The sequence below is a fragment of the Stetteria hydrogenophila genome (assembly GCF_054657575.1).
Genome location: NZ_BAAHYL010000001.1, coordinates 1 through 56,338, shown reverse-complemented (window position 1 = coordinate 56,338; position 56,338 = coordinate 1). Strand labels below are relative to the sequence as shown.

52 protein-coding genes, 2 tRNA genes and 3 pseudogenes (1 of these 57 cut by a window edge) are annotated in these 56,338 nt (G+C 66.0%); 33 read left to right on the top strand and 24 right to left on the bottom strand.

The window, feature by feature from the left end; genetic code table 11:
- The 3 genes from ACYQ3J_RS00285 to twy1 all read left to right on the top strand — a co-directional run.
- Positions 1–39, top strand: the end of a protein-coding gene (locus ACYQ3J_RS00285; protein WP_460122881.1) for a hypothetical protein. Its footprint begins 264 nt before the window's first position; the window shows 39 of its 303 coding nt (coding positions 265–303); its start codon lies beyond the left edge, outside the window; the stop codon is at positions 37–39.
- Between the two features lie 133 nt (positions 40–172).
- Positions 173–1,225 carry a thioredoxin-disulfide reductase gene (gene trxB / locus ACYQ3J_RS00280; RefSeq protein ID WP_460124509.1) on the top strand — a complete coding sequence of 351 codons (1,053 nt, stop codon included), beginning with the start codon at positions 173–175 and terminating at the stop codon, positions 1,223–1,225.
- 59 nt (positions 1,226–1,284) lie between these two features.
- A complete protein-coding gene (twy1, locus tag ACYQ3J_RS00275) occupies positions 1,285–2,283 on the top strand; it encodes a 4-demethylwyosine synthase TYW1 (protein WP_460124507.1) in 999 nt (332 codons plus the stop codon).
- A gap of 228 nt (positions 2,284–2,511) precedes the next feature.
- On the opposite strand, the gene ACYQ3J_RS00270 is transcribed toward twy1, so the two are convergent.
- Positions 2,512–3,204 (bottom strand): DUF2258 domain-containing protein, encoded by a 693-nt coding sequence (locus ACYQ3J_RS00270; RefSeq protein ID WP_460122878.1) that lies wholly within the window; start codon positions 3,202–3,204, stop codon positions 2,512–2,514.
- Positions 3,205–3,491: 287 nt separating this feature from the next.
- Between ACYQ3J_RS00270 and ACYQ3J_RS00265 the strand changes: the two genes are divergently transcribed.
- On the top strand, positions 3,492–4,523 hold the full coding sequence (locus ACYQ3J_RS00265; RefSeq protein ID WP_460122875.1) for a radical SAM protein: 1,032 nt from the start codon (positions 3,492–3,494) through the stop codon (positions 4,521–4,523).
- A gap of 4 nt (positions 4,524–4,527) precedes the next feature.
- Here ACYQ3J_RS00265 and ACYQ3J_RS00260 read toward each other — a convergent pair whose 3' ends face one another.
- The 3 genes from ACYQ3J_RS00260 to ACYQ3J_RS00250 all read right to left on the bottom strand — a co-directional run bounded on the left by ACYQ3J_RS00260 (position 4,528) and on the right by ACYQ3J_RS00250 (position 6,230).
- Positions 4,528–4,959, bottom strand: a complete 432-nt coding sequence (locus ACYQ3J_RS00260) for a hypothetical protein (protein ID WP_460122872.1) — start codon at positions 4,957–4,959, stop codon at positions 4,528–4,530.
- A 32-nt stretch (positions 4,960–4,991) separates the two neighbouring features.
- A tRNA-Gly gene (locus ACYQ3J_RS00255) sits at positions 4,992–5,070 on the bottom strand.
- Between the two features lie 101 nt (positions 5,071–5,171).
- Positions 5,172–6,230 carry a substrate-binding domain-containing protein gene (locus ACYQ3J_RS00250; RefSeq protein WP_460122869.1) on the bottom strand — a complete coding sequence of 353 codons (1,059 nt, stop codon included), beginning with the start codon at positions 6,228–6,230 and terminating at the stop codon, positions 5,172–5,174.
- A gap of 104 nt (positions 6,231–6,334) precedes the next feature.
- Between ACYQ3J_RS00250 and ACYQ3J_RS00245 the strand changes: the two genes are divergently transcribed.
- From ACYQ3J_RS00245 to ACYQ3J_RS00235, 3 genes are read left to right on the top strand one after another with little or no spacing between them, the layout of a single operon-like run.
- Positions 6,335–7,252 (top strand): ABC transporter substrate-binding protein, encoded by a 918-nt coding sequence (locus ACYQ3J_RS00245; RefSeq protein ID WP_460122866.1) that lies wholly within the window; start codon positions 6,335–6,337, stop codon positions 7,250–7,252.
- A gap of 7 nt (positions 7,253–7,259) precedes the next feature.
- Positions 7,260–7,901 carry an ABC transporter permease gene (locus tag ACYQ3J_RS00240; RefSeq protein ID WP_460122864.1) on the top strand — a complete coding sequence of 214 codons (642 nt, stop codon included), beginning with the start codon at positions 7,260–7,262 and terminating at the stop codon, positions 7,899–7,901.
- Positions 7,894–8,568 (top strand): energy-coupling factor ABC transporter ATP-binding protein, encoded by a 675-nt coding sequence (locus tag ACYQ3J_RS00235; RefSeq protein ID WP_460122861.1) that lies wholly within the window; start codon positions 7,894–7,896, stop codon positions 8,566–8,568. The genes ACYQ3J_RS00240 and ACYQ3J_RS00235 overlap by 8 nt, the downstream gene beginning before the upstream one ends.
- A gap of 137 nt (positions 8,569–8,705) precedes the next feature.
- Here ACYQ3J_RS00235 and ACYQ3J_RS00230 read toward each other — a convergent pair whose 3' ends face one another.
- A complete protein-coding gene (locus ACYQ3J_RS00230; protein WP_460122858.1) occupies positions 8,706–9,755 on the bottom strand; it encodes a radical SAM protein in 1,050 nt (349 codons plus the stop codon).
- A gap of 249 nt (positions 9,756–10,004) precedes the next feature.
- On the opposite strand from ACYQ3J_RS00230, the gene ACYQ3J_RS00225 reads away from it, so the two are divergent.
- Entirely contained in the window at positions 10,005–11,684 is a 1,680-nt protein-coding gene (locus ACYQ3J_RS00225; protein ID WP_460122855.1) for a long-chain-fatty-acid--CoA ligase, read from the top strand.
- 133 nt (positions 11,685–11,817) lie between these two features.
- Here the strand turns inward: ACYQ3J_RS00225 and ACYQ3J_RS00220 are convergent, their stop codons facing one another.
- Complete coding sequence (locus ACYQ3J_RS00220; RefSeq protein ID WP_460122852.1) at positions 11,818–13,653, bottom strand: aldehyde ferredoxin oxidoreductase family protein; 1,836 nt, start codon at positions 13,651–13,653, stop codon at positions 11,818–11,820.
- Positions 13,654–14,227: 574 nt separating this feature from the next.
- On the opposite strand from ACYQ3J_RS00220, the gene ACYQ3J_RS00215 reads away from it, so the two are divergent.
- The 3 genes from ACYQ3J_RS00215 to ACYQ3J_RS00205 all read left to right on the top strand — a co-directional run bounded on the left by ACYQ3J_RS00215 (position 14,228) and on the right by ACYQ3J_RS00205 (position 17,089).
- Positions 14,228–14,875, top strand: a complete 648-nt coding sequence (locus ACYQ3J_RS00215; protein ID WP_460122850.1) for a 50S ribosomal protein L1 — start codon at positions 14,228–14,230, stop codon at positions 14,873–14,875.
- A gap of 22 nt (positions 14,876–14,897) precedes the next feature.
- Positions 14,898–15,920: a 50S ribosomal protein L10 gene (locus tag ACYQ3J_RS00210; RefSeq protein ID WP_460122848.1), complete on the top strand. Its 1,023-nt coding sequence runs from the start codon at positions 14,898–14,900 to the stop codon at positions 15,918–15,920.
- A gap of 188 nt (positions 15,921–16,108) precedes the next feature.
- Positions 16,109–17,089, top strand: a complete 981-nt coding sequence (locus ACYQ3J_RS00205; RefSeq protein ID WP_460122845.1) for a PP-loop family protein — start codon at positions 16,109–16,111, stop codon at positions 17,087–17,089.
- Here the strand turns inward: ACYQ3J_RS00205 and ACYQ3J_RS00200 are convergent.
- On the bottom strand, positions 17,086–17,313 hold the full coding sequence (locus ACYQ3J_RS00200) for a MoaD/ThiS family protein (RefSeq protein WP_460122842.1): 228 nt from the start codon (positions 17,311–17,313) through the stop codon (positions 17,086–17,088). The two genes, ACYQ3J_RS00205 and ACYQ3J_RS00200, sit on opposite strands and share 4 nt — an antisense overlap.
- 118 nt (positions 17,314–17,431) lie before the next feature.
- Entirely contained in the window at positions 17,432–17,770 is a 339-nt protein-coding gene (rpl12p, locus tag ACYQ3J_RS00195; protein ID WP_460122839.1) for a 50S ribosomal protein P1, read from the bottom strand.
- A 185-nt stretch (positions 17,771–17,955) separates the two neighbouring features.
- On the opposite strand from rpl12p, the gene alaS reads away from it, so the two are divergent.
- Both alaS and ACYQ3J_RS00185 read left to right on the top strand, forming a co-directional pair.
- Positions 17,956–20,712, top strand: a complete 2,757-nt coding sequence (alaS, locus tag ACYQ3J_RS00190; protein WP_460122836.1) for an alanine--tRNA ligase — start codon at positions 17,956–17,958, stop codon at positions 20,710–20,712.
- A gap of 58 nt (positions 20,713–20,770) precedes the next feature.
- A complete protein-coding gene (locus ACYQ3J_RS00185; RefSeq protein WP_460124504.1) occupies positions 20,771–21,592 on the top strand; it encodes an HAD-IIA family hydrolase in 822 nt (273 codons plus the stop codon).
- Here the strand turns inward: ACYQ3J_RS00185 and ACYQ3J_RS00180 are convergent.
- The 5 genes from ACYQ3J_RS00180 to ACYQ3J_RS00160 all read right to left on the bottom strand — a co-directional run bounded on the left by ACYQ3J_RS00180 (position 21,589) and on the right by ACYQ3J_RS00160 (position 29,444).
- On the bottom strand, positions 21,589–23,175 hold the full coding sequence (locus ACYQ3J_RS00180; RefSeq protein ID WP_460122833.1) for a helicase HerA-like domain-containing protein: 1,587 nt from the start codon (positions 23,173–23,175) through the stop codon (positions 21,589–21,591). The genes ACYQ3J_RS00185 and ACYQ3J_RS00180 overlap by 4 nt on opposite strands.
- A gap of 26 nt (positions 23,176–23,201) precedes the next feature.
- A complete protein-coding gene (locus ACYQ3J_RS00175) occupies positions 23,202–24,470 on the bottom strand; it encodes a DNA double-strand break repair nuclease NurA (protein ID WP_460122830.1) in 1,269 nt (422 codons plus the stop codon).
- Entirely contained in the window at positions 24,471–27,221 is a 2,751-nt protein-coding gene (locus ACYQ3J_RS00170) for an AAA family ATPase (RefSeq protein ID WP_460122827.1), read from the bottom strand.
- The gene (locus tag ACYQ3J_RS00165) at positions 27,218–28,483 is read right to left on the bottom strand and encodes a metallophosphoesterase family protein (RefSeq protein ID WP_460122824.1); all 1,266 of its coding nucleotides are present in this window, start codon (positions 28,481–28,483) and stop codon (positions 27,218–27,220) included. Before ACYQ3J_RS00165 ends, ACYQ3J_RS00170 begins: the two co-directional genes overlap by 4 nt.
- Before the next feature lie 205 nt (positions 28,484–28,688).
- The gene (locus ACYQ3J_RS00160) at positions 28,689–29,444 is read right to left on the bottom strand and encodes a HesA/MoeB/ThiF family protein (protein ID WP_460122820.1); all 756 of its coding nucleotides are present in this window, start codon (positions 29,442–29,444) and stop codon (positions 28,689–28,691) included.
- Positions 29,445–29,615: 171 nt separating this feature from the next.
- Between ACYQ3J_RS00160 and cysS the strand changes: the two genes are divergently transcribed.
- The 3 genes from cysS (at position 29,616) to ACYQ3J_RS00145 (ending at position 32,399) form a co-directional block, all read left to right on the top strand.
- Entirely contained in the window at positions 29,616–31,043 is a 1,428-nt protein-coding gene (gene cysS / locus ACYQ3J_RS00155) for a cysteine--tRNA ligase (RefSeq protein WP_460124502.1), read from the top strand.
- Between the two features lie 67 nt (positions 31,044–31,110).
- A tRNA-Arg gene (locus ACYQ3J_RS00150) sits at positions 31,111–31,188 on the top strand.
- Positions 31,189–31,550: 362 nt separating this feature from the next.
- Complete coding sequence (locus tag ACYQ3J_RS00145) at positions 31,551–32,399, top strand: hypothetical protein (RefSeq protein ID WP_460122817.1); 849 nt, start codon at positions 31,551–31,553, stop codon at positions 32,397–32,399.
- 134 nt (positions 32,400–32,533) lie between these two features.
- On the opposite strand, the gene ACYQ3J_RS00140 is transcribed toward ACYQ3J_RS00145, so the two are convergent.
- Positions 32,534–33,271, bottom strand: a complete 738-nt coding sequence (locus tag ACYQ3J_RS00140; RefSeq protein WP_460122813.1) for a 3'-5' exonuclease family protein — start codon at positions 33,269–33,271, stop codon at positions 32,534–32,536.
- A 194-nt stretch (positions 33,272–33,465) separates the two neighbouring features.
- Between ACYQ3J_RS00140 and ACYQ3J_RS00135 the strand changes: the two genes are divergently transcribed.
- The 5 genes and pseudogenes from ACYQ3J_RS00135 (at position 33,466) to ACYQ3J_RS00115 (ending at position 37,954) form a co-directional block, all read left to right on the top strand.
- Positions 33,466–34,143, top strand: a complete 678-nt coding sequence (locus ACYQ3J_RS00135) for an FmdE family protein (RefSeq protein ID WP_460122810.1) — start codon at positions 33,466–33,468, stop codon at positions 34,141–34,143.
- 88 nt (positions 34,144–34,231) lie between these two features.
- Positions 34,232–35,347, top strand: a pseudogene (locus ACYQ3J_RS00130) (iron ABC transporter substrate-binding protein); the annotation flags it as partial.
- A 282-nt stretch (positions 35,348–35,629) separates the two neighbouring features.
- Positions 35,630–36,682 (top strand): FecCD family ABC transporter permease, encoded by a 1,053-nt coding sequence (locus tag ACYQ3J_RS00125; protein WP_460122807.1) that lies wholly within the window; start codon positions 35,630–35,632, stop codon positions 36,680–36,682.
- On the top strand, positions 36,679–37,473 hold the full coding sequence (locus tag ACYQ3J_RS00120; protein WP_460122804.1) for an ABC transporter ATP-binding protein: 795 nt from the start codon (positions 36,679–36,681) through the stop codon (positions 37,471–37,473). Before ACYQ3J_RS00125 ends, ACYQ3J_RS00120 begins: the two co-directional genes overlap by 4 nt.
- Positions 37,474–37,615: 142 nt before the next feature.
- On the top strand, positions 37,616–37,954 hold the full coding sequence (locus ACYQ3J_RS00115; RefSeq protein ID WP_460122801.1) for a nucleotidyltransferase domain-containing protein: 339 nt from the start codon (positions 37,616–37,618) through the stop codon (positions 37,952–37,954).
- An 85-nt stretch (positions 37,955–38,039) separates the two neighbouring features.
- Here the strand turns inward: ACYQ3J_RS00115 and ACYQ3J_RS00110 are convergent, their stop codons facing one another.
- Genes ACYQ3J_RS00110 through map form a run of 3 tightly spaced genes read right to left on the bottom strand, consistent with a single transcriptional unit; the run spans position 38,040 to position 40,489 of the window.
- Positions 38,040–38,369 (bottom strand): hypothetical protein, encoded by a 330-nt coding sequence (locus tag ACYQ3J_RS00110; RefSeq protein ID WP_460122798.1) that lies wholly within the window; start codon positions 38,367–38,369, stop codon positions 38,040–38,042.
- A gap of 2 nt (positions 38,370–38,371) precedes the next feature.
- Positions 38,372–39,505 (bottom strand): DUF1512 domain-containing protein, encoded by a 1,134-nt coding sequence (locus ACYQ3J_RS00105; RefSeq protein ID WP_460122795.1) that lies wholly within the window; start codon positions 39,503–39,505, stop codon positions 38,372–38,374.
- Between the two features lie 51 nt (positions 39,506–39,556).
- Entirely contained in the window at positions 39,557–40,489 is a 933-nt protein-coding gene (map, locus tag ACYQ3J_RS00100) for a type II methionyl aminopeptidase (RefSeq protein ID WP_460122792.1), read from the bottom strand.
- 85 nt (positions 40,490–40,574) lie between these two features.
- Here map and ACYQ3J_RS00095 point away from each other — a divergent pair, with 85 nt between their 5' ends.
- The 6 genes from ACYQ3J_RS00095 (at position 40,575) to ACYQ3J_RS00070 (ending at position 44,854) form a co-directional block, all read left to right on the top strand.
- Entirely contained in the window at positions 40,575–41,264 is a 690-nt protein-coding gene (locus tag ACYQ3J_RS00095; protein ID WP_460124499.1) for a metal-dependent hydrolase, read from the top strand.
- A gap of 61 nt (positions 41,265–41,325) precedes the next feature.
- Positions 41,326–42,240 carry an aspartate carbamoyltransferase gene (pyrB, locus tag ACYQ3J_RS00090; RefSeq protein ID WP_460122789.1) on the top strand — a complete coding sequence of 305 codons (915 nt, stop codon included), beginning with the start codon at positions 41,326–41,328 and terminating at the stop codon, positions 42,238–42,240.
- 7 nt (positions 42,241–42,247) lie between these two features.
- The gene (gene pyrI / locus ACYQ3J_RS00085) at positions 42,248–42,736 is read left to right on the top strand and encodes an aspartate carbamoyltransferase regulatory subunit (protein ID WP_460122786.1); all 489 of its coding nucleotides are present in this window, start codon (positions 42,248–42,250) and stop codon (positions 42,734–42,736) included.
- 442 nt (positions 42,737–43,178) lie between these two features.
- Complete coding sequence (locus ACYQ3J_RS00080; RefSeq protein WP_460122783.1) at positions 43,179–43,784, top strand: hypothetical protein; 606 nt, start codon at positions 43,179–43,181, stop codon at positions 43,782–43,784.
- A 197-nt stretch (positions 43,785–43,981) separates the two neighbouring features.
- Positions 43,982–44,125: a hypothetical protein gene (locus ACYQ3J_RS00075; RefSeq protein ID WP_460122780.1), complete on the top strand. Its 144-nt coding sequence runs from the start codon at positions 43,982–43,984 to the stop codon at positions 44,123–44,125.
- Positions 44,126–44,215: 90 nt separating this feature from the next.
- Positions 44,216–44,854 carry a Dph6-related ATP pyrophosphatase gene (locus ACYQ3J_RS00070; protein ID WP_460122777.1) on the top strand — a complete coding sequence of 213 codons (639 nt, stop codon included), beginning with the start codon at positions 44,216–44,218 and terminating at the stop codon, positions 44,852–44,854.
- Between the two features lie 98 nt (positions 44,855–44,952).
- Here the strand turns inward: ACYQ3J_RS00070 and ACYQ3J_RS00065 are convergent, their stop codons facing one another.
- Positions 44,953–45,549 carry a DUF996 domain-containing protein gene (locus ACYQ3J_RS00065; RefSeq protein WP_460122774.1) on the bottom strand — a complete coding sequence of 199 codons (597 nt, stop codon included), beginning with the start codon at positions 45,547–45,549 and terminating at the stop codon, positions 44,953–44,955.
- Positions 45,550–45,649: 100 nt separating this feature from the next.
- Between ACYQ3J_RS00065 and gcvPA the strand changes: the two genes are divergently transcribed.
- Complete coding sequence (gene gcvPA, locus ACYQ3J_RS00060) at positions 45,650–47,065, top strand: aminomethyl-transferring glycine dehydrogenase subunit GcvPA (RefSeq protein WP_460122771.1); 1,416 nt, start codon at positions 45,650–45,652, stop codon at positions 47,063–47,065.
- Positions 47,066–47,111: 46 nt separating this feature from the next.
- On the opposite strand, the gene ACYQ3J_RS00055 is transcribed toward gcvPA, so the two are convergent.
- Entirely contained in the window at positions 47,112–48,326 is a 1,215-nt protein-coding gene (locus tag ACYQ3J_RS00055; RefSeq protein WP_460122768.1) for a DUF401 family protein, read from the bottom strand.
- A gap of 137 nt (positions 48,327–48,463) precedes the next feature.
- Between ACYQ3J_RS00055 and ACYQ3J_RS00050 the strand changes: the two genes are divergently transcribed.
- Positions 48,464–49,987, top strand: coding sequence for a carboxypeptidase M32 (locus ACYQ3J_RS00050; protein ID WP_460124496.1), 1,524 nt, complete (start codon positions 48,464–48,466; stop codon positions 49,985–49,987).
- 84 nt (positions 49,988–50,071) lie between these two features.
- Positions 50,072–50,677: a cysteine hydrolase family protein gene (locus ACYQ3J_RS00045; protein WP_460122765.1), complete on the top strand. Its 606-nt coding sequence runs from the start codon at positions 50,072–50,074 to the stop codon at positions 50,675–50,677.
- Here the strand turns inward: ACYQ3J_RS00045 and ACYQ3J_RS00040 are convergent.
- The 5 genes and pseudogenes from ACYQ3J_RS00040 to ACYQ3J_RS00020 form a co-directional block, all read right to left on the bottom strand.
- Positions 50,670–51,389, bottom strand: a complete 720-nt coding sequence (locus tag ACYQ3J_RS00040) for a DUF1614 domain-containing protein (protein WP_460122762.1) — start codon at positions 51,387–51,389, stop codon at positions 50,670–50,672. The genes ACYQ3J_RS00045 and ACYQ3J_RS00040 overlap by 8 nt on opposite strands.
- Positions 51,390–51,508: 119 nt before the next feature.
- Positions 51,509–52,291, bottom strand: coding sequence for a sulfide-dependent adenosine diphosphate thiazole synthase (locus ACYQ3J_RS00035; protein ID WP_460124493.1), 783 nt, complete (start codon positions 52,289–52,291; stop codon positions 51,509–51,511).
- 211 nt (positions 52,292–52,502) lie between these two features.
- Positions 52,503–54,223 (bottom strand): annotated as a pseudogene (gene metG / locus ACYQ3J_RS00030) (methionine--tRNA ligase).
- Positions 54,224–54,322: 99 nt separating this feature from the next.
- Positions 54,323–54,796 carry a hypothetical protein gene (locus ACYQ3J_RS00025; protein WP_460122759.1) on the bottom strand — a complete coding sequence of 158 codons (474 nt, stop codon included), beginning with the start codon at positions 54,794–54,796 and terminating at the stop codon, positions 54,323–54,325.
- A complete protein-coding gene (locus ACYQ3J_RS00020; protein ID WP_460122755.1) occupies positions 54,783–54,938 on the bottom strand; it encodes a hypothetical protein in 156 nt (51 codons plus the stop codon). The genes ACYQ3J_RS00025 and ACYQ3J_RS00020 overlap by 14 nt, the downstream gene beginning before the upstream one ends.
- 77 nt (positions 54,939–55,015) lie before the next feature.
- Here ACYQ3J_RS00020 and ACYQ3J_RS00015 point away from each other — a divergent pair, with 77 nt between their 5' ends.
- The 3 genes and pseudogenes from ACYQ3J_RS00015 to ACYQ3J_RS00005 all read left to right on the top strand — a co-directional run.
- On the top strand, positions 55,016–55,327 hold the full coding sequence (locus ACYQ3J_RS00015) for a hypothetical protein (RefSeq protein WP_460122752.1): 312 nt from the start codon (positions 55,016–55,018) through the stop codon (positions 55,325–55,327).
- On the top strand, positions 55,264–56,085 hold the full coding sequence (locus ACYQ3J_RS00010; RefSeq protein ID WP_460122749.1) for an SIS domain-containing protein: 822 nt from the start codon (positions 55,264–55,266) through the stop codon (positions 56,083–56,085). Before ACYQ3J_RS00015 ends, ACYQ3J_RS00010 begins: the two co-directional genes overlap by 64 nt.
- Before the next feature lie 60 nt (positions 56,086–56,145).
- Positions 56,146–56,338, top strand: a pseudogene (locus ACYQ3J_RS00005) (hypothetical protein); the annotation flags it as partial.

Below are 56,338 nucleotides of genomic sequence, written 5' to 3'. Positions count from 1 at the left end.
ATAGCCTTCAGGAAGGGCAGATGCCGCGGCGGCGGGTGAGGAGGGCCGTACTCACCGACGAGGAGCATGGGGAGGCCTTTAAGTCCCGACGCCGCCGCTTAGACCGCTTCAAGGAGCCATTTCAACCCCAGTTAAACACCACGGGCTAGACGCTATGCGGGGGGTGCCCGGGATGCAGAGGGAGAGGAGGCCCACGCTGCTGGGGGGAGGCTTCTTCAAGAAGCCCCCCAAGGGGGCTAGGTACGACGTAGTGGTAGTCGGCGGCGGGCCCGCGGGCTTCTCGGCGGCGATGTACGCGGCAAGGTTCCTCTTGAAGACGGTGGTGCTGGCGGAGGAGGTCGGCGGCCAGCTCAACTACACCGACTGGGTCGACGACTACCCAGCCCTCGGCAGGATCAAGGCGAGCGACCTGGTTAGGAGGTTCAGGAGCCACGCCGAGGACCTCTTCGGAGTCGAGGTTTACGAGAGGGTGAGGGTGGAGAGGTTCGAGCGCGTCGACGACACCTGGTTCAGGGTCACCGGCACGAGGGGGCTCGACGTCTACGCTAAGACCATCATACTAGCCACGGGGAGCAGGAGGAGGAAGCTCAACGTCCCCGGGGAGAGGGAGTACGCGGGCCGCGGCGTGAGCTACTGCAGCGTCTGCGACGCCCCATTCTACAAGGGCAAGGACGCCGTCGCAGTGGTGGGCGGCGGCGACGCGGCGTTCGAGGGGGCCATACTCCTCTCCGGCTACGTCAAGAAGGTCTACCTCATCCACAGGAGGAGGGGGTTCAGGGCCAAGCCCTTCTTCGTCGAGGTGGCGAGGAGCAAGCCCAACATAGAGTTCGTCCTCGACAGCGTGGTGAAGGAGATCCGGGGAGACGGCAGCAGGGTGACGAGCGTCGTGGTCGTGAACAAGGTGACGGGTGAGGAGAGGGAGATACCGGTGAACGGCGTGTTCATCGAGATAGGCTTCGAGCCCCCAAAGGAGTGGTACCAGAGCCTCGGCCTCGAGACAGACGAGGCCGGCTACATCAAGGTGGACGAGTGGATGAGGACGAACATCCCGGGAGTCTTCGCCGCCGGGGACTGCACAAGCATGTGGAGGGGGTTCAGGCAGGTCGTGACCGCGGCGGCGATGGGCGCCGTGGCGGCGTACTCGGCCTACAACTACCTCACAGAGAAGGGGTTATACGCCCCGGAGGCTTCACTACTCTCCAAGCAAGCAGGTGGTGGTGCTTAGAAGTGGCTAGGCCCGCGGTTGCGGAGGTGCTAAAGAGGTACGAGCCCCTCAGGAGGAGGATGGAGAAGCAGGGCTACGTGTTCGTCGGTAACCACACCGTGGTGAAGAAGTGCTACTGGACCCACGCCGCGCTGACGCAGCGCAGGTTCTGCTACAAGTGCAAGTTCTACGGTATCGAGAGCCACCGCTGCATACAGATGAGCCCCGCCGCCTACTGGTGCTGGAACGCCTGCCTCCACTGCTGGCGCCTCCGCCCGCAGGACGTGGGCTACGACTGGGACGAGACCAGGATCCCGAGGGAGATAGAGGATGACCCCGAGTTCATACTGGACGGCATAATCGAGGCGCAGAGGAAGATTATCAGCGGCTACAAGGGCCACCCCAAGGTAGACCCGGCCATGTTCGAGGAGGCGATGAACCCGAAGCACATAGCGATAAGCCTCACCGGGGAGCCGACGCTCTACAGCAGGCTCGGCGAGTTCATCCAGCTGGCACACAGGAGGGGCTTGACCACGTTCCTCGTAACCCGCGGGGTGAGGCCGGACGTCCTCGCTAACCTGGAGGAGGAGCCGAGCCAGCTTTACATAAGCTTCGAGGCGTGGGACAAGAAGAGCTACAACTACTTCAACAAGCCGCTCGTGCCCAACGCCTGGGAGCTCACGATGAAGACAGTGGAGCTGCTGCCTAGCCTGAGCTGCCCGACGGTCTACAGGATAACCCTCGTCAAGGGCTTCAACGACCACGAGGAGGCCCTCAGGGGCTTCGCAAGGCTCGTCGAAAAGGGCATGCCAACCTACATAGAGGTCAAGGCCTACATGTACGTGGGGGCCAGCAGGGAGAGGCTCTCCAGGAGCAACATGCCAACCCACGAGGAGGTGAGGGCGTTCGCCGAGAAGCTAGCCGAGGCCACCGGCTACCCCGTCGTCAGCGAGTCGAGGCCGAGCAGGGTCGTGCTCCTAAGCAGGCTCACCAAGCCCATAAGGCACGGCAAGGGCTGCCCGCAGGGCTGGAAGACCCCCGACACGGGAGACGTGGACGAGTACAAGGAAGCCGAGTAGTGAAGCCCCAGCCCCCCGGCGGGTCGGGTGAGCTTTAAGGCCCCACCCGCGGCTACGCATTAAGCGACCCGGGTATCGCCCGGGCGACTGCGCCGAGTAGCGGCGCTCCTGGATGAGCCCGGGTATCCGGTTCCACACTCAACCCCACCGAGCGTCTTGGCGAAGCGGAGGCCGGGGTTAAGGGGAAAAACGGGGCGCTGGAAGCCGGCCCGCCCCGGGGTTGGGGGCTTAGTACTCCTCCTCCGCCTCCTCGGAGGCCTTCTCGGCTTCTATGAGCGCCATTATCTCCCTGACCACCCTCTCGGCTACCCTCTTCTCGACGTTCTCCGCCTTGCTCATCAGGTCCGTTATGTGGCTCTTGATGTACTCGTCCAGGTCTCCCTCGTACTCTATGGTGGCCCTCCTCAGCTGCAGGGGGGTGGGCTCGGCGACCGCGCCCCTCACGAGGGCCTGGCCGTCGAGGGGGGTGACGAGGAGCGCCCCGACCTCCCTGTCGCCGTATTTAATCGTGTAGACCACGTCGCCGGTGTCGGTTTCGCCGAGGCGCTCCGCGGTGAAGGCTATGGCCTGGGAGAGGATCTCCTCGGCGCCCTCAACTATCGACTTGACCGCCTTGTCCACTTCCTCCTGGGGGATCCTCCTCCAGGCCTCTATCCTGAGCGTGTCGAGGAGCCACTTGATGCTTCCATCCTCCACCTCGTAGTCCACGATTATCCTCACAACGTCCCCCTTATCGATCTGCAGCTTGGAGACGAGTATCTCGAAGAGGAGCCTGTTGAGCTCCCCGGCGGCCCTGGCGACCTCGGTGTTGCTGATCTCCCCAGCCTTGATCTTATCCCTCAACTGGGCGAAGAGCACCCTCCGAACCTTGTCGGCGTAGCCGCCGGCTATCACGAGGCCGCTCCTAAGTGTTTGGGGCATGCACGCGCACCTCAAGGAGCCAAGTATACTATTACGCGCTTGGAGGATTAAGAGGATAACGCCGGCCCCCCGGGAAGGGGTGGGCTCGCGTGTTCCGGCTCTCCACATGCCACGATTCAGGAGACTCCCTTCCTCCTCACCGCCCGACCCCTCCCCCGGGGGCCGGCTCCCTATAGCGGGTGCCCGGCGGGGCGGGTTAATTCCATTAGCCCACGCCACGCCCCCGGGGCTTGAGGGGTTATGGGTGCGCGGGGATCCCTCAACCCCGGCGGGGCGCTGCTTGGGCCTTGAGGGTTGCGAGGCTGCAGGAGGACGCTGGCGGCGGCAGGGTTAGGTGCCTGGTCTGCGAGAGGAGGTGCGTGATAGCGCCGGGTAGGAGGGGCTTCTGCGGCGCCTACGAGAACAGGGGAGGGAGGCTCGTCCACGCGGGCTGGGGGCTCCTCAGCGCGGTGGAGAGCAGGCCGATTGAGGTTAAGCCCCTCTACCACTACTGGCCCAACTCCACCGCCCTCACCTTCTCCGGGTGGGGCTGCAACTTCCTCTGCCCCTGGTGCCAGAACCACCACATCTCCTGGGTGAGGCGGGCGGAGGGGCCGCGGGTGGAGCCCGAGCGCCTGGTGAGGGCGGCGGTGGAGGGGGGTGATGAGGGGCTCTGCGCTAGCTTCAACGAGCCGGCGACGCTCTTCGACTACCTCCTAGACCTGGCCCCCCTCGCGAGGAGGGAGGGCCTCTACCTCTCCATCGTGACCAACGCCTACTTCACCCTGAAGGCTGTCGAGGCCCTGGTGGAGGCGGGATTCGACGGGTGGAGCGTGGACGTGAAGACCTGCCCCGAGGCCAGGAGGGCGCGGAGGAACGTCCTGCCAGGAGTCGACCCCGCGGTGGTCTACAGGAACGCGAGGAGGATCCTCGACCTCGGCGGCCACGTCGAGATGGTCTACCTGGTGGTCACGGGGTACAATGAGGACTGCGCCGACTGGATAATCTCCATGCACCTCGACACCCTCGGCCCCGACGTGCCCCTCCACGTGAACCGCTACTACCCGGCCCACAAGTGGAGGGAGCCCCCCACCCGCCTCGAGACGCTCTACAGGATAGCGCTCAAGGCGAGGAGGGAGGGGGTGAACTACGTCTACATAGGCAACGTCTGGGACCCCGAGTGGGAGGCCACGAGGTGCCCGCGCTGCGGGAAGACTCTGATAGCCAGGAGGGGCTACAGGGTCACCTACTGGGGCCTCGACTGGTCCAACGGCAAGTACCGCTGCCCGAGGTGCGGGCACCCGATACCCGTGAGGGGGAAGTACGTGCCGGGCAAGTAGCCCGTCACCCCCTGCAGTAGCCCTCCAGGAGGCTCCTCCCCCTCAAGGCCCTGCACCAGTCGTCCCCGTGGAGGACTAGGGCCCTCGGCGCCGCGACCTCCCACGCCAGCCAGAGGGCCTCCTCGTTGTCGTCGTGGACCTCGCCCACGCAGCCCTCGCGCCGCAGGATGATTTCGAGGTGCCCCCTCTTCGCCTCAAGCTCCCCAGCCGAGCCCGCGCGTAGAAGGATCCCCGCGAGGCTCCCCCTCGCCACCCCAGCCTCCTCGAGGACCTCGAGGACCACGCCCAGGTCCTCCCTCGGCCTCCCGCTGTAGACGTACACCACGCCCAGCTCCAGGGCGGCCTTGAGCATCCCGACGCCTAGGGGCCTAGGGGCGCCTCCCCTGGCGAGGACGCCGTCGAAGTCGAAGACGAATACGTCGCAGTCAACGGCCACGGGGAGCCACCGCGGGCCCCGGAGGGGAGGGGTGGTGCGGCCGCCGGGATTTGAACCCGGGATCGCCGGCTTGGGAGGCCGGCGTCCTAGTCCAGGCTAGACGACGGCCGCGCCATGCCCGGGGGTCCAGCCCCCGCACCTCTACATGCCTCTCCCGGGGGCGGCTTATTACGTTTTACCCGGCCTCCCGCCGCGCCAGGCCTTCGCCGGGCTCAACGCTCCCGGAGGGGCCTGTAGCCGGGGGTCCTCTCGAGCAGGCCGCGGAGCCAGGGGGAGCCGAGGATCCCCCTGAGCCCCTCGACCCCCGGGAGTCGCAGGTTCCCGGCGGTCGTGTAGCACTCGTACCTCTCCCAGGCGGCGTGGATCCAGGGGAGGCCGTACCTCTCCGCCGCCGCCTGGAGGACGAGGGCAGCCTGCGCCCTGCCCGAGGCGACCCGCCTCGCCGCCTCGTCGTGGGTGTACGCCTCGGGGGCCGCCGGCCTCGGCCTGGGATCCCTGCTGACCCTCCTGAGGAGGAGGCCTAGGAGCGCCGCAGTCCCGGACCCCCTATTCCTGGGGGCGAGCGTGAGCCTGCCCTCAGCCAGGTCCCTGAGGGCCTCCTCGAAGCTGGAGTAGCGGCCCTCGAGGGAGGGGTCGAGGGCGAGCACCACCCGCCTCTCCCAGCCGCCGAGGAGCCTGGGCTCGGGCACCCACAGCCTCTCCAGGTACGGCCTGTTGTACTCCCCCGTCTCCGGGTCGAGGAGGTGGGCGCACGCCACGTGGGCCCCGCCGAGGCTGAGCGCTTCAAGTGCTAGGCCCGACCCCACGCAGGCGGCCTCGACCCGGACGCCCTCGCCGCGGAGCCTCTCCAGGGCGGCCTCCAGGACGGGGTCGCTGCTGTGGGCCACCACCAGCTCAGGCTCACCCCCCGCGGGGGCCCTCGGGGACTCGAGGGGGGATCCCAGGCAGGGCTCCAGCCTGGCCCTCGCGGAGCGGTACACCTCTAGGAGCCTCGCGGCGAGCGGTGTGAGCCTCGCCCCGCCCCCCCGCCTCCCGCCGCGCCTCGCCTCCACGAGCCTCGCGCCCAGGATCCTCTCAGCCCTCCCGATGGCCTCCCAGGCCCTGGAGTAGGGGACGCCGAGGCTCCTCGCAGCCCCCAGTATGGAGCCGTGCCTCTCGACGTATTCGAGGATAGAGGCTAGGGTATCGTCGAGGACGGGCTCACCGTTAGCCTCAACCACGACCCTGAACCTGGCGGTGAACCGTGGAGGGGGAGCGCTCCCCTCGGTCATGCACTAGTGCCTCCAGGCCTATCCGGCCGCGGGGCGGGGGACTAAACTCTTCCGTTACCGGATACCCGATAACAGTTAAATTGCATGTCCAGGGAGCCATGCACGTGGGTGCAGCGCCTTTGGCCTCCTGGGGTGGAAGGACCCTCGCACTCCTGGCTACCGCATTAGTCGTCCTGGCAGCCCTCGGGGCAGTGGTGTACAGCAACTACGGCCACAAGCCTGTCAGGCTCGTCGCAACGACGACTACCAGCCTCTACTCCACGGGGCTCCTCGACTACCTGGCAGACAAGTTTCACGAGGAGCACCCAGACGTCACGGTAGAGTTCATCGCCGTGGGGAGCGGCGAGGCCCTGAGGAGGGCGGAGATGGGGGACGCCTGCATGGTGCTAGTCCACGCCCCCAGCCTCGAGAGGGAGTACATGGAGAAGGGCGTCATAGGGGAGGGGGCAATATTCGCCTACAACTACTTCGTCATAGCCGGCCCCCCGGGCGACCCGGCTGGGGTCAGGGGCGCGGGGAGCGCCGTGGGCGCCTTCAAGGCCATCTACCAGGCGGGGGAGGAGGGCAGGGCGGTCTTCCTCAGCAGGGGGGACAACTCCGGCACGCACGTGAGGGAGCTGATGCTCTGGAGGAGGGCCGGCCTCGACCCTAGCGGGAGGCCGTGGTACAAGGAGACGGGCCAGGGGATGGCCCAGACGCTGGTCATGGCGAGCGAGATGGGGGCCTACACGCTCAGCGACATAGGCACGTTCCTCAAGCTGAAGAAGGACGGCAGGATCCCCGGGCTCGAGGTACTCTACTCCAACAGCACGGAGCTGATAAACGTATACAGCGTCTACATCGTCAACTCGTGCAAGGGCAGGGAGAGGAAGGCAGCCGAGGAGTTCAGGGACTTCATCCTAACCCACCAGGACCTCATAGAATACTACGGGGTGCAGGAGTACGGGCAGCCCCTCTTCCACGCGGCCAGGGGTAGGGAAGACTACCTTAGGGCCGCGTGGATGGAGCTGGCCGGGGGGTAGCCGGGGCTTGGACGGTGAAACCCTGCAGGTGGTGGCGAGGAGCCTCTACATCTCCGGCTCCGCCACCATACTGGCCTCCCTGTGGAGCATACCCCTAGCCTACGCAATGGCCTCCCGGCCCGGCCTGGCCAGGCTCGCCTCGACGCTCGAGGCGCTCGTCGGCGTCCCCACGGTTCTCGTCGGTCTCCTACTCTACATGCTCCTGAGCAGCAGGGGCCCGCTGGGATCCCTCGGCCTCCTCTACACCCCCCACGCCATAATAATCGGGGAGGCGGTGCTCGTGACGCCCCTCATCGCGAGCGTCGCCTACAGGGCCCTCAGGGTCGCGGTGGAGAGGTACGGCGAGCTGGCGCTGAGCCTCGGCGCCACCGAGGCCCAGGCCATGGCGACCGCTGTGAGGGAGGCATCGGGCGGGATCATCGCCTCGCTAGTCATGGGCTTCTCCAGGGCGATAGGCGAGCTCGGCGTAGCCCTGATGGTCGGCGGCAACATCAGGGGTTACACGAGGACCATCTCAACCGCTATAGCCCTCGACGTCTCGATGGGGGAGTTCGAGGAGGCCCTCCAGCTCGGCGCGGTCCTCGTGGCCCTGCTTATAGCCGCATCCATAGCCGCCAGGCTAGCGGCGAGGGGCCAGGCTCTTGATTAGGCTCGAGGGCGTCTGGTTCAGGTACCCCCGCAGCGGCTGGGTGCTCCGGGGGGTCAGCCTGGAGCTGCCCGGGCGGGGGGCCACGGTGATCCTGGGCCCCAACGGCTCCGGGAAGACTACGCTGCTAAAGGTGGCCGGGCTGATCTACAAGCCCGCACGGGGGAGGGTCGAGGCCTGGGGGGTCGACGCGTGGAGCGGCGACGGCAGGGCTCGGGCTGAGGCTAGGAGGAGGGTGGTCTACGTCCACGAGAAGCCCATCATGCTGAAGGGGAGCGTGCTCGACAACATAGCCTACGGCCTAAGGCTCCGCGGGATCCCGCGGGATGAGGCCCTCGAGAGGGCTAGGCGGGCGGCTAGCCTCCTAGGCATCGAGGGCCTCCTAGACAAGCCGGCCAAGCGGCTCTCAGCGGGGCAGGGGCAGCTAGTCGCAATCGCCAGGGCCCTCGCCGTCGAGCCCGGGATCCTCCTCCTAGACGAGCCCACCGCGAACCTCGACTGGAGGGCCAGGAGGAGGGTCATCGAGCTACTCGAAGACCTCAAGGGCAGGATAGGCGTGGTAATCGCGACCCACGACCACCACCTAGCCGGGAAGCTGGCGGACAGGCTCATAATAGTCGAGGAGGGCAAAGCCAGGGAGGCCACGCCCAGCGAGCTGGAGCTACTCTAGGAGCGCCACGGCGGGATCCCCCTCGCGGCGGGCCCGTAGCGTGGAAACGCCGCGACTCGAGGCGAGCGGCCACCGAGCCCTAAAGGGGGGCTGGGATCCCTGGGGCCCCGGGGAGGCGGCCCTTGCAGGCCTCGGCTTTAGGCGATTCTCTCCTCGCCGACCACGGGGCTCCTGTCCCTGGTGGGGTAGGCCTCGACTATGTAGGCCTCCCCGCCGTAGAGCCTGGCCGCGGCGGCGAGCAGCTCCCTGTCCGGGGGGAGGCAGTAGGTCTCGGGGCCGCACTCCTCCCCCACCTCGGGCGCCAGCCTGGGCCGCCTGAGCTCGCCCCAGACGAGTGTCCCCTGCCCCGTCGGCTCCTCGAACCACCTCGCGTCGAGCCTCGCCAGGCGCCTGAGCCTGTTCCTCGTCTGGATAGCGTCCTTGAACCTGGCGGGGCAGAAGTGGACGGGGATCCCGGCGTTGTCCCTCGCCCACTCCAGCACCCTCAGCGCCGCCTTGAGCGCCCCCTTCACGGTGAACGGCCTCCCGGGGTCCTCCGTGTACCCCCTGAGCGTGAGCTGCTCGGCGTTGGGGGCGACGAACTCCATCTCGTTTAGGTTAACGAACTCGGCGCCGAGCCTCTCCGCCTCGCTGATCACCCACTTGGCCCACTCCTCCATCCCCGGGGCTATCGGTATCTCGACGCCCACGCTCATCCCCGTGAGCCTCCTCGCCAGGCCGACGCGGTCCATGAACTCTCTCCTCGTGGGGTGGAAGCGTATCTCGTCCAGCCCCGCCCTGTCGAGGGCGGCGAGGAGGGAGGGAGTGGCGTACCTGCCGCTGGTGTAGAGGTGGATGTGGAACCGGTGGCCGAACGCCTCCTTGAACGCCTCCACCAGCCTCAGCGTCCTCTCGGGCCTCGCGAGGGGATCCCCGCCTGTGAGGCTGGCCCCCTCGGCCCCCTGCCTCGCCACCTCCAGCACCGCCTCCTCCACCGAGTTGACGGGCTCCTCGTTAACTCTGAACACGTCCCTGCCCAGCTTATCCCTGTCCACGGGGCAGTAGAAGCAGCCATCATCGCAGAGGCCGGTTACGAACACTACTGCCTTGAGCCCGGGGAAGCAGAGCTCGCACCCCCTAGCCATCCTGCCCCCTACAATGAGCGCCCTGTCGGGGTGGCCCACGATGCCCCTAGCAGCCCCACCCATGCGCACGGCACCCCACGGCGGCGGTCGAGGAGGGGGCGGTCGTGGAGGACCACTTCCTCACACCCCCGCGTCCCACGGGGGTCGAGTCCCGAGGTAGACTCCATCCCGCCCACGGGGCCCCCGGGGAGCGATGGGGGCCTTAAACTCAGCGGGCCCCCGGCGGCGGGGGGCTTAACCGGTTCACCGGGCCGGGAATGGATCCGGGGGCTGGGCCTGGAGCCTCCCTCCTCCCCCGGGGGGTGGGTTGGCGTGGTGGTGCCTGAGAGGGTTCCCCGGAGGCCTGGGTATGAGTTGACGCTTAGGAGGATCCTGGAGCACGGCCTCAGGGTTGCCCCCGACGCTGAGATAGTCTACGTGACTTCCAGGGGTAGGGGGAGGTACACGCTCTCCCAGGCGGCTTGGAGGATGGAGAGGCTGGCCGCCGCCCTGGCCTCCGTGGGGGTGGGGAGGCTCGACAGGGTCGCCACGCTGGACTGGAACACGCACTGGCACTTCGAGGCCTACTTTGCTGTGCCAATGATGGGGGCGGTGCTCCACACTGTCAACGTGAGGCTGGCGCCGGGGGATGTGGCGTACGTTATGAGCCAGGCTGGGGACAGGGTGGCGATCGTCAACGGCGGCCTGCTCGGCCTGCTCGAGGCGGTGGCGGCGCGGGTGAAGACGCTGGAGCTGGTCGTGGTCGTCGACTCCGACAGCGTGCCGGGGAGGGTAGGCGGCGTGAGGGCGGTCCACTACGAGGACTTCATAAGGGAGCACGGCGGCTTCGAGTGGCCCGAGCTCGACGAGGATCAGCCGGCGGGGCTCTGCTACACGAGCGGCTCGACGGGCAGGCCGAAGGGGGTGTACCACAGCCACAGGATGCTGGTGCTCCACACGCTCAGCGCTGCCCTCCACCTCGCCGGGAGCGGGACGTTCACGCTGACTGCTAGAGACGTGGTGATGCACGTCGTCCCAATGTACCACGTCTACAGCTGGGGCTTCCCCTACATGGCGACGCTCCTCGGGGCCAAGCAGGTCTACCCGGGCAGGTTCACCCCGGAGAGCCTCCTGGAGCTGATCAGGGAGGAGGGGGTCACCTTCACCGCCTCGGTGCCCACGGTGCTCCACATGGTCCTCACCCACCCCGAGAGCCGGAGGTACGACCTCAGGGGGCTGAAGTGGGTCATAGGAGGCTCGGCGCTCCCCAGGCGGCTCGCCCTCGCCGCAGCCGAGCGGGGGATAGAGGTGGTTGCAGGCTACGGGCTGACGGAGACGGCTCCGATACTTACGATCGCCACCCCCAAACCCAGGCACCTCGAGCTGCCCCCCGAGGAGCAGGTGGAGGCCAGGGCGAGGTCGGGCTACCCCCTGCCACTGGTCGACGTCATGGTCGTTGACGAGGAGATGAAGCCCGTGCCCAGGGACGGCAAGACTATGGGGGAGGTCGTGGTGAGAGCGCCCTGGGCAGCCCCCGAGTACATCGGGGACCCCGAGGGGACCAGGGAGGCGTGGAGGGGGGGCTGGCTCCACACCGGGGACGTGGCGGTCTGGTTCGAGGACGGGAGCATACTCGTCACCGACAGGGAGAAGGACCTGATAAAGAGCGGCGGGGAGTGGATAAGCAGCACGCGCCTCGAGGACGCCATAAGCCAGCACCCAGGCGTCGCCCAGGTAGCGGTCATACCAGCCAGGCACCCCACGTGGGGCGAGAGGCCGGTAGCAGTCATAGTGCCGAAGCCCGGCTGGGAGGGCAAGCTCACCACTGAGGAGGTCAGAGAGTTCCTCACCAGGAACTTCGTCGAGAAGGGCGAGATGCCGAAGTGGTGGCTCCCCGACAAGGTGATCCTAGCCAGAGACCTCCCCAAGACCGGAGTGGGCAAGGTCGACAAGAGGCTGCTAAGGGAGAGATACGCCGGCGTGCTCGAGGAGCACGAGCAACCAGGAGGGTAGCCCGGGCAACGCCTCAAGCCGGGCCCCACCCGGGTTGAGCCCCACCTGGGAGGGTGGGGGTGCGCTAGGCAGGGGGTAGGGAAGGGTTAAAAAGAAGTAGAAAAGAAAAGGGAGGATGGGTTGCCTGGGAGGGTTACGCCCCTAGGTCGGCGAACTCGTCGAGCCCTAGCTTGAGTAGGGTCTCGCGCTTGGGCCTGCCCTCGACCCAGCCCCTCTTCTCCCAGTAGGCCGGCAGCATCTTCTCGATGGCATCCTTGGCTGTGTGGCCCTTGGCGGGTCCCCTAGGTATGGGCTCCTCTAGGAGGCGCTTGGGTAGATAGTCCTTCACCCACTTGCCCTCCCTGACGGCGAATAGCCTCTCCAGGTTGTATATCCTGGCCCCGGTGGTCAGCAGCTCCTCCGTCGTCGCGTCCCAGCCGGTGATGGCGTTCACTATCTTGACCCAGTCGTCGGGCGTCGTGTCGAACGCGACGAACTTGCAGATCACTAGGCTGTCTATGACTGAGAACCAGTCCTGCATCCATATGGCTAGGTCGACCTTCTCCTCTGAGACCTCCAGCGGGTCCATCTTCTTCGGGATCCCAAGCGCCTCGGCTGCGACGGTGTAGGACCTCAGGTGGCAGCCTCCCCTGTTGGATGTAGCATAGGACAGGGCCATGCTCTTCAGCGCCCTCGGGTCGTAGGCTGGCAGCTCAAGGTTCCTGACGTGGACCGCGTAGTCCTCGGCGTTGTAGGCCTCCGCCAGCGCGGGGACGCCGTCCGCCACCGCGGCGGCGAGCGGGTCAGCCTTCACCGCGGCCCTATACATCAGCTCCACGAGGGACTCTGCGTTCCCCCACCTCAAGTCGTAGGGCTCAAGGTGGCCCTCGGGTATGAGGCCCTTCTTCGCTAGGTAGACTGCGAAGGCGAGGCTGTTGCCTAGGCTTATGGTGTCGAAGCCCAGGTCGTTGGCGAGGTAGTTCAGCTTAACGACTGCTGCAATGTCGCTGGTACCCGTTAAAGCGCCTAGCGCCCAGATGCTCTCGTACTCAGGCCCCTCGCTCCTCGGCACCTTGAAGGCTCCCGTGGGGACCTTCGAGACCCTCGCGCAGCGTATCGTGCACCCCCAGCAGCCCACCCTGTCGACGAGGTAGGTCTCGGCCAGCTTCTCGCCGCTAATCTCGTAGGCGTCGTCGAAGATTCCCTCCTCCCAGTAGTAGCTCGAGAAGCCCCCCAGTGAGTTTATAATGTTGACCAGGACCGCGGTGCCGTACTCGTGGAGCGACTTCGAAGTGGGGCCCTCAAGGAATATCTTGGTCAGCCTCCTATTCTCCTCCGCGAACGTCTTCCTGTCAGCGATCGGCGGCCTCTTCTTACCGTAGGCCACTATAGCCTTCAACTTCTTCGCGCCTAGCACCGCGGCGAGGCCGGTCCTGCCGGCGGCCCTCCACTTATCGTTCATTATCGCAGCGGTTAGGGCCAGGTTCTCCCCGGCAGGGCCTATCGTCAAGACGCTGCCGTAGCCCTCCTTCAGGCCGTGCTCCCTCCGCAGGGCATCCTCCGTGGCCGAGACAGTCTTACCCCAAAGCTTCGAGGCATCCCTGATCTCAACCTTACCGTCATTGATCCAGAGGTACACGGGCGTGTCGCTCTTCCCGTGAATCGCTATCCCGTCGAAGCCCGCGAACCTCAGCCAGGGGCCGAAGTGGCCCCCACTATTCGAGTCGCCCAGGATCCCCGTCTTAGGGCTCTTAGCGACAACGTGGTACCGGCCGCTCATCACCGTCACTCCGGTGAGGGGGCCGGTGAGAATGTAGACCACGTTCTCGGGGCCGAAGGGGTCGGCGCCCTTAGGTATCTCCTTCATAGCAAGGTAGGCTCCCAAGCCCCTGCCGCCTATGAACCTCCTAAGCACGTCCCCGGGGATCTCGTCGACCCAAGTCTCGCCACGGGAAAGGTCAACCCTCAGGAGCCGGTACGTGAAAGACACAAGGCGGCACCTCAAATTATTTTAGTTACAGACTAAAGTTATTTAAGGCTTCATCAAACCTCTTCAATTCTACCCTTCAATTCTATCTCGGAGATACCGCTCAGGCTCCATTCAAGGGTTTGAGTAATTCCTTATCGTCGTATAAGGGCCTCGGGCTAGACTAGGCCCCCCAACCTGCCTGCCGGATTCAAGGGGTTGGTCCAGGACATCACCCCGCCACGGGCCCCTAGGGGGTAGAAACTAGCAGCAATTTCGGGTTAAGGCGTTTCAAGTTAAGTCTCCCGCTTTGGTTTACGTGCCCTGGGAGTTGATGGGATCAGTGCCCTGATGCCCCTACGGCGCGGCGCGGATGGGAGGCCGGCGCCTTTGGCTTCGACCACACCACCACGCCCGTAACCTCCCAGGCCCCGGGGAGGGCTGCGGGTGGGGTGGGAGCCCCCTACAACAAGCGCGGAATGACAAGGGTGGGGGCGAACGGTGCTGAAATACTTAAAGTTTCAGTTTTCCAGCCCGGGGGGCGGGAGAGGAGGGTCCCGAGGGTTCGCGGGGCTTTGCTCGCGGGGTGTGGAGAGAGTTGAGCTTTGTCGCTGAGGAGACTCTCGTGGAGAGTATTAGGAAGGCGCTCGAGCTGGGTAAGAGGAGGAGGTTCAAGCAGTCGGTCGACTTGATAGTGGTGTTCAGGGGCCTCGACGTGAAGGGGCCTGAGGGGAGGATTAGGGAGATCGTCTACCTCCCACGGAAGCCGTCGAAGGAGGCTAGGGTCTGCGTGGTGGCTGAGGGCGACATGGCCGTTAAGGCTAAGGAGCTGGGGCTGCCGGTCTACACGAGGGCTGACCTGCAGGAGTTCAGGAAGGATAGGAAGAAGGCGAAGAAGGTTGCCCAGCAGTGCGACTGGGTCCTGGTTAGGGTTGACCTGATGGGCCTCGCAGGCGCCAGCCTTGGCCCCGCGCTCGGCCCTAGGGGTAAGGCTCCAACGCCCGTGCCGCTGAACGCTGACATCGCGCAGCTCGTTGAGAGGTATAAGAGGGCGGTATGGGTCAGGGTGAGGGGGCAGCCGCAGGTGATGTGCAGGGTCGGGACTGAGGACATGAAGCCGGAGGATATAGCTGAGAACGTTAAGGCGGTGCTGTCGACGCTGGAGGGCAGGGTGGGCAGGCAGAAGATAGCGAGGGTGATCATCAAGAGGACTATGGGGATCCCCGTGGAGGTGCCCCTGCTCTAGTCCGCGTGTAGGGGTGTGGTGAATGGCTTCCCTGATGGTTAGGAAGAGGCGCGAGGTCCCCGAGTGGAAGAGGAGGGTTGTTAGGGAGCTCGTCGACCTCATAAAGAAGCACAAGGTGATCGGGATAGCCGACCTGACCGGCATGCCCACCGCCCAGCTCCAGCTGATCAGGAAGAAGTTCAGAAAGCACGCGGTCTTCCGGGTGGCTAAGAAGAGGCTCATACTCAGAGCTCTAGAGGAAGCCGGCCTGGACAAGTCGAAGTTCGAGTCCTACCTCCAGGGGACCATCATGCTCATATTCACGGATATGAACCCCTTCAAGCTCGCGAGGATGATTGAGAGCGAGAAGGTGCCCCTCCCCGCCAAGCCCGGGCAGGTGAGCGACAGGGAGATAGTCATACCCGAGGGGGACACGGGCCTGCAGCCCGGCCCGATACTCAGCACCTTCGGCAAGCTCAGGATCCCCTACGAGATTAGGAGGGGGACGATCTACGTTAAGAAGGACACAGTCGTAGCCAAGCCGGGGGACGTGATAAGCGAGGAGCTCGCCGGGCTGCTCCAGAACCTCGGCATAACCCCGTTCGAGGTGAGCCTCAAAATCCTAGCGATGTACGACGGCGGCGTGATCATCCCGAGAGAGCAGCTGCTATTCGACATCGAGGAGGTCAAGAGGGACTTCATGGACGCAGCCAGGGAGGCGCTTGGCCTAGCAGCGGAGATCGTCTATCCAGCAGTGCCCGAAGCAGTCGAGGCAGCGATCGCCAAGGCGTTCCGCGAGGCCAAGGCGCTCGCCGCCGAGGCAGGCCTACTACTGCCAGGCCTAGAGGAGGACGTCATCGCCAGGGCGGTGCAGGAGGCCCTGGCAGTCGCGGCGGCGCTCGGCGACAAGGCGAAGGAGCTAGGCTTCGAGGTCACCGCGGCGGCGCCAGCGGCTGCGCCTGCGGAGGAGAAGGCTGAGGAGAAGAAGGAGGAAGAGGAGAAGAAAGAGGAGGAGGAGAAGGAGGTCGACCTCAGCGAGGGACTCGGAGGCCTCTTCGGGTTCTAGCCGGGATCCCTCCCCCTCTTTACTCACGGCAAGAGAGGCAGCGCGGCCACTCCCCCGGGCCGGCTCTACCCGCGCTGCTCCACGCCTTCCTGTCAAGCCTCCTTTACCCTGGCGGCGGCCGGGATCCTCTGGGGCTGGGGGGCTCGCTGTAGCCGCTGCGACGGACGGGTTTGGGGTGTAGCGTTGGAATGGCTAGGTGCAGGGTTTGCGGCGCCCCGGCTGTGATCTGCTACCCGGAGTCGAGGCTGTGCCTCTGCAGGGACCACTTCCTGGAGCACTTCGAGTCCAAGGTTGAGAGGACTCTGAGGAGGTACAGGCTCGTCAGGGAGGGCGGCTTCGTCCTCGCAGCCGTGAGTGGGGGGAAGGATAGCGCCGCGCTCCTAGGCGTCCTGAGCAGGCTCTCCAGCCGCCTCGGCTTCAGGCTCGCCGCGGTCCACATAGACCTTGGGATCGGGGAGTACTCCAGGAGGAGCAGGGAGGCGGCGGTCAGGCTCGCCCGGGAGCTGGGCGTCCCCCTCGCGGTTATAGACTTGAGGGAGCTCCTCGGCCTCGGGGTCCCCGAGTTGGCCGTGAAGGCTAGGAGGCCCCCGTGCAGCGTGTGCGGGCTGGTGAAGAGGTACCTCACGAACGCGGCGGGCGTTGAGGCCTGCGCCGACGCCGTCGCCTTGGGCCATAACGCGGACGACCTGGCGGTCTACGCTTTGAAGTCCTTCCTAACCCAGGACCTGGAGGCCATCCCCAAGCTCGGGCCCGGGACGGAGTCGATACCCGGCCTCGCCGTGGGCAGGATAAGGCCCCTCTACCTCGCCTCGGAGAAGGAGTCGTTCCTCTACGCCTACCTCTCCGGGCTTCCCTTCAACCACGAGGAGTGCCCCCACGCGAGCAGGAGGCTCCTGGAGTTCATCCTCAAGGAGCACCTGGCCTCGCTGGAGTCGAGGAGGCCCGGCCTGAGGACCCAGTTCCTGGCGAAGCTGGCCAAGAGGCTCAACGACTACCCAAAGCCCGAGGGGGAGCCGAGGCCCTGCAGGCACTGCGGCCTCCTCTCCTGGGGCGAGTGCAGCTTCTGCAGGCTCACTAGGAGAATCCTAGGGGAGCCGATGGGGCCCAAGGCGAGGGAGTACGTGAGGGCGAAGCTGGAGGAGGCCGGGGCCGTGATGTGCAGAGGCTAGGCCCCCGGGGAGGGCCGCCCGCCCGAGAGGACCCTGACCACCTCAACCTCCTCCCCGTCCCTCACCTCCTCGTCCTCAGTCAAAGGCGTCCCGGACCTCAAGACGACGGCGGACTCGGGGTTCAACCCGAGCATCCTCAGCAGCGCCCCCGCCCGGACAGAGCCCTCAACCCTAACCTCCACCACGCGCCCCTCCGGGACGAGCTTGACTCGAACCGGCAACACCCAACCCCTCCCCGCAGGCTAGGAGCGGGTAGGCTAGGCGTTGAGGGCTGGGATTAAACCCGGGGGCTGAGTGGAGGCGCTCGGGGTTGGGGGTTGTAGGTGTTGGCGTTCGGCGGGGCTAGAACCCGAAGAGGCCTCCGAGTCCCTCGCTGAGGTCGACCTCCTTCTCCTCCTCCTCTTTCTTCTCCTCTTCCTCCTTCTTCTCCTCAGCCTTCTCCTCCGCAGGCGCCGCGGCCGGAGCCGCTGCCGGCGCGGCGGCCGGGGCTGCGGCGGCCGCCTTCAGCACCTCCTCCAGGTTGATCTCGCCGAGGCTCGCCACGAGCATCTTGACTTTAGCCTCGTCGGCCTGGAGGCCCAGGGCTTCGATGACCTTCTTGAGGTTCTCCTCGCTTATCTCCTTGCCGGCGTAGTACAACGCGAGGGCTGCGTGCACGTAAGCCTTACCCTCCTGGGCCATTACCCCTCCACCTCCTAGGCCCCCGTCGAGTGCTAGGCGTTTAAAAATGCTAGCCTCCCGGCCCCCCGGGCCCCGAGCATTTGCGTGGAGCCCCGCCTCCACCCGGGGCCGGGGTGCATAGTGTTAATCGACATAAAGCCGGGGCGCCCTAGGCTTCCCCCCCAGGTTTGGGGGTGCCCCGGCCGGTGCCTAGAGTTGACCCCGGCGAGTACAGGGTTAGCTTCTTCGAGGAGAAGGGGTTCACGAGGAAGAGGTGCAAGTCCTGCGGCGAGTACTTCTGGACGCTCAACCCGGAGTTCGATACCTGCCAGGACGCCCCCTGCGTGGAGTACTGGTTCGACAGGATAAGGAGCGCTGGCCCCCTGAGCGTCGGCGAGGCTAGGAGGAGGTTCATCAGGTTCTTCGAGGAGCGCGGGCACACGCCGCTGAAGCCGAGGCCCGTCGTGGCCAGGTGGAGGGAGGACTTATACCTGACCATAGCGAGCATCGTGGTGTTCCAGCCCCACGTGACAAGCGGCTTGGTGCCTCCACCCGCGAACCCGCTCGTGATAAGCCAGCCGAGCATTAGGCTGGAGGACATCGACAACGTCGGGTTGACCATCGGGAGGCACCTGACAATGTTCGAGATGGGGGGCCACCACGCCTTCAACTACCCGGACAAGTGGGTGTACTGGAAGGACGAGACGGTGAGGTACGCTTTCGAGTTCTTCACCCGGGAGATAGGGATCCCGGAGGACCTGATCGTCTTCAAGGAGTCCTGGTGGGAGGGCGGGGGGAACGCTGGGCCCTGCTTCGAGGTGGCGGTCGGCGGCCTTGAGCTAGCCACGCTCGTCTTCATGCAGTACAAGGTCACCGACGGCGGGTACGAGCCGATACCGTTGAAGATAGTCGACACCGGCTACGGCATCGAGAGGATCGCCTGGTTCACGCAGAAGACGCCCACGGCGTTCCACGCCATCTACGGCAGCCTCCTCCCAAGGTTCAGGGAGAAGCTGGGGGTCGAGGAGCCCGAGGAGGCCCTGCTCTGGGAGGCGTTCAGGGCGGCTGGTAGGCTCGACCCGGAGGATCCCGCGAGCGTGGAGGCCTTCTACTCCAGGATAGCCGGGAGGCTCGGCATGGACGTGGGGGAGGTCAGGGGGATCCTGGGGAGGGAGGCGCGCCTCTACAGCGTGCTCGACCACACCAAGACCCTCGCCTTCATGCTCGCCGACGGTGTGGTGCCGAGCAACACTGGGGAGGGCTACCTGGCTAGGCTCGTGCTCAGGAGGGCGATGAGGCAGCTTAGGCTCCTCGGGGCTGAGGTCAGCCTCGCGGATCTCGTCGACGCTCAGGTGGACTACTGGTCCCCGGACTTCCCCCACCTCAAGGAGCGCAGGGACTACATCCTCGACGCGGTCAGGGTGGAGGAGGAGAGGTACAGGCAGACCCTGGCCCGCGGGGAGAGGATCATCGCCAGGCTGCTCGCCAGGAAGCGGGAGCTGAGCCTCGACGACCTCGTCAAGCTCTACGACAGCCACGGGATCCCGCCGGAGATAGTCGCGGAGGCTGCGTCGAGGAGGGGCATCAGGGTGGAGGTGCCGCACAACTTCTACAGCATAGTCGCCGCCAGGCACAGGGGCCCCGAGAGGCTGAGGGAGGTCGAGGAGAGAGCCCCGCTCCCCGGCGACGTGGTGGAGTGGGCCCGCAGCTTGGGGGTTGAGACGAGGAGGCTCTTCCACGAGGACCCCTACCTGAGGGAGTTCGAGACCCGCCTCGCCGCGGCGAGGGGGAGGTACGTGGTCCTCGAGGCCACCGCCTTCTACCCGAAGGGTGGCGGGCAGGACTACGACACCGGCACCCTCACCATCGAGGGGGCCGGCGAGTTCAGGGTGCTCGAGGTCTACAAGGTTGGAGGGGTGATAGTCCACGTCCTCGACAGGGAGGTCGAGGCGAGGCCGGGGGCTAGGGTCAGGGGCGCCATCGACTGGGGCCGCCGCTACAGGCTGATGAGGCACCACACTGCGACCCACATCATCCTGGGGGCGGCGAGGAGGGTGCTCGGGAGCCACGTGTGGCAGGCGGGCGCGGAGAAGACGGTGGAGAAGGGGAGGCTCGACCTGACGCACTACAAGCCCCTCACCCCGGAGGAGGTGAGGAGGATAGAGGAGCTGGCCAACAGGGTTGTCGACGAGAGGAGGCCCGTCACGGCCAGGCTGCTGGATAGGAACGAGGCGGAGGAGAGGTACGGCTTCACAATCTACCAGGGAGGCGTCCCCATGGAGCCGGTGATCAGGATAGTCGAGGTCAAGGACTGGGACGTGGAGGCGTGCTTCGGAACCCACGTCGCCAACACCGGCGAGATCGGCGCAGTGAAGATAGTCAACTACGACAAGATACAGGATGGAGTGATTAGGCTGGAGTACGTGGCGGGCACCAGGGTGGCGGAGGAGGCCGCCAGGCTGGAGGAGAGGCTCGGGGAGATAGCCGAGGCGACGGGGGCCCCGAGGGGCAGGGAGGCTGAGAGGGTGAAGAGCCTCGTAGCGCAGGCAAGGGAGCTGGAGGAGAGGCTTAGGGAGTACAGGAGGCTCTGGCTCAAGGAGGTCATGGAGAGGGTTAGAGCCGCCGAGCCCGTGAACGGCGTGAGGGTCGCTGTCGTCGAGGCCGTCGAGGGGGACGCCAGGGTGCTCAGCGAGACGCTAGCCCAGGCGACCCGCGAGGCTCCCGACGCCCTGGTGGCTATCCACACCAAGCCGGAGAACGGCTGGATCAAGGTGGAGATGGCCGCGGGCGCCAAGGCGGCCGAGAGGATCGACCTGGGCAGCCTGGCGAGGGAGGCGGCAAGGAGGCTCAACGGTAAGGGAGGCGGCAGGGGATCCCGGGCGAGCCTAGTGATACCCGCGGACGCCCTCCCCAGGCTGGAGGAGCTGATAAGGGAGGCCCTCAAGGCCGGGGGCGGGGAGTGACCCCTCCCCCGGGGGGATCCCGCCCCTCCGGCTGCGCGGGGTGGAGCCATTGTACGACGTGGCCCTTGTGGACCTCGACGGTGTCGTGTGGCTCGGGTCCAGGGTGATCGAGGAGAACGTTGAGGGCCTCCTCCGCCTCCACGAGGCCGGGGTTAGGCTGGTCTATGTGACGAACAACTCCACGAGGCCTAGGGCCTACTACGCCTGGAGGCTGAGGAGGCTGGGGCTCCCCGCTGGCGAGTCGAGCGTCGTCACTAGCGCGGTCGCGGCGGCAGCGTGGGTCGCCGCCAGGATGCCGGGCGCCCTCGTCTACCCCCTGGGGGAGGAGGGGCTGGTCCACGAGCTCTCAGCCGCCGGGCTGGTCCCCGTAACGCTGGACGCTGCGAGGAGGGGCGAGGCCCAGGCGGTCGTGGTCGGCCTAGACAGGGGGGTCACCTACGCGAAGCTCGACGCAGCCTTCAGGGCGGTGAGGGCCGGCGCGGCGTTCGTCGCCGCCAACGAGGACCCCGCGATGCCCGTCGAGGACGGCCTAGCACCGGGCGCCGGCGCCCTGGTCGCCGCGCTGGAGAGGGCGCTCGGGAGGAGGCCGGACTTCGTGGCAGGCAAGCCGAACCCTTGGATGGTGGAGGTGGCCAGGAGGCAGGCCGGGATCCCCGAGGGGGCCAGGATGCTGGTGATAGGCGACAGGCTCAACACCGACGCCGAGATGGCTAGGAGGGCGGGCCTGGACTCCCTCATAGTAGCCACCGGGGTGGCGAGCCTGGAGGAGGCCCGGGGCAGGGCGACTTACGCCGCTAGGAACGTGCTGGAGGCGCTGGGGGAAATACTGGGGGCAGGGGATCCTAGCCCGCGCCCGGGTTTAGGGGAGCGCCGCTCCTAGAACATGGTGTCGCTCGCCAGCTCGGCCTCGCCCTCCTCTAGCTCAGCGTGGCGGGCCCACTCCTCCACCGCGTTCACGTCCGTCCCGCCGGTCCTCGCCGGGCACTCGTCGATCTTCACCAGCGCGGGGAGCCTCGTCATCGAGCCGACTACTATCGCCTCGCCCGGGTTGAGGCTGGGGAGCACCCTGGTGAGGTCCTCGCTAAGCTGCTCGCTCGCCTCCCTCACGTACCTCTGGTCGGTGGGCTCCACTATCCTCAGTATGATCTTGTTGTTGGTCTGGCTCAGCACGTCGTCGTCTAGCTTCTTCGGCCTCTGGCTCACTATGATGAGGCCCACGCCGAACTTCCTCCCCTCCCTAGCCACCCTCGACGCCCAGTACTTCGTCAGCGTCGGCCTGTCCCTCGGTATGAGGACGTGGGCCTCCTCTATCGCCACGAGGATTGGGACGGGGTAGCCCACAGAGCCCTCGGTCCTCTTGTAGAGCTTCCTCTCCCCCAGTATCCTCCTCAGGTAGTGGCTGACCACAGCGTCCGCCCCCGCCTCGTCGAGCCCGCTGAGGTCGAAGATGGTCAGCGTGCCCGGCTTGATTATCTTCTCCAGGTCTCGGTAATAGTTGGGGTCGATCACGTCCTTGTAGACCTCAAGCATGTCCTCGAGCCTGTTCAGGGCGGAGACGGCCGCCCTCCTCTCGCTCGAATCCGGGCTACTCGTCTTAGCCTTAACCTCGCCCAGGAACCTCTTGAGCAGGTCGCCCTGAAGGACTTGCCCCTTCTCGTACTCCTCGATCGTCTTCTTCCAGGCGTCCCTGATTATCCTCTCCTGCACGCTAGCGTTCTCCGGCAGCTTCGCCAGCTTCAGTATCTCCGAGAGCTCCAGCTTCGCCGGGTTTATCTTCGGCTCAACCACGTTCACCCTGCCGCCGAGCGCGGTGCGCAGGTCAATGGATCCAGCGTACTCGCCGTGGACGTCGAAGAGCACCATGGTGCCGCCTAGGTCGCCCACTATCCTCGTGGCGAGGACGCAGACGGTGTTACTCTTACCCCCACCCGTTACCGCCAGTATCGCGAGGTGCCTGAAGAGCTTGTTCACCTCTATGGAGAAGGGCACGGGCTTCTCGGAGTCCCTGGTCCTCAGTATCGTGCCTATCGGCACCCACCCCTCGCCCTCGTCACCCTGGAAGATGCCCCTGAGCACCGAGGGGGGAGCCACGTAGACCCTGGTCCCCGGGTCCAGGGGGGTGGTGGGGAGCCTCTGCGTCTTGCTCCTCAGCAGTGGGTCTAGGAGGCTGAGCCACCTCACCCAGCCGCGCTTGTAACCCTTGTCCAGCAGCGGCGGGTACCTGGTCAGCGCCTCGACCTCCTCGTGGTCCGTGACCTCGTCTGGCAGGAGGGTGTTGCCGCTCGAGACGGACTCGACCATGCCGAGCACGCAGCCCTCGGGGCCCTCCGCTATCACGTAGAGCCCGACGGACGCCGTCCTACGCCCGTTGGAGTCGAAGAGCACGAGGCTGACCTGGGGAGTGCTCTCCCCGACGATCCAGCCCACGGGAACCGATCCCGGGCATCCTCCGCCCGCAGCCAAGCCCATCCACCCCTCCAGCTTCGGGCTCAGACGGGGGGCGCCCCGGGCCCGCCGGGGGCCGAGAGCATCCTCCTCCCGCACCTCTCCAGGTCGAGGCCGAGGGCGTGGAGCGCCCTGCGGAGCTCGCTGCTCGTCAGCCTGGCCCTGGAGTGGGCCACCTTGAGCGTGAGCGGGTAGCCCTGCGCCCTCGGCAGGCTGAGCAGCGCCGAGACCACGCCCTCAGCCATGCTCCTCGCCTCGTCGTCGGAGTGCCTGGAGGCGTCGAAGGCCACCTCCACCTTGAGTATCGGCCCGTCCCTGTCGAGCCTCACGTAGAACTCCGCGATGCCCAGCCTCTCCTCGTAGAAGTCGTTGAGGTTCAACTCCTCAACGCCGGGGTTGGGGAAGAACGGCCCCCTCGTCTCCTTCCCCTCCAGCCTCCTGATCTCCGTCATGCCGTGGAGCACCTCCTGCTCCGTCCAGAAGGGCTCGACGGGCTCGGCTAGCCTGAGGTAGTAGACGTCCGGCAGCTTGCCCCCCGCGAGGAGGGTGGACCTGCTCGTCTTGGAGATGAATACCGGGGTCAGCCCCCTCCTCCAGGACTCCTCCAGGAGGAGCCTGAAGGCCATGACCTTCTCGACCCACTCGAGGAACGGGAGCCACCTGCCGTCCGCGCTCTCCAGCTTGTCGACGCCGAGCCTCTCCTCGACCAGGGAGAGCGTGGGGGGATCCCCGGCGCCGAGGAGGGCGGCCCTCCACACCCTGCCCCAGAGCTCCCCGTACATCCCCGCAGCGTCGGAGCCGAAGCCTAGCCTCTCCGCGGCGGCCCGCTCGACGTCCTGCATCCTCCTCTCATCCGGCGCCCCCGGCCTGTGGCGGCTGATTATGACCCTCAGGCTCCCGTCCCAGAGTATGAGGCCCCTCTCCGCCCTCGACGCCACCCTCGCTGTGGCGTAGGCTTCAAGCGTCTCCCTGTAGAGCCTGACCCTGTCCTCGTCGTAGACCGGCGGGACCACGACGCCCACGTCGGCCTCCTCGACCGGCGGGGATGCGAGGTCGAAGCCGCCGGGGCCGGGGGAGTAGAGGGAGGCCCAAGCCTTCACCGCGTAGAGCGTGTAGGCCTCGCACTTCTCCAGCCTCGAACCCCCGTCCTCGACGGCGTGGACCGGCACGCCATCCCCCCGGGGCGGGGGGAGCCTCCGGATCTTCCCCCTAACCTCCCTAACCTTCGGGGTGTCCTCCCTCTCGTAGAAGAGCTTGACTAGCCTGCGGATCCTCTCCCTCCTCCTCAGCGCCGCCTCGAGGAGGCTCGCCATTCACTCGCCACCCCCGCACTTCACCACGCTCACCCCGCCGGGCTTCGAGACGGTGCATATGGTGTCCGCGGCCTCCTTCACGTCCTCGTCGTGCGTCACCACTATAAGCTGCGGGATCCCGCCTCCCATCCTCTTGATAACCTCCACCAGCACCTTCCTCCTCTCCTCGTCGAGCTCAGCGGTGGGCTCGTCCAGGACGAGGAAGCCCGCGTTCAGGCTGGAGATCCTGCCGAGGGCGAGGGCGAACGCCAGAGCCACGGCGGTCTTCTCGCCTCCGCTCAGGCTGGAGAGGCTCGCCGTCTCCCCCTGGGAGCTCACGGCACTCACCTCGATGAGCGGCGTCCCCCTGCTGTCCTCGCTCGTCGAGATCACGACCGACCTGTACTCCAGGCCGAAGGACTCCAGGACCTCGTTCATCGCAGCCTCTAGCGAGGCGAGCCTCGCCTGGAGCAGCGTCCTGGGGATGGTCTTCTCCATCAGCTCCCTGAGCTTGAGGAGCTTCGCCAGCTGCCAGCGGGCCCTCTCAACCCTCCCGAGCTCCTCCCTGATCTCCCCGAGCCTCTCGCCGACCTGGGAGAGCCTCCCGCGGGCCTCGCCGAGCCTCCTAGACGCCTCGTCCCTCTCGGCCCTAAGCCTGTCAGCCTCGAGGGCGAGGGGCTCCAGGCTGCGGAGCCTCTCCTCAACCCCCCTCCTCTCGGCCAGCAGCCTCTCCCTCTCAGCCCTGAGGGCCTCGAGCCTCTCCTCCACGTTCCTCAGCCTAGCCGCGGCCTCGAGGGCCCTCCGGTACTCCGCCTCAACCCTCGCGCTAGCCTTGACGGCCTCGTAGACCGCCCTCAGCGCTTCCCCGGCGCTCGGGAGGCCGGCCTTGGAGGCCAGCTCCGCCTCGAGCTCCTCGACCCTGCGCCTCGCCGCCTCAGCCTCCTCCAAGGCCCTCCTCGCCGCCTCCCCCGCCTCCCTGGGGCCCGGGATCCCCTGGAGGCCGAGGGACGCTGCTAGCTCCCTAGCCCTGGCCCTCGCCGCCAGCGCCTTCTTGGCGGCGTCCTCCAGCCTCACCGCCTCAGCCTCCAGCTCCTCAGCCTCCAGCTGGGCACTCTCAGCTTCAGCCCTCGCCTCCTCGGCCCTCCTCCTCAGCTCCTCTACGCCCTCGCCCCCAGCCGCCTCCAGGCTGGCCTTGAGCCTCTCCGCGGCCGCCTCGATCAGCCTCGCCCTCTCCAGCGCCTCGCGCGCCCTGGCCTCCAGCCTCCTGGCCTCTGCCTCGAGCCTCCCAGCCTCCTCCTCGAGGCTCCTCGCCGACTCCACGAGCCTGGCCCTCAGCTCCCCCGCGCCGCCTCGTGGGAGGGGCTGGCCGCAGAGGGGGCACCTGTCGCCCCTCTCGCCCTTCAGGCTCTCGGCGTAGAGGAGCAGCCTCTCAGCGCTCCCCCTAGCCTTGGCGGCCCTGCTCGCCAGCCTCCCAGCCTCCTCCTCGAGGCCCTCAGCCTCCCGCCTGAGCCTCCCAGCCTCCGCCAGGGCCCTCTCTAGCACCTCGCCCGGCCCGCCGGCCGGGATCCCTGCGAGCCTGGCGAGCGCTGCGGCCTCCCGCTCGGCCCTCCCAGCCGCCTCCTCGGCGGCCCTGAGCCTCTCCTCAAGCCTAGCCTGCCTAGCCCTGGCATCCGCCAGCCTCCGCCTAGCCTCCTCGAGCCTAGACTTCACCGCTCCAAGCCTCTCCTCCGCCCAGGCGTGCTCGGCGAGCTCCCTCACCGCCTCCGCGAGCCTCGCCGCCTGCCTCGCCCTCGCCTCGGCCTCCTCGAGCCTGGCCCTCGCCCTCTCCAGCTCGGCGGCGAGCCCGGCGAGGCTGGCTAGCCTCGCGACCCTCTCCCGCTCCGCCTCCAGCTCGGCGAGCCTCGCCGCGGCCGGCTTCAGCCTCGCCTCCTCCGCCTCCAGGGCAGCCAGCTCCTCCTCGACGCTGCGGAGCCTCTCCTCGACAGCCTCGAGGGCGGCCTTGAGCCTCTCGTACTCCCCGCGGGCCTCCTCCGCCCTCCTCAGCCTCTCCTCGAGCCCCGCCAGCTTCTCCTCGAACTCCCTGACCTCCCTGAGCAGCGCGGCCCTAGCCGCCTCGAGCCTCCTCGCCTCGCTCCTCAGCTTCTCCTCTGCCGAGGAGAGCATCCTCAGGCTGCTCTGCGACGCGGTGAGCCTGTAGCCCTCGACCTCCACGTCGAGGTCCCTGAGCGCCTCCCCGGCCTTCCTGTAGGCGCTCGAGCCGAGGACGCTGTCGAAGAACCTGCTCCTCTCCTCGGGGGAGGTGGTGAGGTAGTCGATGATCTCCCTGAGGTAGCCCTGCCTGAGCACGAGGGCGTACTTCGCCGCCCCCCGCGCCTCCCTCAGCTCGGAGGCCGGGATCCCGAGGAGGTTGGCAACCGCCTTGGGGACCTCCCTAACGCCCGAGGCCTCGAGCCTCCCGTTCACCTTCAGCGTCATCGACCCGGTGCCTCCCCGCGGTATCGCAACGCTCACAACCGCCTCGCCGCCCGTGGCTGTGTCCTCGAGCCTCACCACGACCTCGGCCCTCGGCGCCCCCCTCCTGATCAGCAGGTCCCTCCTCGGCCCCCTCACGGTGTAGTCCCCCGTGAGGGCGAGGTAGACCGCGTCGACTATGCTACTCTTCCCGGCCCCGTTCTCGCCGACGAGGACGGTTACCCCCCTCTCGAGGCTGAGCCTGGTGGAGTGGTGGCTGAGGAAGTCCCTCAGCTCCACGCTCCTAATGATGAGGGTCACCGCAGCCACACCCCCAGGCCTCTGGGCGGCCTGGACTTGAGGATCCTCGACCAGGCCCCGTCGAACTTCCCGCTGAGAATCTCCCCCAGCAGCTCCCTCGCCTGCTCCTGGTCCCCGGCTAGGAGGGCCTCCTTCAGCTTCACTACGAGCGAGGCCAGCTCCCTGTCCCCGAGGATTGACTCTGCGACCTCCACCTCGCTCGCCCCGCCCGTGGGTGTAGCGTGCCTCGCCCGCGGCCTCTCCCTGCGGACAGCCACCACTCTAGCCACGACTCTGAAGTACTCCTCCGCCTTGCCGGTTACCTCCCTCACCACCCCCGACCTGGCGAGGGAGGGGTTCGGGGGCAGGGTGAGGTAGAGGTGCAGCAGCGTCGGCTTCCTCCTCCTCGGCACCCCCCTCAGCGCCTCCTCGATCGCCCTCAGGGCGTCCCTTAGGCTGGTGAGCCTAACCCTCGCGACTACGTGGCTCCTCGGCGGGTCCACCTTGATGCGCTGCAGCGAGGCCTCGCCGCTCGAGAGGTCCACGAGGATCGGCCCCCTCTTCTCGTCGTCCAGGTACCTGACCTCGTCGACCCTTATAGGGACGAGGGTGCCGGGGTAGGCGTGGGGCGGGATCCCGCCCGACCCCCCGCCCTCGTAGGGCCTGTGCACGTGGCCGAGGGCGACGTAGTCCACTGGAGGCAGCTGGGCCGGGTCGGCGACGGCGTCGTCTGGGACCGTGGCAGTTGAGAGGCCTATGTGGGCCGCGAGCACCACCCTGCCGTCCAGCCCCCTCGCCACGGCGCCGGCTGCCTCCAGCAGCCTCGCCACCGTCTGCCTCCGCCTCTCCGGCGACCCCCTCGTGAACGGCAGGACCATCACGTGGCCCCCGTTGACTCTAACCGTCATCTCCCTCATGATCTCGACGAACGGCTTCGCCGGGTCGGGGGTCGGGGCGTAAACGCCGTCGCCGGCCGCCTCCGCCACGAGCCTCACGCTCGGCACGTCCCTCCTCGCGGGCTGGTCGTGCTCCCCGGTCGCCAGCACCACCGGGATCCCCTCCTCTCTGGCGACGCGGCGCAACAGCCTGGTGACCTCGATGACGAGCCTGTTCTCCGGCCTCGGCCTGTCGAAGAGGTCCCCGGCTATGACTATGACGTCCGGCCTCTCCTTTACGAGCGCCTCCAGCGCCCCACTGAAGGCCTCCAGCGTGTCCTCGGGGTAGTCCTGGACCCCGAAGTGGTTGGCTCCAACGTGGATGTCAGCCATGTGGCCAACCAGCAAAGCCTCCAGCCTCCCCCGCAGCGTAGCCCCCGGCGGGGCCTATAGGGGACACCCGCCCCCGCGTGGCGCCGCCTCCCTTAAGAGGGGCCAGTAGTACTATTCAACAAGCCCAGGCCGGGGTGAGCGGGGGACCACCAAGGGATCGAGGCCCCGCCTCGGGGCCTGTGAAGCGGCCGCTAGACACTGACCGGCCACCCTGGGAGGCTCACCGGCCCCCCAGCCTTGCCTTGAGCCTCTCCCTGCACGGCTCGCACGGGACGGGCTCCAGCTCCACCGCTTCAATGGAGGGTGTGAGGGCGTCCACGGCTAGGAGCCTGTTGTAGGAGGGCTCCCCGACGCCCGTGACCAGCTTCAGCACCTCGAGCGCCTCGAGGGCGCCTACCAGCCCGACGGCTGGGCCGATGGCTGGCACCGGCTTCCCCGCCAGCTTCCCGGGAGCGAGGCAGGCGAGGCACGTCGTCACCCCCCTCTTCACGACGGTGAGCTGGCCGTGCCACCCGTCGACGGCTGCGTGGACCAGGGGGATCCCGGCGCTCCAGGCGTACTCGTCGAGGGCGAGCCTCGCCTCCCAGTTGTCGAGGCAGTCCACAACCACGTCGACATCCCCGATGGCCTCCCCGGCGCTCCCCGGGCGGATCCGGGCCTGGACGGGCCTAACCCTGACCCCGGGGTTCAACGCTCTAACCCTCCTCGCCGCCAGCACGGCCTTGGGGAGGCCCACGTCGCTGGCCTCGTAGAGGATCTGCCTGTTCAAGTTGTGCACCTCCACGACGTCCCCGTCGACCAGGACCAGCTCGCCGACCCCGGCGGCGGCGAGGTACAGGGCGACCGCGCTCCCGAGCCCCCCGAGGCCCACGACGGCCACTCGGGCCCTACCCAGCGCCTCCTGGCCCTCGCGGCCGATCAAGGAGAGCTGCCTAGCGTACCTCTCAAACCCGGAAGCACCGGAGCCCCCCGGCACCGCGAGCCCCTCGGGGGAGTGGCGGGGGCAAGCCGTAATAACGTGGGGCCAGAGGCCCCCAGAGGGCCTTCTGGCGCCGCCCGGGCTCTTGGCTTCATTTTAGGCGGGGGCCGCGCGTCGCGGGCGCTGGGCCCTCCGGGGCTTGCGGGGTGGCTGGTGCTGGCTAGGATTATGGTCTTCAACACGCTGGGCAGGAGGCTCGAGGTCTTCGAGCCCTTCAACCCCCCGCTGGTGGGGATGTACGTCTGCGGCCCCACGGTTTACGATGAGACGCACCTGGGCCACTTGAGGACTTTCATAGCGTTCGACGGCATCAAGCGGTACCTCCGCCTGGCCGGCTACGACGTCATCCACGTCCAGAACATTACTGACATCGACGACAAGATCATTAGGAGGGCGAGGGAGGAGGGGAGGGACTGGAGGGAGCTAGCCGACCACTACGCCAGGAGCTACCTCGAGGTCCTAGAGGAGGTCGGGGTCAGGGTCCACTACCACCCCAGGGTCACAGAGCACATAAGGGAGATCATAGACTTCATCCAGGTCCTGATCGATAAGGGATTCGCCTACGTCGCCCCCAGCGGCAGCGTCTACTTCGACGTTGACAAGTACATCTACTACGGGGAGCTGAGCGGCAGGCGCTCCAGGGAGCAGTGGAGGCAGGAGGAGGAGTTCGCCGCGGAGAAGAGGCACCCCTACGACTTCGCCCTCTGGAAGGCGGCGAAGCCCGGGGAGCCCTGGTGGGAGAGCCCCTGGGGCAGGGGGAGGCCCGGGTGGCACATCGAGTGCAGCGTGATGAGCACTAGGTTCCTCGGGGAGAGGATCGACATCCACGGCGGAGCCCAGGACCTCATCTTCCCCCACCACGAGAACGAGAAGGCTCAGAGCGAGGCCGCGCTGGGCGTGAGGCCCTGGGTCAGGTACTGGCTCCACGCGGGCTACCTGACCATCCGCGGGGAGAAGATGAGCAAGAGCCTAGGCAACATCATACCCGCGAGGGAGGCGCTCAAGAAGTGGGGCCCCAGGGCGGTCAGGCTCTGGATCCTCAGCACCCGCTACCGCGCCCAGATGGACTACAGCGAGCAGGCGCTCGAGGAGGCAAGGGAGCTAGCTGAGAGGCTAAGCAGGGCGGCGCAGCTCGTCTCAAGGCTCGCCAGGCAGCTCGGCCCCGCGCACTCCATCACCGACAAGGAGCTAGCGGTGGCCAGGAAGCTCACAAGGGACCTCAAGGGCTTCCACGAGGAGATGGCCAAGGACTTCAACATGTCGGGGGCGCTCAGGCACGTCCGCTCCACCCTCTCCACCATATTCGAGGACGTAGCCTCCACCACCAACTCAGCCCTAGCACTCCTAGCACTCGACAACCTCAGGGCATACAACGAGGTACTAGGCGTCATAGACGAGGAGCTCTCCCAAGCCCACTGGGAGCAAGCAATCCCCCTAGACCAGCTCGTCGACCTAATAGTCGAGGTGAGGAGCGAGCTGAGGAAGATGAAGATGTACCAGCTAAGCGACGCCATAAGAGAGAAGCTCATGAAGCTAGGCATAAGGCTACTAGACTACAAGGACCGCACCGAGTGGTACATCGAACGCCAAAGCTAACCCCCTCCAGCCCCGCAGGGTTAAAACTAAACCCCCCACCACGCCGCGGCTACAACGGGGAGGCGGCGGGCCCGTAGCCTAGCCAGGACAGGGCGCCGGCCTTCTAAGCCGGCGGTCCCGGGTTCAAATCCCGGCGGGCCCGCCACTTCAAGCCACTCCCCATTAAAAGCTCCCCATTAAAAATGGATAGAAATTGAATGCAATCCCTCTTTTACAAGAGCTTCCATATTTCATTCGAGAGACCCGGCAATAACCTTTCTGCATACGTGGAGGCCGCGAGCTAGGAATGAATGAATGCATTGGCTTCAAAGCAAATTTCTAAGATCTACGTGGATGTCTACCCAACTCACCAATACTGCCCGCCCTTTGTGCGACGTGAAGCATTTAAACTAATTCTGTCAAGTTAACTTCAAATAGTGGGGGGCAATGATTAATCTAAGAAGCTTTCTGCGAAGAGTAGGCAGACGCTATATCAACGTTGAATTCGATCACTTAACCCTCGTAAGGATGACTGGCTTGTTTAGTGAGATATTGTTTTTCAGATATTTATTGAGTAGTGTATGCCCACAACCAAGGCGTGACAAGGGCGAACGCTATATGCTGATCTTTTCTCATAGCTACCCTTGGAATAAATGTCTTACACACAGTATTGCAGTAGAGAAGTTAGCAGTAAAATACGGTATGCGAGGAGCAAACCTAATAGGAGCCCTTTGGGCAAAACATTACTCTGCCAGTATACATGAGATTTTAGGCGGCGTGAACCGCTTATTTGGAGGCTACATCTTCAGCGACTTCATACCGCTTCTTCCATGCAAATCCTACAAGCTAAGAATAGTGAAGCCGGACCAGATCTGGATAAAGCCTGAGGATTTGCCTGAAATATTAGGGTTCTACATCGATTTATTCACCGAATATGTTTTGTTTGAAGAACAAAATGATGACAGAGATCAAATCATTGAAAATAATATTAAGGTAGTCGACTTTTCCTCGGATATAAATTTATTTAAAATAATTATAGAATCAAAGTATAGGCCGGATGTTGTTTGCATGTACTTCCATGAGGTGGGGGACTGGGAAATAGTTTTGGAAAAGAAGCGTAACAGGTTTGGGGAAGAAGCTGATATAAAGGAAATAAATGTAAAGGTCGTTAAACCATACAAAGTGTATATAGTAGAGGTAAAATCCTCTAATCCTTTTAATGATAGTTCTTATACAATTAGCCAGAAGAAGTTCATTGAAGCCTTCAAGAGGGAGAAGCAAAAGTATGGGGATAAATACGAATTCATCGTGGTGTACATACCCTTTGGGGAGACATTAAACCGCTTATGGTATGAGGTATACGTTTCTAACAGCTAATTTACCTCCTGTAGTCTTGGCTCTCGTTCAGGGCGCTGGCATAGAGGAGCGAACAACCCTAACATTGGCTGCTTAAGACTTCGCGGTAGATTGATGATTATGATGCCAGGCGGGGCAGGCTTGCTTCCTCACGCCTAGGAGCCGGGGGTTGCCGAGGAGGTGGCTCCGTGGAGTTGCTCGAAGAGGCTCCAGTACCTCAAGTCTATTACACGCGTTGTTTTCAGGTCGGTCTCCAGGTGCTTTATTATTTCACCGTACTTTCCCTTCTCGTACCAGTCCTTCACGTCGACGCCTTTGCCGTGAAGCTCGGGTATGTTGAACCCTGCTTCCCGGAGTTTGCTAGCTAGGTAGCCGAGGGTTAGCCCCTGAAACCTCATGTTGTTGACTGGCAGGGCTGCCTGGAAAAGGTCCCTGGTGAAGGTGTCGTACCACAGCCTGTTTAGCTCGGCTACACTGCCTACTCCATACTCTGCACCCTTCTGTATGAGGAGGGGAATGTCGAACCTGAGCACGTTAAACCCCACTACCTCAATGGACTTTACCTTCCCGCCACGCCTGGCCCGGATTAGTCCCTTGAGGTAGTCGTAGAATTCCTTGACTACATTGCGCTCGCTTCCCAGCTCCCACTCAGTGAAGTACCGACACTTGACCCGGCCCCACTCTCCAGCCGAGTCTGGCGCGTAGGGCGTCCAATCCTCCAGGACGCCGACGGCGATTACCCTTTCTTCAGTGAATGAGGCACCCTTTCTGGGCCTGTAGGTTTCAACGTCGAGGTACAGCCTCAACTTCCCCGCCCTGCGGAGCGGGGGGCAGTAGTACCTTATTGACGCCTCCCCACCGGTCTCTTCGGGGCTTGGCGGGGGTCCCTTCAAGCCTTCCCCTCGGGTGTGTTTCGAGCCTCGGCTATGGGGCTTGGGGTTTGCCGTGTTTGGGTGGTTCTTCCAGCGCGAAGCTGGTGCGGGCTTCCTGATATAAGTGGTGTTCTTGGCGTTTGCCTGGGTTGGTTATGGAGTCAGTCATTTAATTGAATCGGTGCACCCTCATATTTTGGGAGGTGTATCCAGGCTTGGGGGCCTCGGCTGCGGGGGGCCTCAGGGAGCTGCTGGTGAAGGCGGGGGAGTTCCACGGGCACATATGCCCGTACCTCGCGCTCGGCGTTAAGATGTCCGTTATCGCCATGGAGAAGCTTGGGGTTGGGAGGACTGACGGGTTGCACGAGGACCTCCTCGCTATCGTGGAGGCTAATAACTGCATGGTTGACGGGGTCCAGGTCGTCACGGGTTGTACTTTCGGGAACAACTCCCTGATCTACCTGGACCTCGGGAAGAACGCCCTCACGCTCGTCAGGAGGAGCGACTGGAGGGGCGTCAGGGTGTACTTCGACGCTGAGGAGGTGAGGAGGAAGTACTTCGACCCGGAGGCGGTTGAGCTCTTCAGAAAGGTCGTGGCGAGGAGGGAGGGCACGAGGGAGGAGGCGGCGAGGCTGAGGAGGCTCTTCGAGGAGATCTCCTGGAGGATACTGGAGGAGATGGGGGAGGACGAGTTCAAGGTAGAGCACGTAAGGGTCGACCCGATCGAGAGGGCCCCCGTCTTCGAGAGCGTGAGGTGCAGGCGCTGCGGGGAGCTGGCGATGGCCACCCGGGTCAAGGGCGGGCTCTGCCTCAGGTGCCTCGGCACCTACTACGGCGTCGTGGGCAGGGGGATCGTGAAGATCGTTAACGGGAGGATTGTGGAGGTGGTCTAGCGTGGAGAGGAGGCTGGCGGCCGTAGTCCTCGCGGTGGTCATCCTCCTAGCGGCCTCCGCGTCCTGGTGGTACCACGGCCGGGGGGGCGTGGGGCAGGCCGCCGCTACTACCCCAGCCGCGGGGGCCGCCGCCACGAGTACGACTACGGGGGCGCCCGCGCAAACCACGACGCAGGCGCCTGCGCAGGCCGCGCAGCAGTACAGGGTGGTGGTCGACCTCGCCGGGAGGGAGGTCAGGGTCCCGGTGAGGGTTGAGAGGGTTGTGGCCGTCGGCCCCGGGGCGCTGAGGCTGATAGTCTACCTCAACGCCTCCGACAAGGTGGTGGGGATTGAGGAGTGCGAGAAGCGCTGGGGCCCCGTGGGTAGGCCCTACATCATGGCCCACCCCGAGCTCCTCGACCTGCCGGTGATAGGCCCCGGGGGGCCGGGGGTCAGGCTCCCCGACCTCGAGGCCGTCGTGAAGGTGAAGCCTGACGTGATCTTCATGACCTACGTCGACGCGAAGACTGCTGACGACATCCAGGCCAAGACAGGGATCCCCGTCGTCGTCCTTAGCTACGGCAAGCACGCGACGTTCTCCTCGGAGCCCCTGTTCAAGTCCCTAATGCTCGCAGGGGAGATCCTCGGGAAGGAGGAGAGGGCCAGGCAGGTGGTGGAGTTCATCAAGTCCACTCTGGAGGACCTCGAGAAGCGCACGGAGGGCGCCGTGAGCCCGACGGTCTACGTGGGCGGCGTCGGCTACAAGGGGATGCACGGCATTGAGAGCACTGAGGCCAAGTGGCCCCCCTTCGTGGCAGTCCACGCGAGGAGCCCCGTGGACGAGCTCGGCACGGGCCACTTATTCGTGGATAAGGAGCAGATACTGGAGTGGGACCCCGATGTCATATTCATAGACGAGGGGGGCCTCAAGCTGGTCATGGACGACTACGAGGAGAACCCCGACTTCTACAACTCCCTCACAGCCTTCAGGGAGGGGAGGGTCTACACGGTGCTGCCCTTCAACTTCTACGCGACCAACATCGGGACGGCCCTGGCGGACGCCTACTTCGTCGGGAAGGTGCTCTACCCTGACCGGTTCAGCGACGTCGACCCCGTGGAGAAGGCGGACGAGATATACACCTTCCTCGTGGGCAAGCCCGTCTACAGGGAGATGGCTGAGAAGTACGGCGGCTTCGGGAGGCTCGTGATAGTGAACGGGACCCTCACGTTCCAGCCGCTCACCTTCAAGGCGGAGGGGGCCGGCGGGGAGGCCGGCTACGACCCGGGTAGCCCGAGGCTCCTGGTGGACCTCGCCTGTGTCGGGGGCAGCCCGGCGGCCGTGAGCCTGGCTGGGTTCGAGGCCGCCTCCCAGGCGACGGCGGGCAATGGCTACTCCGACATCACGGGCTTCCCCGGCGGCTGCCACGCGGCCGGGGAGGCCCTGGACGGCGTTGCAGAGGCCCGGTGGTGGGGCGGCAGGACCCGCGTGGCTCCCGGGGATTAGGGTATGGCTGGGGACATTCTAGCGGCTTACGAGGGCTACGTGGCTAGGAAGGCTTTACTCGGGGCCTCCCTCCTAGCGTTAATAGTCCTGGTCGGCCTCTACTCCCTCTCCCACGGCTCCTACGACCTCTCCATCCGCGAGGCCGTGGACTGCCTCCTCGGCGGCTGCGGCGGCCGGGCGCGCCTCGTGGTGTGGGAGATCAGGCTGCCCAGGATCGTGGCCGCGGTGCTCGTGGGGGGCTCGATGGCTGTAGCTGGCGCGGTGATGCAGGGCTTCCTGAAGAACCCCCTCGCCACCCCGTTCACCATGGGGGTCTCCCACGGGGCAATGTTCGGGGCCTGCCTCGCGATAGCGCTCGGGGCGGGCTACGAGGAGAGCAGCGGCAGGACCGTGCTCCTCAACCCCTACTCCACGGTTCTCTTCGCCTTCCTCGGGGCGATGGCTGGGACGGTGGTCATCCTCACCCTTGCCAGGCTCAGGGGGCTGAGCCCCCAGGCGATGATACTTGGGGGGATGGCGATGGCCTCCCTCTTCTCAGCGCTCACCACGCTGCTCGAGTACTTCGCCAGCGAGCTCGAGCTGGCGGCGATGGTGCACTGGAGCTTCGGCGACCTCGGCAGGGCCACGTGGAGGGAGGACGCGGTGATGCTCGCGGTGTTCGCCCCCGTCTTCGCCTACTTCACCCTCAAGGGCTGGGACTTGAACGCCACCCTGATGGGGGACGACGTGGCGAGGTCCCTGGGCGTGGACGTTAGGAGGGTGAGGCTCGTGTCGGCCTTCCTGGCCTCCCTCCTGACGGCTGTGAGCGTCGCCTTCGTCGGGGTGATAGGCTTCGTGGGCCTCATAGCGCCCCACGCGGTGAGGCTCGTCGCGGGCGGCGACTACCGGCACCTCATCCCCCTCTCCACCCTGGCGGGGGCCCTGCTCCTCCTCGCCGCCGACACCGTGGCGAGGCTCGTGATGGCCCCAGTGACTCTCCCGGTCGGGGTGGTCACCTCCTTCCTCGGGGCCCCCCTCTTCCTCTACCTCCTCGTGAGAATGGAGGGGAGAGCATGAAGCCGGTGGAGGTTGAGGGGCTCCACTACTCCTACAACGGGAGGCCCGTCCTTAGGGGGGTGAGCCTAGAGGCCCGGGAGGACGAGTTCCTGGTCATACTCGGCCCCAACGGGGCGGGCAAGTCGACGCTCCTCAAGTGCATCGCCGGCCTCCTACAGTGCCGGGGGGTCAGGATCTACGGGAGGCCCGTGGAGGCCTACAGCAGGGGGGAGCTGGCCGGGATCCTGGCCTACGTGCCCCAGAGGGTCGAGCCCACGCCACTAACGGTCTTCGACACCGTCCTCCTCGGCAGGAGGCCCTACATGGGCCTCAGGCCCTCACTGAGGGACCTGGAGGCCGCGAGGAGGGCGATCGAGGCGCTCGGCATCAGCCACCTCGCCCTCAGGCCCACAAGCACGCTGAGCGGCGGGGAGCTGCAGAAAGTCGCACTGGCCAGGGCGCTGGCCCAGGAGCCCAGGATCCTCCTCCTCGACGAGCCCACGAACAACCTGGACATCAAGAGCCAGCTGGAGGTCATGAGGATAGCGAGGGGCTTCGCCGACTCGGGCGGCGTCGTGGTAGCGGTGATGCACGACGTCAACCTGGCGCTACGCTTCGGCGACAGGTTCATATTCATGAAGAACGGGAGGATAGCAGCCAACGCCCGGAGGGGAGAGGTCAAGCCGGAGATATTCGAGGAGGTGTACGGCGTGAAAGCCGAGCTGGTAGAGGTCAACGGGGCCCCCATCATCCTCCCCCTCCCCGACCCCGCCGTGCAAGCGCCTCTCCCCCGCAGGGGCTCCCCGCGGTAGGCCAGCCAGCCTCCTCCCCGCAGCCGGCGGGGCAGCTCCGGGAGGCCCTGCGTAAACGGTATTCACCCGGGCTGGGGAGCCTTGTCAGAGTAGCCCGGGAGGGTGGTAGGTCTTATCCGGAATTTTGAAGTCACGGGTTGAGATGGCGAGGCTTGCGCGTGAGTGGAGGGTGTGGACGCGCAGGATAGCTGTGGCCGCGGAGAGGGTGCTGGGCGAGTGCAGGGTCTACGTCTTCGGCAGCGTCGCCGAGGGCAGGGCGACTGGCGGCAGCGACGTAGACGTGCTGATAGTATCCGAGAACGTGCCCCGCAGGGCTAGGGATAGGTGGGAGGCCATAGCGAGGATCGAGGAGGAGGCCGGGCTACCCCCATTCCACCCCTACGAGATACACCTCGCCAGCAGCGAGGAGGCCGAGTGGTACTACAGACACGCCCGCAGGATGATACTGGTACACCCAACCCGCCAGCCGCGCAACGCCTAGGAGCCGCCCTGGCGGCGGGGATCCCCGCACTCTTGGGGGTTGGGGGCCGGCTTCGGGGCGCCTTCTGGACGCTGGGGCCTGGCTGTTAGGGGGCCTTCGGGCGTGGCTGCCTGGCTCCTAGGCCTAGGAGGCCCTTCCTGCCCTTCGGGGCTTTGACGGCGTAGATTGCTTCTATCCTCCTCGGCGAGCCGTCCTCGCAGGTCCCAACCATTTTGCCCACGTAGTCGCCCGGCTTGTACTCCCTCTCCACGGTTTTGGAGCCGCAGGCCTCGATGGTGACTAGCCTCCTCTCCTCCTCCGCCTCCTCCTCCCTCTCCTTCATCTGGAGTAGCATGTATAGTGTGGTGACGGTTAGGAATAGTAGCATGAGGGCGTTGAGCCAGGCTGGGGTCTCGCCCTGGGGGGTGAGTGGCAAGGCTAGGCCACCCCCACGGTATTCCCTATCCCGGCGACTATGACTAAGTCGCCGGGCCTCGCCTCGCTCCTCACTATCTCCTTCACCCTCTCCACAGCCCTCCTGGCGGCCTCGTATATCTCCTTCTTCATGGCCGTTATCGCCTCCTCCTCCGACATCTTGACCACCACCGCCCTCAGCGGGATCCCGTGCTCCGCCGCGACCCTCTCGAACCTTATCTTCTCCGGGCCGGGGTCGCCAATCGCGGCCCCGACGCCCTCCGCGATGGAGCCCGTCTCCTCCCCCTCAAGCTTCAGGGCGGCGTCGACGGTGACTATGAGGGAGGGCTTCACCCCGCGCCTCACGTAGTCCGTGACAAGCTTCTCGACGGCGAGGCCTGGCCTGCCGACGCTTGAAGCCGGCCCCTTCGCCTTGACTAGCACCAGCCTCCTGCCCTCGAAGTCCACCTCGGAGGCGACGGTCTCCTCCTCGACCTCCCTCCACTCCGCCTGGGGGCCGGCGAGCATCGAGGCGACGAGCGGGCCGGCGCCGTCGCCGACCGGGACGCCCTTCAGGAAGTCCTCCATGGCGTTCCTGTACGTCTTGGCTACCCTGAGTATCTGCGGCATCACGAGCTGGAGCTGCATTATGAGCACCCAGTTCCTCGTCTTCTCCCCGTAGAGGAGGAGGTGCCTCACGTACTTGTAGATGAAGTTAAGGGCACCCGCTATCTCCCCCGCGGTCTCCGCCCTGCTCCTCACGTACTCGTCCGCCTCCGGCATGGCGTCGCGGAAGAGGTTCTTGAGCCTCAGCCTCCTCACGCTGAAGAGGTGGTCCATCCTCTTGATTATATCCACTGGCTCGATGTCGACAGGTGAGATCACGAAGAAGTCTATGACCTTCGAGAGGGTCTCATCCACGTTCCGGGCCCTGTTCTCCAGCATGAACTTCCTCGTCTTCTCCCTCGCCTCAAGCGCCATGGCCTCCAGAACGGCGAGCTTCGCCTTGATGCCCCCCTTCCACATGTAGACCTGGAACCTCTGGTTGGCCCCGAGGAAGAGCAGGATGAATATTATCAGGAAGACTAACTGGCTTATCGCTGATATCCAGTCTGGGAGGCTGGCGTCGCCCCCCGTCTGGAGCAGCGTTGCCGGCACTTGAACGGTACCCCCGAGCCCTCGCTGCTCCCCGTCGAGGTTTTTCAATGCTTAGCTTAACAAGCCCTCCCTCGTGGTCACTATGACCTCGTCCTCGAGTATGACGAAGGTGTGCTCGAACTGGGCCACGACCCCCCGCCCGGCCTCGACCAGCACCGGGTAGGCGTGGAGCACCCCCTTCGCGGCGAGCCTCCTAGCTATCGAGTCCGCCCTCTCCGCCCCCAGCTCGCCTGCGAGCCAGCGGGGCGTGAAGGGGAGGGTCTTGAACCTCTCCCTCACCAGCTCCAGCGCCCTCGCCTCCTCCTCGCTCAGCGCAACGCGGGGGCTGCGGCCGGTGTAGGAGTAGATGTTCACGGTGCTCCCCTCCACCACGAAGCCCCTCCCGTTGGTGCCGAAGGGCTCGATGGCCACTATCATGCCGGGGCGGAGCCTCTGCACGATCATAGCCCTATCCGGGTAGTTGGGGATGCTCAGCCCGGCGTGGACCATGTACCTCCCGATGCTGTGGCCCGAGAGGTTCCTCACCGGCTTGAACCCGTGGCGCCTGATCGTCGACTGTATCACCCTCCCAATGTCGTACACCCTCACCCCGCTCCTCACGATCCCCGCCGCTGCGTCAAGCGCCTCCCTCACCGCCTTGAGGAGCGCCTCGCTCCCGCCGCCCAGGTCGACGGTCAGGGCGGTGTCAGCTATCCACCCGTCCACGTGCGCCCCGACGTCGACCTTTACGACGGCCCCCTTGGGTATGATGACGTCGTCGAGCGCGCCGGGAGTGTAGTGCGCGGCGACCTCGTTGATGCTGATGTTGCAGGGGAACGCCGGCTGGGCCCCCGAGTTCACGATGTACTGCTCGACCCTCTCGCAGATCCTCCTGGCGCTCTCCCCCTCCTGCACGAGGGACGCGCCGTAGTCCCTCGCCTTAGCGGCGACCCTGCCGGCCTCCACGAGCTTCTTCACAGCCTCCTCGTCGAGCACCCCGGCCACCGCGGAGCCCCTCCCGCCCGCGAGGGGGCGGGTTAAGGGTTATAGTGCATGGTTTAGCAGCGAGTAGAGTGGAGGGGTGGAGGGCTTGGGGTACCTGGTCTACTACGGCCACTCGGCGTTCGAGCTAGGGGTTGACGGGAAGAAGATCCTGATAGACCCGTGGCTCAGCAACCCGCTCTCCCCGGTGAAGCCCGAGGACGTGACGGGCGTCGACCTGGTGGTCCTCACCCACGGCCACGACGACCACGTCGGGGACGCGGTCACCATCCTCAGGAGGAACCCGGGCGCGAAGCTCGTGGCGATCTACGAGCTCGCGAACCACGTCGCCGCTAAGGCCAGGGCTGAGGACAGGGCGGTCGGGGGCAACATGGGCGGCCCGATGCACGTCGACGGCCTCAGGATAGCGCTTGTGCCGGCGAACCACAGCAGCCCCATAGGGGCGCCGACGGGGGTGGTGATCCAGTCCAGCGAGGGCACCGTGTACCACGCGGGCGACACTGGGCTCATGAGCGAGATGCAGTTCATAGGGGAGATATACAAGCCCGACATCGCCCTGCTCCCGATAGGCGGCCACTTCACCATGGACCCAGTCGAGGCCGCGAAGGCCGTCGAGCTGCTGAAGCCCAAGGTCGCCATCCCGATGCACTACGCCACCTTCCCAGTCCTCTACGGGAAGCCGGAGGAGTTCAAGAGGCTCGTCGAGGAGAGGGCGCCCGGCGTGGAGGTAGTCATCCTGAAGCCCGGGGAGAGGTACGAGTTCAGCTTCAAACACTAACCCCCGCGGGGGGCTGGCTCTGTTTTTACCTCCCTCCACGCTGAGTTCTCTGAGGGTCCTCATGGGGTGGCGTGGCCGGGACGTTATCAGCGTCCTCGACTTCACGCGTGACGACTTGGAGGAGCTGTTCAGGGAGGCCGACAGGGCCCGGAGGGGAGGCTTGAGGGGGTCCCTGGAGGGGTTCATTGTAGCCCTCGCCTTCTTCGAGCCCTCGACTAGGACTAGGCTGAGCTTCGAGTCCGCCGCGAAGAGGCTCGGGGCGGAGACGATCGGGTTCACGAGCGAGGAGGCGACGAGCGTCGCGAAGGGGGAGAGCCTCCACGACACCGTTAAGATGCTCGACTCCTACGCGGACGCCATAGTCATCAGGCACAGGTACGAGGGGGCCGCCCTCTACGCCGCGGAGGTGGCGGAGCACCCGGTGATCAACGCCGGGGACGGGAGGAGCAGGCACCCAACCCAGGCATTCCTCGACCTCTACACGGTGAGGGACCTCTTCGGCAGCCCCGAGGGGCTCGTCTACACTATCCTCGGGGACCTGAGGTACGCCAGGGCGGCGGCGAGCCTCATCGAGGCCCTCACCATCTACAAGCCCCGCAAGCTCTACCTGGTCTCGCCCCCCCTCCTCGCGCCGAGGAGGGAGCACCTAGACCTCCTCGAGAGGAGCGGGGTCCCCTACGAGGTCCTCGAGAGCGTGGATGAGGTCATAGGGGAGACGGACGTGCTCTACGTGGTCAGGGTGCAGAGGGAGAGGTTCCCCGATCCACACGAGTACGAGAAGGTTAGGGGGAGCTACAAGGTCACCCCCGAGCTCCTGGAGAAGGCGAAGCCCACCCTCAAAATCCTCCACCCACTCCCCCGCGTCGACGAGGTGGACCCCAGGGTGGACTCGACGCCCCACGCTGCCTACTTCCACCAGGCAAGCCTAGGCGTCCCCCTAAGAATGGCCCTCCTCAAACTCGTACTCAAGGGGTGACCCGGGCGTGGCGGAGTGCCCTGGGGGGGAGTCGAAGCTCCTCGTCTCCAAGATAAGGGAGGGCACGGTGATAGACCACATACCTGCAGGGAGGGCGCTAGCGGTCCTCAAGCTCCTCAACCCCCCGCGTGGGGCGAGGGTAGCCCTGGTGATGAACGCCGAGAGCAGGAAGCTCGGGAGGAAGGACATAGTCAAAGTCGAGGGCGTAACACTCACCCCAGAGCAGACCGCAGCGGTGGCACTCATAGCCCCCAAGGCGACGATCAACATAATCAAGAACTACGACGTCGTCGAGAAGAGGAGGGCCACGCCCCCGAGGACAGTCAAGGGCATCCTGCGCTGCACAAACCCAACCTGCATAACCAGGAAGCCCGGCGAGCCAGTGAAGCCCAAATTCAAGCTAGTCAAAGAGGAGCCCGTAACACTCCAATGCATCTACTGCGGCACGATCATAACACAAGAGGAGATAGTAGAACAACTCAGCGGGCAAACATAAACCTTACAATCTACCCACACGCCATCTAACCGCGGATAGAAACCAACACCACGACAAGAAGCAACACAAAACCTTCACTATTATTCCCCGGATAAACCTGGGAAGCTTAAAAGCCTTACGCAGCCCCCGGCCACACTACCAAATGTTAAACAGTAGGAGAATAGTGGGCTAGAAATATTTAAATGCTCCCAATTCCGGCCGAAAGCATATACACGCCTAGAGGATAAAATATTTAATCGAAGGAAGCGTTCTATGCCCGTGGGCAACCGGTGGGAGCGGGTCTCACGCGGGGCCCTGAAGTATCTTTTAATGTTGATCTTGAACGGTATCTCCGTGATAGAATTGAAAAGAAAAGTACCACTGCCTTAGCCCCAAGCTTAACAAGTCTCTCCATGTATCTCCGTGATAGAATTGATTGAAAAAGAGTATTTGGGGCGTTAGTATGAACTGCATCTTCTCGATAATGCTGAAGGGAGTGTTTTACGCTGTGGACGCTTGCAGGGCTGGGCGGCCTGGGGGTTGCGTGAGGGTTGCTGGCTTGGATCCCGGGTTGAGGGTTGCCGGGCTCGCCGTGGCGGAGCGGGTGGGGGTGGGTTGGTGGCGGCTCCTCGGCGCTGAGGCCCTCCCCGCTGGGGAGCTGGCGGGTAGGCTCGCGGGGATCCTCCGGGTGGGCGTGTGCGCCGCGGGGGTCGACGCGCCGCTCCACCCCCAGCCGCCTGGGGGGTTCAGGCCCGTGGAGAGGGCTGCGCTGAGGCTCGGGGCTAGGCTCCTGCCGGGGTGGGGGGCGATGGCGAGGCTCACCCGGCTGGGCATGGCGCTGGCGGCCCTCCTCCAGGAGGCTGGCGTGGCCCCGGTGGAGACCCACCCCTCGAGCGCGGCGAGGATAGCCGGGATCCCGAGGGGCGCCGGGGGGCTTGGGAGGCACGAGTGGGAGGCGGCCCTCGCGGCGGCCGCTGCGGCTGCGTGGGTGGACGGGCTCGCCCTGGAGGTCGAGGGGCCCGGGGGGTGCCTGGTCTTCCCCACGCCCAGGCTCCGATTCGACTTCTAGGAGGCGTCAGGCCTGGCCACTCACTTCACACCCAGGGACCCCCTCCCCGGGTCCGGTAAAGGGTGCACTCATCACCCGCCCCGCGGGGCCCAGGTGGTGGTTCATACCAGCGTTTAAATGAGGCCCCCAGGGCCACTGGGGGGTACCGCTTGTCTCCCGGGGGCGGCGCGCCTGTGGGGCGCCGGGAGTGCTTGGGCGTGGGGGCTGGGAGGGCTAGGGGCTTCGTGGAGCTCCTGGACGGGGCCCGCTGGGGGAGGCTCTTCACTGTGGTGTATCTCCGCGATAGAATTGAAAGCGGCGTGGAGTCCGCCGGGAGGAGCCTGGAGGAGCTCACAGCCTAAGGCGCGGGCCCCGGTCTCGGGGGGATCCCGCCCCTCCTCCTTTAAGGGTCGAGCCCCACGCCTCCACGGGCCCGTGGAGGCTGCGTGGCGTTGGGCGCCCGGGTCGCCCTCCTCTCCGGGGGTAAGGACTCGCTGTACGCGGCGATGCACTACTGGCCCCCGGACTACGGCCTCGTCCTGGTCTACGACTTCCCGGAGCCAAGCCCCCACCTCGTCAACCTGGGCTTGACGGTTGAGACCCTCGCCCTTACCGGGATCCCCGTGGTGGTCGTGAGGCTGTGGAGGGGCCGGGAGAGGAGGGGGACGGTTGAGGCTCTCAGGAGGCTTGGGGCGAGCGAGGTCATAGCCGGGGACGTCTACGTCGAGGATCACCTGAAGTACATGGAGGGTGTCGCCGCGGAGGCGGGGGCCACGTTGAGGGAGCCCCTCTGGGGCAGGGACCCGGAAGACCTGGCCTTGGAGGTGTTCGAGAAGGGGTTCAAAGCCATGGTGATAGGCTCCTGGGGCCAGCTCCTCCACTGGCTCGGCGGGATCCTCGACTCGGAGGCCGCCCCCAGCTTCGTCGAGGAAGCCAGGAGCCTCGGCCTAGACCCGCTAGGCGAGCACGGCGAGTACCACACGCTGGTACTCCACAGCCCCCTCCACAGGGAGCCACTCCCAACCCCCGCCAAGGCAGGGGTCGAGGGCCACGGCGACCGCTGGATACTCCGCCTGCTACCCGCGTGTTAAGAACCCCCCGCGCGGCCCCGGAAGCCTCGGGGGTGGGGAGAAACTGCGGGGCCGACCCGCACCCCCACCTGGGGGGCGGGTGTGGGGATCCTTGGGGGCTATGAACCGACGCCCTGAGGGCTCTCCTGGGGGGCCTCGCTGCTCGTGGGGGGCTTTAGCTCGAAGAGCCCGGCGATTAGGAAGGCGAAGCCTATGAGGTAGAGCACTATGCCTACGAGGACTATTGACAGGACGGCGCCGAGGAAGATGTACCTCCCAGCCCTCTCCAGCGCCTCGCTCGGGGAGGCCTTGCTGAGCGCCTCCACGTGCTTCTTGAAGTAGTACGCCGCCACCACCGAGAGGAGCCATAGGAGGATTATGGCTGCACCCGCCCCCACCAGCGCCGTGAGGGGGGACTTCAGGAGGGCCCCGCTGATGACGCTCGTGGCCCCTAAGCCGGCCGCGACCGCCACGGCTATGAAGCCGGCTACAACGGAGTAGACCGCGTTGACCAGTATCTCCCTGGAGCCGTAGTGCTGGTAGAGGGCGTAGACTCCGATGAGCCAGACGACGAAGCCAACCCCGGACACGATGACTTCGCCGGCAACGGCTCCAATGAATTCTAAGATGAGGCCGAGAACAGTTGCCAGCTTCGCCTTCTCGAAGTCCAGGATAGGCTTGGATTCAGGCAACACGCCCGCCCTCCGCGCAATCATCCAACCGTTTATACTTTTTAATTGTTTATTTAATTTTCGACTCGACCGCCCCCGGGGGGCGCCGGGTACTCCCCGGGTACTCCAGGGGTGGTGTCTGGGCTTGGCTGCGCCGTTCAACCCCAACGCGGCTGGGGAGGCTAGGCGTAGGATGCTCGAGGCCCTCGGCGTTAAGAGTGTCGAGGAGCTGTTCAGCGACATACCGGAGGGGGCGAGGTTCAAGGGGGACTGGGACTCGCTGCCGATTGGCGCGGGGCGCCCGCTGAGCGAGGCCGAGGCGGACCGCTGGGTGAGGGAGAGGCTCTCCAGGAACAAGGTGTTCCTGGACCCTCCTCCCTTCCTTGGGGCGGGGGTGTACCCCCACTACGTGCCTGAGGCTGTCAGGTTCATTATTGAGAGGTCGGAGTTCCTCACGAGCTACACCCCCTACCAGCCCGAGGCGAGCCAGGGCATGCTCCAGGCGCTCTTCGAGTACCAGAGCCTCATGGCTGAGCTGCTGGAGTTTGAGGTGGTCAACTCCAGCATGTACGACTGGGCGAGCGCGGCGGCCGAGGCGTTCCTCCTCGCCCTCAGGTACCATAGGATGAGGCGTAGGAGGATTCTGGTGCCGGAGACGATGAACCCGATGCACAGGAGGGTGGTGGACGCCTACCTCTACCCCCACAGGAGGGCGGGGGTGAGGGTGGAGGAGGTCCCCGTCGACAGGGAGACTGGGTACCTGGACCTCTCGGCACTCGACTCCATGCTCGGCGACGACGTGGCGGCGGTCTACCTTGAGTACCCCAGCTTCCTGGGGGTGGTGGACGTGAACGCTAGGAGGGTGGGGGAGGCGGCCCACGAGCACGGGGCGCTCTTCGTAATGGGCGTGAACCCCCTGGCCCTCGGGGTCCTCGAGCCCCCCGGCAGGCTGGGCGCAGACGTCGCCGTGGGGGACGGCCAGCCCCTCGGCCTGGGCCTCAACTACGGCGGCCCCTACCTTGGCGTGATGGCGGTCCGCTGGGACGCGAGGCTCGTGAGGCAGATGCCCGGGAGGCTCGTGGGGCTAACCGAGGACGCCGAGGGGAGGAGGGCGTTCACCATGATACTCCAGGCGAGGGAGCAGCACATACGCCGCGCCAGGGCGACGAGTAACATCTGCACCAACGAGGCGCTCGCAGCCGTGGCGGTGGCGGCGTACCTGAGCCTCCTAGGCCCGGAGGGGCTCAGGGAGCTGGGGGAGCACGTCATGTACAAGGCCAGGTACGCTGCGAGGAAGCTCTCGGGGATCCCGGGAGTCGAGGCCCCGGCAGTCAAGGGGTTCTACTTCAACGAGTACCCCGTCAGGTTCCCGGTGCCATACGAGAGGGTGCACCGCCACCTCCTACGCAGGGGGATCCACGGCGGCCTCCCCCTGGAGGACAAGATCCCCTGGCTTGGCCACTCAGCACTCTACGCCTTCACAGAGCTCCACTCGAAGGAGCACATCGACAGGCTCGCCGCCGAGGTGGAGGAGGCGGTCAAGAGCGCCGGGGGAGCCTAGCCCCAGGCCACGCCCCCGGGATCCCGGGGGAGGGTGGGGGTTAGCTTCACGCTCCCCCGGTTAGGGTGGCTAGCGGCGCGCCCAGCGCCGCGGTGGCCGCCGCGGCTGCCCCGACCCTGGCGAGGACCCTGGCGAGGTTCGACTTGTAGTAGTCGACGGTGAGGGCGAGGCAGAGGTGGGCGGGGCTCATCATCACGCCCAGGAAGCCGCCAAGGTAGGCGGTGTAGAGGAGGCCCCAGTCTACTCCCGTGGGTGTCGCTATGTAGGAGTAGAGCATGGGCATCGCGGTGGCTGCGAAGAAGTTCTCGCCCCCCGCCGCGAGGCCGAGGGTGAAGGAGGCTAGGAACGCCAGGACGGCCGGAGGGATCCCGGCGGCGGCAGCGGCCTGCTTCACCGCCCCGCTTATCCCCGTCTCGAGGAGGAGGTTCTTGAGGAGCAGGCTCTCGAAGAGCACCAGGTGCATGGTGGGCCTCGCCGCCAGGGCCAGCGCCCTCCTCAGGCCCCGGAGGCCGGGCCGGAAGAAGGCTATCGTCGCCAGGTTGACTAGGGCGAGCGCCTCGAGGAGGTTGAGCCCGGATAGCGCTAGGATGGCGAGGGAGGCCAGGGGGGACACGGCTGCCAGGAACCTCCACGCCTCGCCCCCGCCCCGGCACCTAGCCCTGGCCATGACTCCCCCCGCAACCGCGAGGCCCCCCGCCACCGCCGCCAGGCTCCCTGGCCAGGTGTGGCCCACGACCTGCACGGGTGAGAGGTGGAAGACGCTCGCGGTTATCACCGCGCTCTGGAAGAGGGGCCAGCTCGGCACCCAGATGTGCCTGAACCAGTAGTTGACGAACGTCGCCTCCTCCCGGGACAGCCTGGCCTCCCTGAGGTACTTCTCCCTCATTGCAATGGCGGAGACGAGGGCGCCGCCGGGCATCGGCATCAACCCGATGAGGGCCGGGATCCCGGGCAGGGAGAGCCTGCAGCTCACCGAGCTGAGGGACTCAACCATCGCCTGCAGGAGGCCCGCCTCCCTCATGACCCCGGCGAGGAGCATGCTCAGGAATATGTAGACGAACACCTTGAAGTCGTTCCACTCCAGCACCCTCGCAGCGGCCCCCGCCAGGCAGGCGAGGCGGCACGCAAGCGCAGCGTAGACCACGGCCATAACGGCTAGGGCGACGTGCACCCTCCACCCCCTGAGCGTCAGGGCAAGCAGCGCCGCCAGCGCAGCGGCGAAGGCCGCGATCGGGTTGACCAGAGGCTGCGCCACACCCACCCCCAAACCCCCCGCCAGCCGGAGAGGGCGGGCGTAAAAGGCGGCGCAGGGACGCCTGGACGAGTAGTGAACAGTTAAAGCCCCACTCCGCCCCCGAGGGGCTCCCTAGTGAAGCCGGGAGGTTGTAGGTGTTGCCCGTGAAGCCCGTCCCTGGAGTCTTCGAGAACCCTGTCATCCTCGAGATACTGGAGCGCTACAGGGTCGTGTGGGCGCTGGGCCACGCCGCGAGCTTGATGTCGTGGGACAGCGAGACCTACATGCCCCCGGGGGGCGTCGAGGAGAGGGCCCTAGCCCGGGGGGAGCTCGCCAGGCTCAGGCAGAGGCTCATCCTCGATCCTGAGCTAGTCAAGCTCGTCGAGAAGGCTGAGGGCCTGGAGGGCTTGAACGACTACGAGAGGGGAGTGGTGAGGGTCCTCTCCAGGGCGATCAGGATAGCGAGGAGCATCCCCCCGGAGCTTGTGGCTGAGGAGGCGAGGCTGAGCGAGGAGGCCCGAAGGGCGTGGAGGGAGGCCAGGGAGAGGAGCGACTTCTCGAGCTTCAAGCCCTACCTTGAGAGGATCGTGGAGGTGGAGCGCAGGAAGGCGGAGCACCTGGGCTACGAAGACCACCCCTACGACGCCCTCCTGGACCTCTACGAGGAGGGGCTGAGGGTCAGGGACATGGACCGGTACTTCCAGGCGATAATACCCACCACCAAGGCGGTGCTCGAGAGGGTGAGGAGCGGGGGCTTCTACCCCGAGAGGCACCCCCTCGAGGAGGTCAGGTACGACGCCCCCGCCATGGAGAGGGTGAACAGGGCAGTCCTCGACATGCTCGGATACCCCTGGGACAGGGGGAGGCTCGACTTGTCAGCCCACCCCTTCACCATCGACATGGGGGTTGGGGACGTTAGGATAACGACTAGGTACGAGGGCTACGACTTCAGGAGGGCGCTCTTCAGCACCATCCACGAGTTCGGCCACGCCCTCTACGAGCTCCAGGTTGACGAGAGGCTCAAGGCGACCCCGCTAGTCGGCGGGGTGAGCATGGGCGTCCATGAGAGCCAGAGCAGGTTCTGGGAGAACGTCGTGGGCAGGAGCCCCGCCTTCGCCGGGCTAGTCAAGGGGCTGCTCGACGAGAACCTCGGCTTCACCAGGGACTACGATGCAGTCGAGCTCTACAGGTACTTCGCCCTCGTGAGGCCGATACCGATAAGGGTTGACAGCGACGAGCTCACCTACAACCTTCACATCTACCTCCGCTACGAGCTTGAGAAGGGCATGATAACCGGGGAGGTCAAGGTCGGCGAACTCTCCGAGCTGTGGAACGAGATGAGCGAGGAGCTGATAGGCGTGAGGCCGAGGAACGACGCTGAGGGGGTGCTGCAGGACATACACTGGAGCATGGCCTCCATAGGCTACTTCCCAACCTACACCCTAGGCAACCTGGTAGCGGCGATGATCTGGAAGGCTGCGGACGCCAGCCTCGGGGGCCTCTACAGGCTCGTCGAGGAGGCGAGGTTCAGCGAGGTCAGGGAGTTCCTCAGGGAGAGGATACACAGGTGGGGCTCAACATACGAGCCGAAGGTGCTGGTCGAGAAGGCGCTCGGCGAGCCGGTGAACTCGGAGAGGTTCAACGAGTACATAACCTGGAAGTACGTCGAGCTACCCAAGCGCCTCTAGCCCCCGCCTGGCCTATAGGCTAGCCTTTATCACGCCACGCCCGGGATCCCCTGCCACGAGCCCTCCCCTGGGGGGTGGCGGGTCTTGGCCGGGGTCACCGTTGAGGTCCCCGAGTACGAGGTCGTGGATAGGGTTGAACTCCCCGCCCGGAGGACGGCCGTTATAGTTGTGGATATGCAGAACGACTTCGTGAAGGAGGGGGGCAAGCTGAGGGTCCCCACGGCTGAGGCGACGGTGGAGCCGATCAGGAGGCTCCTCGAGAGGGCTAGGAGGGCAGGGGTCAGGGTCTTCTACACGCAGGACACCCACTACGATGGGGACCCGGAGTTCGAGATCTGGGGGGAGCACGCCAGGCACGGCACCTGGGGCTGGGAGATAGTGGAGGAGCTGAAGCCCCGGCCCGGGGACATAGTGGTGCAGAAGACGAGGTACGACGGCTTCTACGGCACCCCACTCGACGACCTGCTCAGAGTGTACGGCGTGGAGTACACGGTGATAGTCGGGACAGTCGCCAACATCTGCGTCCTCCACACCGCGGCCAGCGCCGCCCTGAGGTGGTACAAGGTGGTGATCCCAGTCGACGGGGTGAGCGCGCTCACGGATTTCGACCTCCACGCCACGCTGAGGCAGGTGAGCTGGCTCTACAAGGGCGTGATCGTCAGGAGCGTCGACGGGGTTGTGTTCAGGTAGGCGGGTAGAGGAGGTACCCCAGGAGCACCGCGGCCAGCCCTGAGAGGTAGACGCCGTCGAACACCCCGGCGCCTCCTATGCTCACCAGCTTGGCTCCAAGCCTCCGGGCGAGCCCCGCCGGGTCCCTGGCTAGCCTGAGGACGTCGGCGCCGAGGAGGCTGCCCAGCGTGCCGGCGACGTAGGCCCCGGGGAGGAGCGCCGGGGAGGGGCCGATGAATAGGAGGGAGAACACGGCCGCGGCGAGCGGGGGGAGGAGCATGGGGACCACCACCCCCACGCCCGGCACGGGCTTCGCCGCCGCGTAGACTACGAGCGCCGTCGCGGCTGTCGCCGCGAGGATCCCGGCCAGCGACCCCGGCTCAGACTCGGCGGCGAGGGCAAGCATGAACGCGCTGGCGGCGGCGGGGACCGCCGCGCCCCCCAGGTTGACGGCGAGGAGCACCCAGTCCTCCACGACCACCCTGCTCACCACGGGGATCGGGATCCCGTAGAAGCTCACGTACCCAGCCCTATACTCGACCCTGTACACTCCGGAGCCCAGCTCCCTCACCACAACGTTAACCGGGCTGAGGGCGAGGCTGAAGAGGAGGACGAGCTGGGAGACCGCCACGGCGGCCTCCGGCCCGAGCCCCAGGGCGGAGAGGGCCCCCGCGAGGGCGCCGTGCGAGGCGAGTATCAGGGGGAGCAGGAGGGTGAAGTAGAACAGAAACACTAGGGGGTGGACTGGGGGGGCTATGATGACCCTAACCAGCTCCGACCACCATCCACCTAGGCGCCGGGATCCCTCGGGGGGTTTAGCGTTAAACGCTCCCGCTCGCCGCGGGCCGGGGGCTACTGCCCCCCCTCGAGGTCCCTGGCGACCGCCTCCGCGGCCCTCCTCCCGGAGAGCAGCATTGAGGTGAATATCGGCCCCATCCTGGGGAGCCCGTGGAGGGCGGCGACCGCCATGCCGGCGGCGTAGAGGCCGGGGATCACCCTGCCGGTCTTCTCCACCACGAGCCTCTCGGCCTCCTCGGAGTACGCTGAGGACTCGCCCGGCACCTTGACGCCGGAGTCGGGGATCTTCCTCGCCACCACTCTGAGCACGTAGGCGTCGTGGCCCGTGGCGTCTACGACCGCCCTTGAGTAGACGAAGATGGGGTCGACGTGGAGGCCGGCGAGGGGTATGGCGGACCAGTTGACCGCGACGCCCGCCACGCGGACCGGATTGAACCTGACTATGACGTCTTCAACGTTGACGCCGTGGATTATCCTGGCCCCCGCGTCTATCGCCCCCGCCGCCAGCTTCGCCATGAACTCGGCCGGGTCCACAGTGTAGAGCCCCCCAGCAACGCTGCGGTACCTGATGTTGAAGTCCCTCAGGATCCCCAGGGCCTCCTCGGCCACCACGATCCTGTGGAAGAGGTTCCCGCCCCCGCCAATACCCCCGCCGAAGGACAGGCGCCTCTCGAAAACCACGACCCTGAAGCCGGCCTCGGCCAGGTACCTGGCAGCAGTAAGCCCCGAGGGCCCAGCGCCGACGATGACCACGTCCGACTCGGCGATCTCAGACCAGTCCCTAGCAGCCTCCTCAACTATAGCCCTCGTGATCCGAGCCTCAAGCTCAGCCACCAGCCACCACCCGAGGCGATGCGGGCCCAGGCAGCGGGGCCGCCGAGGAAAATAAACCCCCAGCCTAACCCGATGAAAAGTCTAAATATAAATAAAGCCTGAATAAGGCCCAAAATACCCCGATCCAAGTAGACGCTTGGTTGCTGGGCGCTGGGCGGTTGGACGCGGCGGGCAGAGGCCGGCCGCGGGGGTGGGACTAGCCCCCGGGGGGCGGCTACTCCCTGAGGAGCGGGGGCCTCTTCGCCATCGCCCTCCTGCGGGCCTCCCCGAGGATCTCCTCCGCCTTCTCGGGGAAGTCCGGGGGGAGCTTCCTGAAGAGTGGCTTGACCCCGCCCAACCTCGTGCCGGGCGGGACCGGCTCGCCGAGGTGCTCGTCCCACACCGCCTCGTGGACGCTGCCGGGTAGGCCGAGCATCCTCCACAGCTCCTCCGCCGCCCTCGGCGTGAAGGGGGCCATGAGGTGGGCGATCGTCTTCACCACCGCCGCGGCGGCGTAGAGGGATGCCCTCGCCTCCTCCGGGTTCTCCCTTAGCAGCTCCCAGGGCCTCCTCTGGTTGAGGTACCTGTTCCCCAGCCTCGCGACCTCCAGCACGTGCTCGGTCGCCTGCTTGATCCTGACCTTGTCCAGCGCCTCGGCCGCCCTCCACGCCTCCCTCCTCGCCTCCTCTAGGAGCCTCTCCTCCTCCCCGGGGAACTCGCCGGGCTCGGGGATGGAGCCGCCCAGCCTCCTCTCGATCATGCTGAGCACGCGGTGCACGAGGTTCCCGATGTCGTCGTTTAGCTCGCTGTTCACTATCCTATAGAACTCCCTCCACGTGAAGTTCGTGTCCCTCGCCTCGGGCCTCATCCTGGCGAGGGCCCACCGCCAGTAGTCGGCTGGGAGTATCTCGAGGGCCTCGTCTATCCACACGCCTATCCTCCTGCTCTTGCTGAACTGCTTCCCCTCGTACATGAGGTACTCTGTCGCGCTAATCCTCCAGGGGAGGACGTAGGGGTCCCCGCTCGCTATGAATAGGGCTGGGAGTATTATGGAGTGGAAGGGGATGTTGTCCTTCCCTATGAAGTAGATCGTCCTAGTCTCGGGGTTGAACCACCACTCCCTCCAGGCGTCCGGGTCCCCGGTCCTGGCCTGGAGGAGCTCCTTCACCGCGCTAACGTATCCCAGGAGGGCGTCGAACCACACGTAGATAGTCTTCCCCTCGGCCCCCGGGAACGGCGCCGGGATCCCCCACGATATGTCCCTCGTCACGCTCCTAGGCTTCAGCCCCTGCCTCGCCCACTGGATGCTGTAGTTCCTCACGTTATCCGGCAGCTCCTTGTTAGACTCGAGCCACTCCAGGACCTTGTCCTGGACCTTCCTCAGGTCTATGAACCACTCCTTCACCTTCATGAATATGGGCCTCGCCCCGCAGAGGGCGCACCTGGGGTTGATCAGCTCCGTGGGGTGGAGGAGCCTGCCGCAGTTGTCGCACTGGTCCCCACGGGCCTCCTCGAAGCCGCAGTAGGGGCACGTGCCGACGACGAACCTGTCGGGGAGGAAGATCTTGTCGTTCGGGCAGTAGGGCAGCTCCTCCTCCCCCTCGAATATGTAGCCCCTCTCGTAGAGCTTCAGCATGAACTCCCTCACGAACTCCTGTGCACCGGGCTCTCGGTCCTCGTGTAGTTGTCGAAGCTAATCCCCCACTCCCTCCAGAGCTTGACGTCGTACTCGTGCACCTGGTCCGTGAGCGTGCGGGGCGGGACGCCCTTCCGCCTCGCCTCAAGCTCCACGGGGGTCCCGTGCTCGTCGCTCCCCGAGACGAAGAGGACCTCGTGCCCGCGGAGCCTGAGGTACCTGGCGTAGATGTCGGCGCTCAGGATGGAGCCCACCAGGTTGCCCAGGTGTGGAATCGTGTTGACGTAGGGCCAGGCGCTCGCGACGATGTACCTCCCCAGCCCTCAGCACCCCGCGCCGGGCTCAGCTAACCCCCCGAGGCCGGCGGCTCCTATTAAGGAGGCATCCCGCGCCTCCTCGACGGCGGGGCAGGCCGGCGGCTAGAGCCTCACGAAGGGCTCTACCATCCGGTCGACCGCGTGGATCGGGGGGAGGTCAGAGAGCTTCTTGCCCTGGAACGTGACTAGGATGGCGTGCTCGTCGGGCAGGTAGGCCCAGTCCCCGCCCCTCACCCTGAGCCCCCGGGGCGGCTCTACTCCCTCCTCGAGGTAGTAGTAGACCTCCATCACTACGCCCTTCGTGCTCCAGTTCAGCCTGACCCTGTCCGCTAGGAGGTCGCTCCCCTCCAGGGCGACCAGCTCGACCTCGATGCTGGGTGCGTCGGGGTCGAGCTCCAGGGTCTCTAGCTCGAACCTGCCCACGGCGCGGAGGCGCCAGAGTACCGGCTCCAGGATCCCCCTCCACGCCTCGACCCCGTAGTAGACCAGCTCCTCGAACACGCTGTCGGGGAGGTGCTCCTTCTTCACTCTGAGCTTGTCGGCCAGCTCCAGTATTATCCCCTTATAGCTCGCCACGACGTCGAGCAGCTTCGACGCGGGCCTCCTCGGGCGTGACGCCCAGCCTCTCCGCCAGATCGCTCAGGGCGTCGAACGCCTCCCTGGAGAGCGTGGCCCTGACCTCCACGGAGCCGCCGGCCCCGGCCTCCCCGGCCTCCAAGGTTATCCTTCACCACGCTGAAGCCCTCGGGGTCCGGGGGCTTTAACGGCGCCTAGGCTTCAGCCTTGATATACTGCGTGGCTTCACTCTACCCCTCCTGGTGGAGGGCTTGCCTGGGGATTCCCGGGCTGGAGGAGACGCTTAGGAGGATGATTGAGTGGTACACGTCCTGGCCCAGGGACCTCCTGGAGGCGTTCGACGCCGCCGCGCGGGTGAGCCCGGGCGGGCTGGAGGAGGGCAGCCTGGTCATCGGCTGCGGCATGGGGGGCTCGGGCTTCTCCGTCGACGCAGCCCGCTACGTGCTCGAGGAGCTGGGCACCGCGTCGTGGCGTGCAGGAGCCACTCCCCGCCGCCCTACACGGGCCCCGGCACGCCCGTGGTCGCGGTGAGCTTCTCCGGCTCCACCTTCGAGACCCTGGAGTGCGTGAGGAGGGCCGTGGAGAGGGGCGCCCCCGTCTACGGGGTCGCGGGGAGGGGGAGCAGGCTCCACAGGCTCCTCGAGGGCCTGGGGCGCCCCGTCGCCCCGGTGGAGCATAGGGGCCTCCCGAGGACGTCGCTCGCCACGCTCGCCGGCTCCATCCTGGGCCTCCTCGCCCCGGGCGCCCGCGGGGTGGTCGAGAGGGTCTCCCGCGCCCTCGACCCGGGGTGGGCGCTGGGGGAGGCGGAGAGGCTCGCCCCCGCCCTGGCCGGCGGCGGGATCCCGGTCGTAGTGGCCTGCGGCGCCTACGCCCCCCTCGCCTGGAGGTGGAGGAGCGAGCTCGCGGAGAACACCGGCATCCACGCCCTCGTCGAGGAGTACCCGGAGGCCGGGCACAACGCCGTGAACGCCTGGGTGGAGCCCCAGCCGGGGCGGTGGGTCTTCATAGTAATCAAGGCCTCCGCAGGGGACGAGGTTTGCTCGGCGATCGAGGACTGGGTCGAGGGCGAGTACTCCAGGCGCGGCGAGGCCTACACCCTGGACCTCAAGCGCTTCGCGGCCACCCACCCCCTCGCCGCCCTCCTCGAGGGCGCCATGGTGGCCGGGGTGGCGTCGAGCCTGGCGGCGGTGAGGATGGGCAGGGACCCCGCGGCCACCCCCGGGATAAGGCGGTACAGGGAGGCGGTGAGGGCGGTCGAGGAGCGCCTCCGCCGCGGGGGTGGAGTGTAATAGCCGGGAGGCCCGGGGTAAGCTATAATATCAACCAGGGGCACCCGCGGCGCGGGGCTGGTGTCTGGGATGAATAGGGACCAAGCTGTCGGGGCCGGGCTCGCGGCGGGCTCGCTGCTCTTCTTCGTAATCTACGCCTACATACTTCTCTTCACCAGGTACGACTTAGTCCTCCTCAAGCTCACCGCGCTCGCCCTAGTGGGCATCGCCGCCGGGAATCCTGGCGTGGATCGGCTACACGCTCGCCACCACA

Coding starts and splice junctions, on each gene's coding strand:
- ACYQ3J_RS00230 (WP_460122858.1), bottom strand. CDS start 9,755: ATGGGTGGGGCTGCTAGGGGCATCGTGGGCCACCCCGACAGGGCGCTC.
- ACYQ3J_RS00080 (WP_460122783.1), top strand. CDS start 43,179: ATGAACTGCATCTTCTCGATAATGCTGAAGGGAGTGTTTTACGCTGTG.
- ACYQ3J_RS00175 (WP_460122830.1), bottom strand. CDS start 24,470: ATGGCGAGCCTCCTCGAGGCGGCGCTGAGGAGGAGGGAGAGGATCCGC.
- ACYQ3J_RS00065 (WP_460122774.1), bottom strand. CDS start 45,549: ATGATTGCGCGGAGGGCGGGCGTGTTGCCTGAATCCAAGCCTATCCTG.
- ACYQ3J_RS00145 (WP_460122817.1), top strand. CDS start 31,551: ATGACTGGCTTGTTTAGTGAGATATTGTTTTTCAGATATTTATTGAGT.
- ACYQ3J_RS00210 (WP_460122848.1), top strand. CDS start 14,898: ATGGCTTCCCTGATGGTTAGGAAGAGGCGCGAGGTCCCCGAGTGGAAG.
- ACYQ3J_RS00270 (WP_460122878.1), bottom strand. CDS start 3,204: ATGCCCCAAACACTTAGGAGCGGCCTCGTGATAGCCGGCGGCTACGCC.
- ACYQ3J_RS00125 (WP_460122807.1), top strand. CDS start 35,630: ATGGCTGGGGACATTCTAGCGGCTTACGAGGGCTACGTGGCTAGGAAG.
- rpl12p (WP_460122839.1), bottom strand. CDS start 17,770: ATGGCCCAGGAGGGTAAGGCTTACGTGCACGCAGCCCTCGCGTTGTAC.
- cysS (WP_460124502.1), top strand. CDS start 29,616: ATGGTCTTCAACACGCTGGGCAGGAGGCTCGAGGTCTTCGAGCCCTTC.
- pyrB (WP_460122789.1), top strand. CDS start 41,326: ATGGGGTGGCGTGGCCGGGACGTTATCAGCGTCCTCGACTTCACGCGT.
- twy1 (WP_460124507.1), top strand. CDS start 1,285: ATGGAGAAGCAGGGCTACGTGTTCGTCGGTAACCACACCGTGGTGAAG.
- ACYQ3J_RS00205 (WP_460122845.1), top strand. CDS start 16,109: ATGGCTAGGTGCAGGGTTTGCGGCGCCCCGGCTGTGATCTGCTACCCG.
- trxB (WP_460124509.1), top strand. CDS start 173: ATGCAGAGGGAGAGGAGGCCCACGCTGCTGGGGGGAGGCTTCTTCAAG.
- ACYQ3J_RS00115 (WP_460122801.1), top strand. CDS start 37,616: ATGGCGAGGCTTGCGCGTGAGTGGAGGGTGTGGACGCGCAGGATAGCT.
- ACYQ3J_RS00120 (WP_460122804.1), top strand. CDS start 36,679: ATGAAGCCGGTGGAGGTTGAGGGGCTCCACTACTCCTACAACGGGAGG.
- ACYQ3J_RS00250 (WP_460122869.1), bottom strand. CDS start 6,230: ATGACCGAGGGGAGCGCTCCCCCTCCACGGTTCACCGCCAGGTTCAGG.